The organism is Caballeronia arationis, from assembly GCF_001544975.2.
GTDB classification, from domain to species: domain Bacteria; phylum Pseudomonadota; class Gammaproteobacteria; order Burkholderiales; family Burkholderiaceae; genus Caballeronia; species Caballeronia arationis.
In genome coordinates this window covers 57672-111284 of the sequence record NZ_FCOG02000023.1, presented here as the reverse complement: position 1 = coordinate 111284, position 53613 = coordinate 57672, and the positions used below count along the sequence as shown (strand labels likewise).

Annotated in this window: 44 protein-coding genes (1 of these 44 cut by a window edge); 20 read left to right on the top strand and 24 right to left on the bottom strand. The window is 63.0% G+C overall.

The window, feature by feature from the left end; genetic code table 11:
• Positions 1-161: 161 nt before the first annotated feature.
• On the bottom strand, positions 162-1406 hold the full coding sequence (locus AWB81_RS16495) for a glycoside hydrolase family 26 protein (RefSeq protein WP_159938906.1): 1245 nt from the start codon (positions 1404-1406) through the stop codon (positions 162-164).
• A gap of 1501 nt (positions 1407-2907) precedes the next feature.
• On the opposite strand from AWB81_RS16495, the gene AWB81_RS16490 reads away from it, so the two are divergent.
• From AWB81_RS16490 to AWB81_RS16475, 4 genes are all read left to right on the top strand, one after another.
• Positions 2908-4020 (top strand): glycosyltransferase family 4 protein, encoded by a 1113-nt coding sequence (locus AWB81_RS16490; protein WP_087135023.1) that lies wholly within the window; start codon positions 2908-2910, stop codon positions 4018-4020.
• Between the two features lie 482 nt (positions 4021-4502).
• Positions 4503-5312, top strand: a complete 810-nt coding sequence (locus tag AWB81_RS45725; protein ID WP_159938905.1) for a glycosyltransferase family 4 protein — start codon at positions 4503-4505, stop codon at positions 5310-5312.
• The gene (locus tag AWB81_RS16480) at positions 5309-6769 is read left to right on the top strand and encodes an oligosaccharide flippase family protein (protein WP_143753694.1); all 1461 of its coding nucleotides are present in this window, start codon (positions 5309-5311) and stop codon (positions 6767-6769) included. Before AWB81_RS45725 ends, AWB81_RS16480 begins: the two co-directional genes overlap by 4 nt.
• A gap of 507 nt (positions 6770-7276) precedes the next feature.
• Positions 7277-9475, top strand: coding sequence for a polysaccharide biosynthesis tyrosine autokinase (locus AWB81_RS16475; protein ID WP_087135020.1), 2199 nt, complete (start codon positions 7277-7279; stop codon positions 9473-9475).
• A gap of 258 nt (positions 9476-9733) precedes the next feature.
• Here the strand turns inward: AWB81_RS16475 and AWB81_RS16470 are convergent, their stop codons facing one another.
• The 3 genes from AWB81_RS16470 to AWB81_RS16460 all read right to left on the bottom strand — a co-directional run bounded on the left by AWB81_RS16470 (position 9734) and on the right by AWB81_RS16460 (position 12946).
• Entirely contained in the window at positions 9734-10657 is a 924-nt protein-coding gene (locus AWB81_RS16470) for a glycoside hydrolase family 26 protein (protein WP_144444136.1), read from the bottom strand.
• 74 nt (positions 10658-10731) lie between these two features.
• Positions 10732-11946 carry a hypothetical protein gene (locus AWB81_RS16465; protein WP_097190715.1) on the bottom strand — a complete coding sequence of 405 codons (1215 nt, stop codon included), beginning with the start codon at positions 11944-11946 and terminating at the stop codon, positions 10732-10734.
• A gap of 103 nt (positions 11947-12049) precedes the next feature.
• Positions 12050-12946 carry a polysaccharide deacetylase family protein gene (locus AWB81_RS16460; protein ID WP_062637183.1) on the bottom strand — a complete coding sequence of 299 codons (897 nt, stop codon included), beginning with the start codon at positions 12944-12946 and terminating at the stop codon, positions 12050-12052.
• 196 nt (positions 12947-13142) lie between these two features.
• On the opposite strand from AWB81_RS16460, the gene AWB81_RS16455 reads away from it, so the two are divergent.
• Positions 13143-14336 (top strand): glycosyltransferase, encoded by a 1194-nt coding sequence (locus AWB81_RS16455; protein WP_062637181.1) that lies wholly within the window; start codon positions 13143-13145, stop codon positions 14334-14336.
• A 154-nt stretch (positions 14337-14490) separates the two neighbouring features.
• Here the strand turns inward: AWB81_RS16455 and AWB81_RS16450 are convergent, their stop codons facing one another.
• From AWB81_RS16450 to AWB81_RS16440, 3 genes are all read right to left on the bottom strand, one after another.
• On the bottom strand, positions 14491-14934 hold the full coding sequence (locus AWB81_RS16450) for a hypothetical protein (RefSeq protein WP_062637179.1): 444 nt from the start codon (positions 14932-14934) through the stop codon (positions 14491-14493).
• Entirely contained in the window at positions 14934-16829 is a 1896-nt protein-coding gene (locus AWB81_RS16445) for an RICIN domain-containing protein (RefSeq protein WP_235025815.1), read from the bottom strand. Before AWB81_RS16445 ends, AWB81_RS16450 begins: the two co-directional genes overlap by 1 nt.
• 88 nt (positions 16830-16917) lie before the next feature.
• Positions 16918-17562, bottom strand: coding sequence for an SCO family protein (locus AWB81_RS16440; protein WP_062637175.1), 645 nt, complete (start codon positions 17560-17562; stop codon positions 16918-16920).
• Between the two features lie 688 nt (positions 17563-18250).
• On the opposite strand from AWB81_RS16440, the gene AWB81_RS16435 reads away from it, so the two are divergent.
• Together AWB81_RS16435 and AWB81_RS16430 are read left to right on the top strand one after the other, a co-directional pair.
• A complete protein-coding gene (locus tag AWB81_RS16435) occupies positions 18251-20137 on the top strand; it encodes a DUF3857 domain-containing transglutaminase family protein (RefSeq protein ID WP_062637173.1) in 1887 nt (628 codons plus the stop codon).
• Positions 20138-20276: 139 nt separating this feature from the next.
• Entirely contained in the window at positions 20277-22850 is a 2574-nt protein-coding gene (locus AWB81_RS16430; protein WP_062637171.1) for a hybrid sensor histidine kinase/response regulator, read from the top strand.
• A gap of 13 nt (positions 22851-22863) precedes the next feature.
• Here AWB81_RS16430 and AWB81_RS16425 read toward each other — a convergent pair whose 3' ends face one another.
• The 4 genes from AWB81_RS16425 to AWB81_RS48290 form a co-directional block, all read right to left on the bottom strand.
• Entirely contained in the window at positions 22864-23676 is an 813-nt protein-coding gene (locus AWB81_RS16425; protein ID WP_062637169.1) for a class I SAM-dependent methyltransferase, read from the bottom strand.
• 108 nt (positions 23677-23784) lie between these two features.
• On the bottom strand, positions 23785-24210 hold the full coding sequence (locus AWB81_RS16420; protein WP_062637167.1) for a phasin family protein: 426 nt from the start codon (positions 24208-24210) through the stop codon (positions 23785-23787).
• 339 nt (positions 24211-24549) lie between these two features.
• Positions 24550-24924 carry a DUF3564 domain-containing protein gene (locus AWB81_RS16415; protein ID WP_062637165.1) on the bottom strand — a complete coding sequence of 125 codons (375 nt, stop codon included), beginning with the start codon at positions 24922-24924 and terminating at the stop codon, positions 24550-24552.
• A gap of 428 nt (positions 24925-25352) precedes the next feature.
• Positions 25353-25481: a hypothetical protein gene (locus AWB81_RS48290; protein ID WP_268811752.1), complete on the bottom strand. Its 129-nt coding sequence runs from the start codon at positions 25479-25481 to the stop codon at positions 25353-25355.
• 51 nt (positions 25482-25532) lie between these two features.
• On the opposite strand from AWB81_RS48290, the gene AWB81_RS16410 reads away from it, so the two are divergent.
• The gene (locus AWB81_RS16410) at positions 25533-26522 is read left to right on the top strand and encodes a zinc-dependent alcohol dehydrogenase family protein (protein ID WP_062637163.1); all 990 of its coding nucleotides are present in this window, start codon (positions 25533-25535) and stop codon (positions 26520-26522) included.
• Positions 26523-26545: 23 nt separating this feature from the next.
• Here AWB81_RS16410 and AWB81_RS16405 read toward each other — a convergent pair whose 3' ends face one another.
• Positions 26546-27199 carry a glutathione S-transferase family protein gene (locus AWB81_RS16405; RefSeq protein ID WP_062637161.1) on the bottom strand — a complete coding sequence of 218 codons (654 nt, stop codon included), beginning with the start codon at positions 27197-27199 and terminating at the stop codon, positions 26546-26548.
• Between the two features lie 344 nt (positions 27200-27543).
• Here AWB81_RS16405 and AWB81_RS16400 point away from each other — a divergent pair, with 344 nt between their 5' ends.
• Positions 27544-29046, top strand: a complete 1503-nt coding sequence (locus AWB81_RS16400) for a polyhydroxyalkanoate depolymerase (RefSeq protein WP_087135019.1) — start codon at positions 27544-27546, stop codon at positions 29044-29046.
• A 9-nt stretch (positions 29047-29055) separates the two neighbouring features.
• On the opposite strand, the gene AWB81_RS16395 is transcribed toward AWB81_RS16400, so the two are convergent.
• The 7 genes from AWB81_RS16395 to AWB81_RS16360 all read right to left on the bottom strand — a co-directional run bounded on the left by AWB81_RS16395 (position 29056) and on the right by AWB81_RS16360 (position 38596).
• Complete coding sequence (locus AWB81_RS16395; protein ID WP_062637159.1) at positions 29056-29499, bottom strand: cupin domain-containing protein; 444 nt, start codon at positions 29497-29499, stop codon at positions 29056-29058.
• Positions 29500-29596: 97 nt separating this feature from the next.
• Complete coding sequence (locus tag AWB81_RS16390) at positions 29597-30934, bottom strand: ATP-binding protein (protein ID WP_062637209.1); 1338 nt, start codon at positions 30932-30934, stop codon at positions 29597-29599.
• On the bottom strand, positions 30928-31641 hold the full coding sequence (locus tag AWB81_RS16385) for a response regulator (RefSeq protein WP_062637157.1): 714 nt from the start codon (positions 31639-31641) through the stop codon (positions 30928-30930). Before AWB81_RS16385 ends, AWB81_RS16390 begins: the two co-directional genes overlap by 7 nt.
• Positions 31642-32340: 699 nt before the next feature.
• Positions 32341-35487 carry an efflux RND transporter permease subunit gene (locus AWB81_RS16375; RefSeq protein WP_062637155.1) on the bottom strand — a complete coding sequence of 1049 codons (3147 nt, stop codon included), beginning with the start codon at positions 35485-35487 and terminating at the stop codon, positions 32341-32343.
• Entirely contained in the window at positions 35484-36542 is a 1059-nt protein-coding gene (locus tag AWB81_RS16370) for an efflux RND transporter periplasmic adaptor subunit (protein WP_235025814.1), read from the bottom strand. The genes AWB81_RS16375 and AWB81_RS16370 overlap by 4 nt, the downstream gene beginning before the upstream one ends.
• A 52-nt stretch (positions 36543-36594) precedes the next feature.
• Positions 36595-38202, bottom strand: coding sequence for an efflux transporter outer membrane subunit (locus AWB81_RS16365; protein WP_062637207.1), 1608 nt, complete (start codon positions 38200-38202; stop codon positions 36595-36597).
• A 91-nt stretch (positions 38203-38293) separates the two neighbouring features.
• Positions 38294-38596: an EF-hand domain-containing protein gene (locus AWB81_RS16360; RefSeq protein WP_062637151.1), complete on the bottom strand. Its 303-nt coding sequence runs from the start codon at positions 38594-38596 to the stop codon at positions 38294-38296.
• A 393-nt stretch (positions 38597-38989) separates the two neighbouring features.
• Between AWB81_RS16360 and AWB81_RS16355 the strand changes: the two genes are divergently transcribed.
• On the top strand, positions 38990-39304 hold the full coding sequence (locus AWB81_RS16355; protein ID WP_062637149.1) for a hypothetical protein: 315 nt from the start codon (positions 38990-38992) through the stop codon (positions 39302-39304).
• A 39-nt stretch (positions 39305-39343) separates the two neighbouring features.
• Here the strand turns inward: AWB81_RS16355 and AWB81_RS16350 are convergent, their stop codons facing one another.
• A complete protein-coding gene (locus AWB81_RS16350; RefSeq protein ID WP_062637147.1) occupies positions 39344-40021 on the bottom strand; it encodes a DUF3313 family protein in 678 nt (225 codons plus the stop codon).
• Positions 40022-40318: 297 nt separating this feature from the next.
• Between AWB81_RS16350 and AWB81_RS16345 the strand changes: the two genes are divergently transcribed.
• The 9 genes from AWB81_RS16345 (at position 40319) to AWB81_RS16305 (ending at position 48926) form a co-directional block, all read left to right on the top strand.
• Positions 40319-40600, top strand: coding sequence for a DUF3303 domain-containing protein (locus tag AWB81_RS16345; protein WP_062637145.1), 282 nt, complete (start codon positions 40319-40321; stop codon positions 40598-40600).
• A 275-nt stretch (positions 40601-40875) separates the two neighbouring features.
• Entirely contained in the window at positions 40876-41697 is an 822-nt protein-coding gene (locus AWB81_RS16340) for a 3-oxoadipate:acetyl-CoA acetyltransferase (protein WP_062637143.1), read from the top strand.
• Between the two features lie 199 nt (positions 41698-41896).
• Positions 41897-42586 carry a FadR/GntR family transcriptional regulator gene (locus tag AWB81_RS16335; RefSeq protein ID WP_062637141.1) on the top strand — a complete coding sequence of 230 codons (690 nt, stop codon included), beginning with the start codon at positions 41897-41899 and terminating at the stop codon, positions 42584-42586.
• Between the two features lie 118 nt (positions 42587-42704).
• Entirely contained in the window at positions 42705-43655 is a 951-nt protein-coding gene (locus AWB81_RS16330) for a dihydrodipicolinate synthase family protein (protein WP_062637139.1), read from the top strand.
• Positions 43656-43911: 256 nt separating this feature from the next.
• Positions 43912-45051, top strand: a complete 1140-nt coding sequence (locus AWB81_RS16325) for an ABC transporter substrate-binding protein (protein ID WP_374730495.1) — start codon at positions 43912-43914, stop codon at positions 45049-45051.
• A 71-nt stretch (positions 45052-45122) separates the two neighbouring features.
• Positions 45123-46202, top strand: a complete 1080-nt coding sequence (locus AWB81_RS16320) for an ABC transporter ATP-binding protein (RefSeq protein ID WP_062637135.1) — start codon at positions 45123-45125, stop codon at positions 46200-46202.
• The gene (locus AWB81_RS16315; RefSeq protein WP_062637132.1) at positions 46199-47068 is read left to right on the top strand and encodes an ABC transporter permease; all 870 of its coding nucleotides are present in this window, start codon (positions 46199-46201) and stop codon (positions 47066-47068) included. Before AWB81_RS16320 ends, AWB81_RS16315 begins: the two co-directional genes overlap by 4 nt.
• Positions 47068-47985, top strand: coding sequence for an ABC transporter permease (locus AWB81_RS16310; protein ID WP_062637130.1), 918 nt, complete (start codon positions 47068-47070; stop codon positions 47983-47985). The genes AWB81_RS16315 and AWB81_RS16310 overlap by 1 nt, the downstream gene beginning before the upstream one ends.
• Entirely contained in the window at positions 47982-48926 is a 945-nt protein-coding gene (locus AWB81_RS16305; protein ID WP_062637128.1) for an aldose epimerase family protein, read from the top strand. Before AWB81_RS16310 ends, AWB81_RS16305 begins: the two co-directional genes overlap by 4 nt.
• 75 nt (positions 48927-49001) lie before the next feature.
• Here the strand turns inward: AWB81_RS16305 and AWB81_RS16300 are convergent, their stop codons facing one another.
• Positions 49002-49469, bottom strand: coding sequence for a response regulator (locus AWB81_RS16300; protein ID WP_062637126.1), 468 nt, complete (start codon positions 49467-49469; stop codon positions 49002-49004).
• Between the two features lie 178 nt (positions 49470-49647).
• Here AWB81_RS16300 and AWB81_RS16295 point away from each other — a divergent pair, with 178 nt between their 5' ends.
• On the top strand, positions 49648-50337 hold the full coding sequence (locus AWB81_RS16295; RefSeq protein WP_062637205.1) for a response regulator: 690 nt from the start codon (positions 49648-49650) through the stop codon (positions 50335-50337).
• An 18-nt stretch (positions 50338-50355) separates the two neighbouring features.
• Here the strand turns inward: AWB81_RS16295 and AWB81_RS16290 are convergent, their stop codons facing one another.
• The 3 genes from AWB81_RS16290 to AWB81_RS16285 form a co-directional block, all read right to left on the bottom strand.
• Positions 50356-52374: an ATP-binding response regulator gene (locus tag AWB81_RS16290; protein ID WP_062637125.1), complete on the bottom strand. Its 2019-nt coding sequence runs from the start codon at positions 52372-52374 to the stop codon at positions 50356-50358.
• Positions 52375-52596: 222 nt separating this feature from the next.
• Positions 52597-52758 (bottom strand): hypothetical protein, encoded by a 162-nt coding sequence (locus AWB81_RS45720; protein ID WP_159938904.1) that lies wholly within the window; start codon positions 52756-52758, stop codon positions 52597-52599.
• 160 nt (positions 52759-52918) lie between these two features.
• Positions 52919-53613 carry the end of an Hsp70 family protein gene (locus tag AWB81_RS16285; RefSeq protein ID WP_062637124.1) on the bottom strand. The gene runs 2092 nt beyond the window's last position, so the window shows 695 of its 2787 coding nt (coding positions 2093-2787); its start codon lies off the right edge, out of view; the stop codon is at positions 52919-52921.

Genomic DNA, 53613 nt, shown 5'->3' with positions numbered 1-53613 from the left:
CGCGGCGAAAGACGCGGTGGCGGTCGCCGGGAAGAGGCCGAAGGTGTCGAAATGAACCGGACGAAACGCCGGTCAATTCGTGTGATGCGTGAGTGCCGGTGAGGGCCTTATGTTAACATTCTGACCCTGACCGGCACTTCGCATAATCGCTCTACTGCTTCTTAGCGCGAGAACACAGCCTTATATTCGGCCGCTGCCTTCGGTACTCGGCCCGCGAGCGGCCCATAAATGGCCGCGTCCGGTCCGCCGAGATTCGTATTCCAGTATGAATGGTAGAGGACGTTGGGCGCGCCGGACGAAATCCACGAGTACATATTGTCGATGAATGCCGGCGAGTCGCCATGCCCAGCGCTGGCGGTCGAGCAGCCCCATTCCGGATAGGCTTCCGGCTTGTTGTGCGCCTTGCAGAACGCGCGATATGCGACCAGGCCGATGCCGTTGGGTGCATTGAGCACGTCCGACCAGCCCTGGTTGTATTCGTCGTAGATGTCCATCGAGATGACATCGACCACGTCATCGCCGGGATATGCGCTCGTCCAGTCGAAGCTGCTATAGCTCTGATAGTCCGTGCACCAGTCGAAACGGATTCCGGGCGCGACGGAGCGCATCACCGACACGACGCGCCGGAACGCCGCCTTGTAGCCCGCCGGATCATTGAGCGAACTCCACGGGAACCAGTTGCCGTTGTGCTCCCAGCCGAGGCGGATGATGACCTGCGACGGATTGCCGAGCGCCTTGATGTTGGTCGCAAGTGACCTGAACGTACTGTCGCGCTGGCCACTGGTAATCGGCGAGAAACCGCTGTCGCCCGGCAGCACGAGCGGCGCGGAAATCACTTCTACGTGGCTCGGATTCGAGTTGATCCAGATTCTGGTCGCGTCAAGGAAGTACGGCTTGGCGATGTCATTCAAGGAATCCTGTGCGGTGAACACAACGCGATACAGAACCGGCTTGCCGAGCCATTGGCTGAAGGAATCGTATTGGCTCGTATTGCCGTCACCGTCACAATGCAAGCCGATTGCCGCGAGGCCCGCCGGTGCGGTTGACGACGCTGCGCGCGGGTCCGTGGTGACCTTCCATTTGGTTTCCGACGTGGACCACATGTACCACACGTTGGACGTGTTCTGGTGATACACGTTGTTCTTGTAATACAGCACTAGCTTTACGTTCTGCGCCGAAATGGACACTCCACCGCGATATATCCCGGCGTTTTTGAGCGTCCACGTATTGCCCGCGGCATCGACGATCGACGAGGCGGGCGGCATGAGCGTGCCGCTATTCGACTGTGCAGCGGCCGTCGCATTCAGTTCGGCGCCCGCATCGGACGAATTGCCACCACATGCAGTCAGCAGATAGCTACCGGCAACTGCTGTCAATCCTGTAAGAAATTCACGACGTTTTAACATGGCGAGTTTATCCATCGACGAAAAGTCGACTAAAAAGTTGATGGAAAAGGGGGTCAAACGAAACGCTGACGCACGCGCGATTCGACGCTTTCGCGCCGGATCAATGGGCAGCAGCGGTGGTCCCTCTAGTGCGGCTTATAGTGCGCGTAGTTAGGACTATTAATTACTGTGTGTTTTAGTGCGGATACTTGCATTGGAACCGGGATCAAGTGCTCGAACTTGAGCAGAGTCTGGACAACCGCGCGGCGACAGTGTCGGCGCGGCCAAGGGATCGGTCAAAAGTGCGACAAGCGCGTCAGGATGCAATCGTTTGCACCCAAGCTAAGTTCCGCATTGACCGTCAATGAGAATCATCTTACCAGTTATTACCGGGTACGACCATATGACAAAAGCATTTTTTGCATCCAATTGTTAACGATGCCTGCTTACGAATTAATCAGACGATTTAGTTTTTTTGTATGAAGAAATTAGAGGTCGATCGAGATGTAATAAGAATGGCTGTTTAAATGGGGGGGCTAATTCCGCTTATAAATAGGACTCTGAACTAAATATGACGCATCGTTATGGAATAAAAGCGCGCGATAACTGTGTATCGTTATGAAGAGGAATCCTATATATAGGAGGAGCCCATGATCTGGCCTACAGAAAGCGGGTAGACGTGGCCGAAGTTCAGGCGTCTGGATGGTGGCGCTTGCATCCGTGCAAGGCGAATCAAGCAGAAAGAGGGTCGCTCTTGGTGTCCTGAGTCGCCTACAATCTTTGAAGGCGAGCATATAGGGGCAATCGCACGGGGGTGGCCTGCTCGGTCTTCCTACCCCCGGAACCGCGTAGATCGCAAATCGGATAAAGCCACGCGGTGCGCTGCGACTTCGAGGCTACTGCCGATGAGGTCCTCCAGCCGTAGTTCGGGGTCGCGCAAACGTTCCAAAGAACGTCTATCGTCCGCTTTGCCTCCGGGGAGAAAGAGATTGTCCTACGTGTGCGTTCGCGCACGAGATCAAAGTCCTCGGCGGCTTTAAATTTCCATTTGTATTTCCATAGACCGATTCATATCCTCATATTGAAATTTAAAAAGACCATACTATCAATGTCAATTAAATCGGTAACCTTTGCATCGCTAAACATATCTACCGAGATTCGAATATCGTGTGTGCGTTTGCTAACAGAGGTAAAAAACGACTCAAGATTGAATGCTGCTTACGGAAATGACATGACTTGCCGTCTGCGATAAGGCGACAAGGACGCCATCAACGTCGACCACGCTTTCGCCACACCCCAAAGCTCTTCTCGCTTCAATGGTCCGAAGTGAAAGGTCGCTGTTGAATTACCCTGATGTAATCGCGTCCTTGAGTCAGACGAATAGGAGTCCTAGAGCGCTGCCCGAAGGGCGGTGAAGGTTCTGATTGCTACTACGGTCGTTAATACGTGACGGAAGGGCGCGGGGACGCGTATTGCCGATGCAATCTGGTTACGCGATCCGACATATCATAGGATTCAACAAATGAACGCTGTGTTCTTGTCGCATGTGCGCGATGCGAAGTCGTCGAATGGAGGCATGGTTTACTCGAATCACATTCTTTCGCAATTGCGGAGGGTGTGCGCTCGGGTCGAGGTTCTTTATGTTTATGACGATTTGCCGAAATCGAGAAAAGTAAAAATAGCCTTCTCGCTATTGCGGTCATTGTTTGGCCGATTGCCGGCCAAGGTTTTATATTTCGATCGACCTAGCGTGCACCGCGCATTCTCGAAGCTCGCGGCCAGCGTACAACCCGATATCGTCGTTTTCGACCATCTGGAAACGGTGGTTTATCTTCGCAATCAGATCGGCGTCAATTCAATTCTCGTTCAGCACAACGATGAGGCGAAGCTGTACGAAGAGCGCCTGAACAAAATGAGCAACCCGATCACTTCGGCGATGCTCAAGTCGGAATGCCGGAAATTGCGGCGCTTTCAGGAGCGCGCAAACGCTCTGATCCGAAACCAGGTATTCATTTCGCCGGACGAACTGGCTAACGACGCTGCTCGTGCGCCTTCCGGCAACCGCTTTTGCATGCTGCCCGCCTTCGATTATGTGCCGGCAGAGCGAATCGCGCCGGCAACAGCTGATAAGCCGATCCATCTGGCGTTTCTCGGCAACATGAAATGGTGGCCGAATCAGGATGCAGTTGAGTGGCTGCTATCCGAAATCATTCCCCATGTCGACGCAGAGAAAGTGATTTTCCATTTGATGGGCGCCGGCTCCGATGCCGATCGCTATCAGCGCAAGAACGTTATTGGACATGGATTCGTCAACCACTCTTCCGAGATCTGGAATAAATCCAATGTCTTTCTATCGCCCATTGTTTCGGGCGCGGGAATGAACGTGAAAGTCGCCGAGGCCATTTACAACGGGAGGTCCGTCATCAGCACGTCCAAAGGTGTCCGCGGGATACCGTTGGTCAGGGATCCATCAGTGATCGTCAGCGATTCGGCAAGCGAATGGATTGCGCTTCTCAATGACCGCGACCGTCTGGCAGCGCTGGACGGCAAGGCGGCACTTGCCGAAAACTCGAGCATATTCGATCGGAATTCTTCATTCGAAAAATTCAAATCATTTTTGGAGACATGCAAATGAACGTTCCAATCTTGTATATCGCATCGCGACCGTTTCTCCCGGCCTCTGGCGGGCGGGAAAACATGATCTTTCAGTCTCTGCAGTTTCTTGAGAATCAGCACGACGTTAGCGTCGTCATATTCAAAGGCAAGGACGAAGTGGTCGACCTGGCGCGTTATTACGCGCGCTTCCCGGCGTTCAGATTCCATTTGATCGACTTGCCCACGGCTCGCAAATGGATCGTCGAATGGATTTTCACTGGACGCCCCTTGCCCTTGCAGGTGGCGATGTATCTCTCGCGTAGTGGAAAGCGGCTTATCCGTTCCATTATCAACGAGCGAAAGTGCAAGCTCGTGATAGCGGACATGCTGCGAACTTCGATGCTGTTCCAGTCAAAGAACTGCATTTCCGTCGTCGAACTCGACGATCTGCTTTCGGTGCGTTATCTGCACAACATTCGCGCGAGCGTCGGCAATCGTCCGCTTGGCACGTACGAGGGGCGCATGCCGCCATTTGCCGCCAAGGTCGTTAACCGGTTTTCCACAACGGTTCTGAAGTACGAACGGTGGGCTATAAGCCGGATGGAGCGCAAGAGCGCGACGCGACACAACGCCGTGGTATTCGTGTCGCATGCGGAAGCTGCGCTCTTCAAGCAGATGACGGGCGCGGACAACGTCTATGCGGTTCCGCCTACGACCAAGATACATAAGGCACCCGATCGACTGTTTCCCAGTCCGACGGAGAAGATCAATTTGATGTTCTTCGGCAACATGCATACGACGGCAAATCGGGAAGCGCTGCGCTACGTGCTGGAGAGCGTGTTGCCGGCGCTGACGCATCATGGTGTCGACTATCGGTTTCACGCTATCGGGCGTTGTCCGCCGGAGATTGTCGCCCGTTATCAGCGCGCGGATGTGGTCTTCACCGGTTTCCTCGAAGATCCGGACGACGTGTTCGACACGATGCATATCCATCTCGCGCCGATGTTTGGCGGCACGGGGATCAAGACGAAGGTCTTGGAATCGCTTGCACGCGGCATACCCACGATCACAACGCCGGACGGCGCCATCGGAATGTCTGTGGAATCGGGCCGCGAGCTGTTCATCTGCTCGGACGCGAACGAAATAGCGTTGCGATGCGTGGAACTCGCGCGCGATGAAAACCTGTACAAGCTCCTGAGCAAGACTTCGGCTCGCTTTGCCTCTGAACAGTTCAATTTCGACATAAACCGAAATCGGTATCTGGACATCCTGAACACTTGCCTGGCCGATCCAGTCGCTAAGACTGCGCCGGTATTGGGAGTCACACAGTGAATTTTGGCATTTTGCAGTTGGCCCGCAAGGGCGCAGTTCAATTGCTTGCGTCAGGAATGATGGGCGTCCTGACGCTTGCGCAAATCGCTTTCTTGTCGCGCCATTTCGGTTATCGGGACCTCGGTATCGTCTCGACTCAGCTTCTCGTCGTATCCATTTTCACGACATTCTGCGACTTCGGATGGGAAGGGTTCATTATTCAGGAACGCGGAAGCCGACGGCGTGTTGCCTTGATTCTTGGCTCCGCATTGCCGAGACTGATTGGCTTTGCGGTGATCGTCGATCTCGTAATGGCGTTCGCCTTGCGAGAGCTGGGTGTCGTTGAAGCGGCGTGGCTCACGCTGCTATTGGTCGCGCCCGTGCTTCCCTTTGTGATTCTGGTCGGTGCGCTGCAAGGCTTCGCGGTCCGCGCGCTGGACATCGAGCGGCTTGCCATGTCCGAAGTCTTTAGCAAGCTGCTCGGTGTGGGCGTGACGATCGGAACCGCGTGGCATTTCGATTCGCTCAATTGCGTCGTGTTGGGATTCATCTGCACCATCGCAGCGAAATTCATCTTCATGTCATCGTTTCAGCTGGATACGCTGAAAGTGATCCTGCTGAGCGTGATGCGACGGGCGCGCGCGAAGCGGCTTTACTATTACATGGGAACGCAGTTGACCGGGCAGTTGTTCAACATTCTCGGCAGCAAGGCGGATGAATTGATTGTCGCTTCCATGATGTCGCTTGAGATTTTTGGCATTTACGCCTCAATCAAACAACTCGTTATTCAAGGCACCTCGTTCGCCGCGCCATTGATTCGCCGGTTCACGATGCCCTATTTTTCCCGCGACCGCCTGTCCGACGGCCCTCGCGGGGACAGGACCATTTCGATTTTTGTCTGGTCGAATGCCGCCTACATCACCTTCTTCCTCACGCTGGCAATTGGCGCAGGACTTGTCACACAATTCGTCCTTGGTCCGCGCTTCGTGAATCATGCTGACATGCTGATCCGGTTTGCGGTGCTTTGGTCATTCCAGACCTTCGCGGGCGCGACAATGTCCGCCTACTTGCAGAGCACCGGTTCGCCGTTCAAAGCACTGGCCTGGATGTCGATCCAGGTGATCGTGCAACTCGCGGTGATGTGGGCGACGATTTCGCTAGGCCTGGAGAACATGCTTTTCTGGGCATCCGTCTCTTACGCGACGATGGCGTTTTCTTATCATCTGTGGTTTTTTCGCGAGGAGGCAGGGCTTACAGTGGCGCAAGTGTTCCGGCGAATTTTGTCTCCGGTAATTTTCTATTATGCGCTGGCGGCTGCGATCATCTGGGGGCTGCGTAGTCTGTCGCTTCCGAGCGTCTTCGAGATCGTGGGTGCATCGATCTTCGTTGGAGCGGTGGTGTTCTTCTCACTCCGCGAGCGGAATTCCCAGGTGAATATCGAGCACCAAGCCTCACGCGGTGCGCTAAGGCAACGCTGAGAAGCGCCAGAACAATGGCGCCGCATCGAATTGAATTTTCATAAGACAAAGGACACTCGCTAAGCCAGCAGATCAGGCGGCCGCGACAAGCGCGGCTAGCGTGCACTGACCAATGCATGCTGCCTGTGCCATCCCTGCATGAATTCGATCACGGCAGACGGAAGATTCGTGACGGATGCGCGACCGGTGGATGAACGTAAGCGTCCTTAGTCAACTTATGATCAGTCTTATCGAAAGCATCTTCGCGTCCTGCGTTCGGGGCGCGTTTAAGTCCGGGGGAAGGTTGGCTAACGCACACGTTGTTAATTCACCGTGCTTGTATTCTCTGAATGTTCGTTGACGCTCGAAGAGCCTCGTTTGGGACCGGTCTGTACGCTGTACCCGGATCCAGCATCTTTGAAAACGCCTCGATCAGAAATCACTTGAGAGTCGGGCTGCATAGCCGGACCAGTAGTCGTTCAACATACAAATGAGACCACCCGTGTCACTCGGCGAGAAAAGGCAACCATGAACCCTGCACGACTCTCCTTTAAGGATGTCCACGTCACGAACACCGATATGGACCTGCCTGGCATATTCGCCGTGCTCGCGCAAAACCGCTGGCGCATCGCGGCATGCACCGCTGCCTTCGCGCTGCTCGGCGCGGGTTATGCGATGGTCGCGCCGCCCGTTTATGAAAGCGACGTCATGATTCAGGTCGACACCCGTGCGGACCCGACGTCAACCCGAAGCATGCTGGATGCGGTGTCGAGCATCAACGACAACAAGTCGACGACGGCAGCGGAAAGCCAGATTCTTTCGTCGCGCGCGATCGTCACGCGCACGGTCGACAAGCAGGCGCTCTTTATCGACGCGAAGCCTCGGCGGTTTCCTGTCGTCGGCACGCTGATCTCGCGATATGTGGAAGGCGTCACGACACCGGGCATCTTCGGTGTCGGTGGATTCGCGTGGGGTGCGGAGTCGGTGTCCGTCGACACCTTCGAGGTTCCGACCAAGCTTGAGGGCAAGCAGTTCCTGCTGACGCTTGAACCCAATCGTCGCTATACGCTATCCGGGCCCGCACTCGATGCGCCCGTTTCAGGCGAAATCGGAAAACTTCAGTCGTTCCCGACGACGCGCGGCCCGATCCAGCTTCTCGTGACCAGCGCGAGCGGTGAGCCCGGGGTGACGTTCGACCTGTATCGCAATTCGCGTCTCAAGACAATCGAGCGTATCCAGACCAATCTCAGCATTCAGGAGAAGGTCAAGGACTCGGGCATCCTGGTAGCAAGCCTGCGCGGCAACGATCCGCTGATCGTCAGTGACACGCTGAGGGAAATCGCCAAGCAGTTCATCTTGCAGAACATGGAGAGGAAGTCGCTCGAAGCGTCGAATTCGCTCGACTTTCTGAAGCGACAGTTGCCCGTGCTAAAGACGCAGTTGGAACAGTCGCAGCAGCGCGACACGGAATTGCACCGGCGGGCTGGTGTCGTCGACCTGTCGGAAGAGGCGAGGCAGGCGATCGGGCAAATGAGCGCGGTCAAGGCACAGCTTCTTGCCTTGCAACAGCAGCGCAGGGATCTTTCCGCCCGTTTCGCGGCGGGTTATCCGGCCATCGTATCGATCGACAGGCAAATCAGCGGGTTGGAGGAGCAGACTAGCCTCTATGCGCAACAGATGGCGCGCTTTCCGGACTTGCAGCAGGAGGTCGCTCGCTCGGAGATGCAGGTCAAGGTGGACGCGGCCCTGTACACCGCGCTGCTGAACAATGCGCAGCAGCTCGAGTTGGTGAAGGCAGGGAAGGTCGGTACGGTGCGGCTGATTGATACGCCTGCGATCCCCGAAGATCCGGTGTTTCCGAAGAAGTCGATTGTCGTCGTGCTGTTTGCGTTGTTTGGCTTGCTTAGCGGCCTCGCGTATGCGTTCGTGCGCAATACGGTTATGCGCGGTGTGAAGAACCCCGGTGAAATCGAGCGCGCGCTTGGCATCAACGTCTACGCGACGATTCCCTATAGCAAGCGTCAGCAAGTGATGCTCAAGTCAGAACGCAAGGTGCGCAACGCAACGTTGCTGGCGGAATCATCCAAGGCTGATCCGGCAGTCGAAGGCCTTCGCGCGCTTCGCATGACGCTGAATCACGGCAGGGACGGCCTTCCCAACAAGATCGTGCTCGTTACCGGAGCGACGCCAGGCGTAGGCAAGTCTTTTGTCTCAGCGAACTTCGCACGCGTGGTGGCGTCTTCGGGCAAACGCGTGCTGCTGATTGATGCGGACTTGCGAAACGGTCGTTTGCACAAGTACTTCAACAGCGGTCATGAGCACGGTCTCGTCGATTTCCTTGAGGAGCGTACGGGCTTTAGCTCGGTCGTTCAGCATGACGTGGCATCGAATCTCGACTTCGTTGCAACCGGACGGCGGCCAGCCGAGCCTGGCGAGTTGCTGCTTTCGCCGCGCTTGAATCAGATGCTTGACGATTGCGCCCAACAGTACGACCTCATCGTCGTCGACGCTCCGCCGATTCTGATGGTGTCGGATGCTGCAGTGCTCGCGCAGACCGCCGGGACGGTATTCATGGTCGCGCTGTCGGAAGTTACGAAACTGGCAGAACTCGAAGAGTGTGCGAAACGCATGGATCGCAGCGGCGTGCGCATCACCGGCGTGATCCTTAACGGCTCCAGGCCGCACCTCGGCGAGTATGGCTACGGCGGAACCTACGGGACTGCCTGAGCAAGAGCAAGCGAGCCCCCGGATAGCAAGCTCGACTGGCTCAGGGGGCGGGCGGACTAACAGGGTCAACGCGGATTCTTCAAGGCAATCCGATTCGACCTGAAGTTCCACCCGCAACCTGGGACATACTGACAATGACGGGACGATTCAGGTTGTCCCGTCATTCGTTTTTCCCCTGCGAACTCCATACTGATGGCACGGTGGCCTCTTACCTAGAGGCAACGCTGCGACAGATGCGCAACGTCACGGCCGGACGGATCACTTGCCGAAAAGCTCCCGGTACTTCTTGGCCGCAAGCGGAACGTGGCCTGACTGATCCCCGTAAATCACGGCGTTGGGCCCGCCCAGGTGCGTGTTCCAGTACGCCTGATACAGCACGTTTGGCGCACCGCTCTCGATCCAGCCGTGAAAGCGCTCGATGAATTCGGGGTTGTCGCCGTAGCCCTCGGACCTCGTCGAACATCCCCACTCCGGATAGGCTTCCGGCTTGCCATGCGCCTTCGCGAACGCCCGAAACGACTGCAGCCCGGTTCGCGCGTCGAGCATATCGTCCCAGCCCTTGTGATACTCGTCATAGACATCCATCGACATGATGTCGACGACGTCATCGCCCGGGTACGCGCTCTGCCAGTCGAACGAGCTGTGGCTCTGAAAGTCGGTCGTCCAGTCGAAACGCAAGCCGGGCGCGACCTTGCGCATAACGTTCACAACGCGACGATAAGCCGCCTTGTACCCTTCGGGGTCCTTGAGCGCATTCCATGGATACCATTTGCCGTTATGCTCCCAGCCGAGCCGGATGATGACCTGCTCGGGACGGCCGATCGCCTTGATGTTTGTCGCAAGACTTGCGAACGCGTGATCGACCTTGCCGCTCGTTACCGTTGCAAAGCCATGATCCGAAGGAAGCAGTAGCGGGACCGACATCACCTCGACATGACGCGGGTCGCTGTTGATCCAGCGTTGCGTAGCAACGAGGTAATAGGGATCGGCGACATCCTGCCACTTTCCACGCGCAGTGAAGACGATGCGATACAGCACGGGATTGCCGAGCCACGCGCTAAACGAATCGTATTGGGCCGTGTACATGTCGCCTTCGGCATGCAGGCCGATTGCCGCGACCGCCGGCGAGGCCGTCGTCCCGGAGGCACCGTGCGTCACGGCTGGTAAGGCGGTTGCGAGCACCGCTAGTGCCAGGAGCGCATGTTTGAGGCGAGGACGCCCGGTTGCCGCCGGCTTTGAGCGCACGCGAACCGCCCTCAACTGGCGGCCAGACCGACGTGTCTGGCCGTGGACGTCACGGGGCGCAGACTGCCGCTGGGTTGCATCGCAAAGAAGTAGAACAGGGTGAAGACGGATATCGGCTGCAAGAGGGCGCCTGAAAGGAAGAACTGCATGCAGAAGAGTCCGACCGCAATCGGCAAGCTTCCCACGCCCATGAAGATTCGAACCGCAATGAGCAGCAGCAGCGGAATGCCTCCGATCACACCATATTCGATGATCGCCTTGGGGATCGCCGGGAAGTTCGCGATCCTGTCGTCGACCTTGATGCGATCGGCATTACCCGCGCCATAACCGACGAGTATGCTCGATGCGCTTTCGAACGCCAGATCGCCCATGCGCTCATACGGTGTGCTGAAGCGGATCGACGCGCTGCTGCCCTGTTCGTTCAATTCGCCCGAACGCTTGAGCACGGCGGGATTCGACGCCACGGCAGCAACGATGGCAATTGCCGCGAGGCCCGCCAACATCGCGACGCGCCGGTTGTGCAGGTTCGCAATGATGGCGAACGGCAGCGTGATGGCGATGAACAGCAGACCGGTTCCGGAGAAGGTCGTGGCGAGTGCCAGGATTTGCAGGACGATCGCCGTGATGCGCCGGAACATCATGATCTCGATCAGCAGTGCGAGCGCGAGAAACTGGGAAAGGAACGATGGTTCGAGGAACACGTACGCGTTCGACTTGTAGATCTCCGATCCGTACTGGATCGGATAGCTCACTTCATAGTTGGACATCGTGAACCCTTTCGGCAAGCTGCTAAGAGGGTCGCTATACGGAATGTGGAGGAACGCCTGGCTGCCGTATTGATACAACGCGACGACCGCGAAGACGCACATCATCGTGGAAAACCACCTGTAGCCGTCTGCGCTGGTCGGATGCCTGACCGCCCCCTCCGATGTGACGAAGGAGAAGGGCAGGTAAAGCACGAGCAGATACATCAGCGAGTTGGGCGAAAAGTCCCTGCCCGTGAAAATGGATGTGGCGATCAGCACGCACACCATACTGAGCACGCTGAGCAAGAGGCCGCGCCGGATCACGACACCTTTGCGTGCATAGAGAAGCAATGCTGCCGCAACGTAGATCATCAGCGCGATGGGAACGGGGTTCGTTCCGGGGATGAGCGACAGGCGTTGCGTGATGATGGCCAGGAAGAACAGCCAGAAGGTCATCTTCTGTGGTCGCGGAGTGTACATTCAGGTCTCGGCTGGTAGATGGCGTGATTGTTTGCACGCCGCGACGTTCATCGCATTGAAGCGGGCGCACCTTTGGCGGTTGCAGCGTTCCGCTTGCTCGGGTTCAAAGCTGGGGTTTGCGCCCCGCCAACCCGCCGCCCTGACGCAGATAACGGAGATAGAGCGTTATGCCCGTCAGTTGCGCGGCAAACCATTCGACAGTCGAATCGTCCTGAATGTCGAAAGCCTTCAGTCGATACGGATCGCTCTTGTGATTGTTCCAGCCCAGGTCGCACGTTCTTGCGGTCCGATAGCCTCCGGCCTTCAGGATCGCGATTTCGCGCGGGCCGTAGTCGCCGTTTGGATAAGCGAAGTGCTGGCAGTTGCCGCCGAGCATTTGCTCGATCTCTCGCTTGGATCCGACCAATTCTTCCTTGCACTCGGCGTCGTCGCAACGCGTAAGGATCGGATGAAAGCGAGTGTGCGATTCGAAATCGATGTAAGGACGCATCGCCTGGATCTGCTCCGCGCTAAGTCCGCTTGCCGTGCTCTCTGCCGCAGCAGCGTCCTGTCTGAAGCCCGTCGAGCGGAGCTCGCCCAGCCGCTCTTCATTGCTCATGCGTTTGAGGCGCTCGACGCCCGCCTGCGAAGCACCCGGGTGCATCCACCAGTGCGTGCGCGGGTGCGTGACGATGCTGCTGCAAATGAAAATGGTCGGACGAACGTTGTGCTTGATGAAGACCGGCAGCAGTTCGGCGTTGCGCGCGTGCCCGTCGTCGAGCGTGATGGCGGCGCGCCGGCGGCCGCGGCCAGGCGTATTCACCTCGCTGAACGGCACGATATCGCAGACCGTTTTCAGATACGTCAGATGTGCATCGAGCGTTTGCGGAGAAGGATCGTGATAGAGCATCACGGCAACCCTGTCGCGCCAGAAAAGACGCCAGATGGTTGCCGCAATGCCGCTTGAAAACACGAAGCGCGTAAAGAGGGTTCGCAGGACGATCTTCGGCTTTGATGGCATTGGTCAGGTCATAGCTAGTCGATATGTACCACGTTTATACCGGCCGTTGCCGCACTGCACCGTACGTTTTCGCACAGAGGTCGATTTTCACGCCGACTATGCTGCGTTGTGCGAAACGCATGCGCATAAGATCACACCATACGCAGGCTGGACATTGTTCGAGGCGACATGCCTCGACGGAACATCGAGGAACGACATGCAGCGCTCAAGAATTCTGGTCATCAACGATTACGCCGAACTGGGCGGCGCGGAAGTCATCTATCAGCTTTCCGTGGACGTTCTTAGGGCGACGCCGGGCGTCGAAGTCGAATGCTTTGACATGCATATAGAGTCCCTGCGCGGATCGGCTTTGACCAAGACGTGGAATTCGCCAGCTGCCGCAGCGCTAGCGAGAAAGATCGAGGCGTTCCGTCCGGATCGCGTGCTCGTTCACAACTATCACAACGCGCTCTCTGCATCCGTGCTGCGGGTGCTTCGCCGCTACAAGCCGAAGTACGGCTTCCTGGCGTACATGACGTGTCATGACTTCTATCTCGTCTATTACAACGCCGCGCTGATGCACTATGTCGACGGCAAAAGCAAGCTGCTCGATCTGAACATCCTGCGGACGCGGCGTGCGGTGCTTGCGCGTAGCAGTGCGAGAGGGCCCGTGTATGACACGTTCAAGAAGATGCACTGGCATGTCGCCCGAAGACTCGGCAATCCTGCACGCCTGTTCGACCTGTTCCTGTGTCCGAGTCCCTTCATGCAACAGGCGTTGCACAAGAGTGGAATCGCGAATACCGCGACGCTTCTCAATCCTTCCGTCATGAGCCAGCCATTGGCGCTGCCAAAGGTCTGCTCGCGCGACAAGATCGCGCTCGCATTTGTCGGACGTGTGGCTCCGGAGAAAGGGTTGGGCCAGCTGATCGCGCTTGCACGGGCGACGCATTTTGCGTACATCGATCACATCGCGGTCTATGGAGACGGACCGGACCTGTCTTTCATCAGGGAAATGCATACGGACCTTATCGAGTCCGGGCAACTGGTGCTTCATGGCGCACTTCCGCGTGACGAACTGTTCGCCGAACTGCGGCGTTCAGCCGACGCGCTGATTCTGCCGTCGGTGGGCGCGGAAAACGCGCCGCTCGTGGTGGTGGAAGCGGCGCAGATCGGCTTGCCCGTGCTCGTCCACGATATCGGCAGCCTGTCGACGTTCGGGGAAGAGATCGGCAACAAGATCAAGTACTCGCTCGATCCGACCAGTTTCGTGAATGCGCTGGAGAAGGTCGTTGCGCACCTTTCCGACCAAAACCGTCAATACGACGCGAGTGCCTATTCGCTGCCCGCGTATGCGGCGCGGCTGGCGTCGCTCATGCGAGTCGGCGAGTCCCGGGCAATGCGCGACTGAGGCAAGGCTGCAGTTCAGAGGGTCTGTCAACGGATGAGATCGTTTGCTTGACAGACCTTTGACGATAATCGCTCTCTGGCTTCGCTTCATCTGCAAGCGAATACGCCCGCCGCGCCGGAACGCAATGGCCGGCGGGCGGGCGCGCAAAACACGCCTAACGATTCGTGAGAAACCCCCAAAGCGCTGCACACTCGCTATCGGATATCTGATAGTGCGGCATTGCCTTGCGCAGCAACACGTTTGCCGGATCTATCCCATCCTTGACAGCACGGCAGAAGGACGTCGGCTGGTAGCGGCTGGCCGGCCCGCCCCGGCGGGTCTCCGCATCGAGCAGATACGACGGCGTCAGGGGCGGCGCGAAGATCCCCGACTTGTCGGTTCCGGCATGGCAGTTCGCGCATCGGGTCGTCCAAGCGGGCAACGGACGATCGTCGTCGCGCAAGTGCGCTGCTACCGCATGCTGGCCGTTGTAGATCGCGCATCCGAGATCATCCGGCTTGCACGGCTGCTGATCGGCGTGGGCCAAACGCGCGAGGGCGGCCAGCGCCAGGCAAATCGCTAAGCGAGCCGCCTGGCGCCGGGACTGTGATGCCGCCATCAGTGAATGCGCAGCGTGCGGGACACGCTCGGTACGCCCTTCGCGTTCAGGGCGAACAGCATGTAGTAGCCCGGCACCACGACGCCAGGATCGGCCGGAATCTTCAGCGTGTATTCGCCGCCCGTGCCTACCGTGAAGGTCACCGGCACGCGTCGCTGTTCATTGTTGACCGCATGGGTCACCGACGAGAGGCGCATCAGCGCGAATGCCTTGACGCCGGTACTGGCTGTCACCGCGATCGACGTCCCGAGCGTGGCGTCGGTCGGCGCCGCACTGAGCGTCGGCCGCGTTGCCGCCGTTCCGTCTGCGTTGAGCAGGTAGGGCGGTGTCAGGATTTCGACGTCGGGGTGGTTGGTCGCGCAACCGCCGCACAATCCGCCGCCGCCGCTCAACACGCGTCCGTCGGGCAGCAGGAGCGCAATGCTGTGATACGTGCGCGGAATGGCTTGCGGGGCGAGTTGCGAGAAGGTTTTCGTCGTCGGGTCCCACAACTCCGGCGTCAGCACGGCGGTATCGTCCGAGAAAGGTTGCGCAAAGGCTTGCCCGCCCACCACGACGACCTGTCCGTTCGGCAACACGACGCTGCTGCTGAATGCCCGCGTATAGCTCATCGAGGGAAGCGCGGTTGCGGTTGCCTTGCCGGTGCTGATATCGATGAGCGTGGCATTCGAAGTAGCGTTCGATTGCTCGTAACTCGGAGCACCGCCGACGGCGAGAATCTTGCCAATGTCGTACATGATGGCGTTGCCGTTCATCGCATCGGTGTCGTTTGCGCGCTTGCCTGCGTCGGTCACAGTGCCGTTGCCCGCCGTGTCGAACCAGTGCATCGCCATGCTCGGCCCCGCGTGGAAGACCCGGCCGTTGGCCACCGCGAACAGCCACGCATGGTTATCGGAGCGATAGATGCCCGCCGCGTCATTGGTGAGGATGTAGTCGGCGAGCAGCGACCAGTTCACACGCCAGCCCGAACCGGACGTCCACGTTTCACCGGTCTTGTTGCCCCAGCCGCCGTTCCAGGAGCCTCCGATCACGAACACGCTGCCATTGCTCAACGTGACGCTGCCGTGATAGGCACGCGCAATGTTCATCTGGGCGCCGGACGACCACGCGTTGCTCGACTGCGAATAGATGCTGGTCTTGGCGCTGCTCGACCCGCCGGTCACGAACACGCGGCCGTCAGGGAGATTGGCGATGCCCGGGCAGAACATGTCGTGTCCGGTATTGCTGATCAGCGCCTGTTTGCTGGTGAGGGTCGTCGGATTGAAGATTGCCGTATACGTCTTGCCCGGCGTGACTTCGTCAGGGCTGAAGGAATTCGTGTAATCGGCCGACCAGACCAATATGTTCCCGTTGGGGAGATTGGACGCCGCTGCCGGGACGATGGGCAGCGTGATAGGCGCAGTCCACTTCGACGGCAGCGCCGTCACGTTCAGGCCGCTCACCTGCCAGGTCTGCTTGGCGCCACCGGCGCAGTTCTGCTGCAGGAGTTGCCCGCCCTGTGCGGTCGTGCTGGCTGCTGCCAGGCACAGCCCGCTGTGCGTGGGGACGATCGCGTAACCGGCGCCTTGCGGCGTCAGCCTGAAGGTCTGGTTCGCTTCGCCGTTGCAGGTCCACTGGATGATTTGCGCGCCGGCTGCAATGCTTGCCCCCGACACGTCCATGCAAAGACCGCTGTTCTGATTGACGAATACGTAGCCGGCGCCCGAAGGCGTGGCCTTCCAGCTCTGATTAGCACCGCCGTTACAGCCCCAGGTGATTACCGCCGTGCCTGGCGTGACGTCGTCGTTGTAATCGTCCGCACATAGGGTCGTGCCGCTTAGGGTGATCGTGCCCGTCGTCTGGGCTTGGGCCAATCCCGAATGCGCGGCAAGCCCTGACGCAAATGCTATGACCATTAACGCATTCACGCATCTTGCAAGCGATTGGGAGAACATCGTGGCGAAACGAATTCGTGGCATTGCCTTATTCTCCGTTGAAGTCGAATTACGTACGTCCGAGCGCGCCGAGCACATCGCAGACATCTTCGAGGCGCGGAAGATCGGCACTACGCCAGCGCAGTTTTGCGCTCGCATCGAAGCAGTAGATTTGGGTCGAATGATCGGCGATGTTGCCAAGGGGCAGCGGACTACCCGATAGCGCGAGTCGCATCCGGTCGACGTCTTGCAAAGACGGCGTGGCCGCATTCCATGCGGGGCCGGCATTAAAACGCGAAAGCCAATTGTGTAAAGCGGATGGCGAATCCGAAAGCGGATCAATTCCGATCGACAGCAATTGAACCGGATACCGCGCACGGATTTGCGGCATGCGTTCCTGAAGTGCGCTAAACAGCGCGCCCTGTAAAGGACATACCGAACTGCATCCGGTGAAGATCGTCTGTACCGCTGTTACGCCCTGAAGAAGGATATCGTTCAGACGTCGCTTTTTACCTGTCTGATCGACCAGCCAGACATCGTCGAGACGAACCGGCGGGGTGACAAGTCCCAGGTTTCCATGCTGTGCATATAAGGGCGGGCACACAGCGGCCATTGCTGCAAGGGCGGCCCTGGATAGCAAAGCGCGTCGAGTGAGCTTTCGATCCGGGGTAACGCTGACAGGCTCACGGCGCGCGCGAGCATCTTGATGGAACATCGGCACCGTTCTCCGCGAATGTCTAATGGACCCGCCAACTACGCGCCGCCAGGAATGCTTCCGGCACGACAGTCATTGAACAAGGCGCGCGACCCATTGGTAACGGCTGTTTCTTCTCACTCTCGTACCGGTGATCCAACCACTCGCGAAGCGTAGCACGATGGTTCGCATCGACGCCGATTCTTAGGTTCACTATTTACCTTGCTTTGTGCGGTTGCCCATACTTCGAATATACGGTGGCGTTTAGCGGTCGAAACTGGAAAGCAATTTGAAAAATTATTGTTTGCTTCCATTAGTCAGGTGAAGACTAGCCACTCTTTGGCTGCTTAAAGAAACCGGAAAAAAAGTCCGTAATTCAATTGCGACGTATTGATTAGATAAAGGACTCAGCTTGATTTCACGCATTGCGCAAGCTTTCCCTTTGTGATTTAAAGCGCGCCGCAACAAATATATGCGGGTTGCCACGCATGCCGGTTATCGCGGTGGCGCAATTGATATGTGCAAGCTGCGCTGCGGCCGACACCGCTTCCGCAACGCTTGCCGCGGCGAACCCTGGTTCAAGCCCTCGCGCCGTCCGGTAATCACCATACGTTTAGTGAACCGACGCCCGATCACGCGACGCGCCCCCGCATGAACTACGGTACGATGACTCGTCCCCCTGAGCGTCCGACGCAAGGACCGGCGAGCCATGCATCACCCTTCACACCATTTCCTGCGACGGATCGCGCTCGCATGCATGCTGGCGGCGGGCGGGGCGCTGCCGGCATCGGCGGTGTCCGGGCCGCAGGAGCCGTCCACGGTCGTGAGCGACGTGCACGTCTTTGTCGTGGCGGAAGACGGCTCGCTCACCGAAGACGACGAAACCATCCTGCGCGCGAACACGCCCGCCGGCATCGACGAGATCGCGCAACGCTATGTCTGGTTCGACAAGAGCGTGTCGAAGGTCGATATCGTCGATGCCTATGCGATCGACATGAACGGTGTTCGCCACGCCGTGATGCCCGACCAGATCCGCGACATCCAGGAGCCGCGCTCGGCGGGCGCGCCCACCTTCCAGGATGCAAAACTGAGAGCCGTGATCTATCCGGGCGTCGGCACCGGATCGAGCGTGTATCTGCGGTTTCACAAGAGCCAGTCAGCGCCCGTCGTCGCGGGACAGTTCAATTACTTCGTCGAGCCGGGACGCCGTCCGGTGCAAAGCCAGAATCTGATCTTCGATCTGCCCGCCGGCAAGACCCTCTACGCCGATGCACGCGGCTACGTCGCCCGGCCGCCCGTCACGGAGAACGGCCGCACGCGCTACCAGTTCGACTACAGCCGCGAGCGCTTCGAGCGCGTCGAAAGCGGCTCGGTGGGCTATGCGCAGTACGGCGACCGCCTGATGGTCTCGACCTTCCCCGACTTCGCCGCGTTCGCCGCGAGCTACCGCGAGCCCGCAGCCGATCCGACGGCGGACGCGCCCGCGATCCGCGACCTCGCGCGCTCGCTCACGGTGAACGACACCGACGACCGCGCCAGGGCGAAGACGCTCTACGACTGGGTGCGCCGCAATATCCGCTACGTCGCGCTCTTCATCGGCCAGAGTCCGGCGGTGCCGCACCGCGGCGCCGATATCCTTGCGAACCGCTACGGCGACTGCAAGGACCACGTCGCGCTTTACGGCGCGATGCTCGCGGCGGTCGGCATCAGAAGCGAGCCGGCGCTGATCGCGCTCGGTTCCGTCTACACATTGCCGTCGGTGCCGGGCTACGGTTCGGGCGCAATCAATCACGTCATCACCTGGCTGCCCGACCTGAACCTCTACGCCGACTCGACGGCGGCGAGCGTCGAATTCGGCTACCTGCCGCTCACCGACATGGATCGCCCGACGCTCCTCGTTGATTCAGGCACGCTCGCCCGCACGCCTGCCGTGCAGCCGCTCGCGCGCGACGCGCGCCTACAGGTCGACGTCGCCTCCGGCGGGACCGCGGCGCTTTCGTACTGGGTGCAGGACGCGGGCTGGAGTGCGGAGATGGAGCGCTCGAACCTGCGCGCGGCGAGCGCCCAGCGCCGCGAGATGATCGCCGCCGACCGGCTGCGCGCGACCGGCCTGCACGGCAGCGCGACGCTCGCGACGAGCGACGTCGATGCGACCGGCGGCCCGTTCGTCACGACCATCGACGGCTCGCTCGACGACGTCGTCTGGCCGACCGGCACGACCGCGCTGCCGGCACTGTCGAGCCTCTCGGGCGGCATCGCGACGCAGGTCCGCAACTGGCTTTCCGAGCGCGAGCGCGCGCAGCCCTACGTGTGCGTCGGCGGCGACTTCGACGAGGTTTCGCAGATCGCGCTGCCGAAGGACGTTCGGGTAATCGAGGTGCCGGACGGCGCGGATGTCGCGGGCCGTTTCTTCGATTACCGCTCGCGGTATCTGTTCGATCCGTCCACCAACGTGATCCAGGTGACGCGCCGCCTGCGCGCGGATTTCGGCAAGCAGGTGTGCTCGCCCGCCGATTTCGAGGCCGCGCTCGCACCGTTGAAACGGATCGAGCGCGACACCCAATCGCAGATCATCGTGAAGGCGGCGGCGCGCTGAGAGGCGACCGAGGCGCTAAGTCTGGTCAAAGTCGCATGGCATAAAATCGGCAAAGGCGGGAGCGCCGGCGGTCGCAATAACGAACCGACCATACCAATATCAATAGAAGCCCATCTTTCGAATGGGCGGAGAACGTCATATGCCCTTTTTGAATGAGGATCACGGCTGCCCGGGGTGGAAGGGCGAGATGGCCGGACGCATCAAGGCGTTCGAGTGGTCGCAGACCGAACTCGGTCCGATCGAAGCCTGGTCGCGCGCGCTCGCGACGGCCGTGCAACTGTTGCTGGCTTCGCCGTTGCCGCTCGTCATGTTGTGGGGGCGGCAGGGCTACATGATCTACAACGACGCCTACGCGAGCTTCGCGGGCGGCCGGCATCCCTACCTGCTCGGCTCGCCGGTGGAGCTCGGTTGGCCGGAGGTCGCTAGTTTCAATCGCAACGTGCTGGACACCTGCCTCGCCGGCGGCACGCTCACGTATCGCGACAAGGTGCTCGTGCTCCTGCGCAACGGCCGGCCGGAAGAGGTGTGGATGGATCTGTACTACAGCCCCGTGCCCGGCGACGACGGCGCGCCGGCCGGCGTCCTCGCGGTCGTCGTGGAAACGACCGGGCGGATTCTCTCCGAGCGGCACCGCGAGGCCGCCGAAGTCGCATTCCGCGCGACCGACGAACGTTTGCAGCTTGCGCTGAACACCGGCGCGGTGCTCGGCACCTGGGTCTGGGACGTCGCCACCGACACGGTCACGGGCGACGAGCGCTTTGCGCGCACCTTCTGCGTCGACGTGGAGGCAGCCGCGCGCGGGTTGCCGCGCGAGATTGCGAACGACGTGGTGCATCCCGACGACCGCGAGCGGCTCGAACGCATGGCGACCGAGACGCTGGTCACGCGCCAGCCGCTCAACGCCGAGTACCGCATTCGCCGGCCCGACGGCAGCTACGGATGGGTGCAGGCGAACGGTCGCTGCGAATTCGACGAGAAGGGTGCGCCCAGACGCTACCCGGGCGTGCTGATCGATATCCACGAGCGCAAGATCGCCGAGGAAGCGCTGCGCCACCTGACGGGCACGCTGGAGCAGCGCGTCGCCGATGCGGTCGCCGCGCGCGCCGCCGCCGAGGCGCAGTTGCGCCAGGCGCAGAAGATGGAAGCGATCGGCAGCCTGACGGGCGGCGTCGCACACGATTTCAACAACGTGCTGCAGGTCATCAGCGGCAATCTGCAGATGCTCGCGACGAGCGCCGGCAACGACGCCGCCACGCAGCGCCGGTTGTCGGCCGCGACCGACGCCGTGCAGCGCGGCGCGCGGCTAGCCTCGCAACTGCTCGCGTTCGCTCGGCGCCAGCCGCTGTCGCCCGCGGTGGTCAATCCGGCACGGCTGCTCGCGGGCATGAAGGAGATGCTGCATCGCGTGCTGGGCGAGACCGTCGCCGTGGAGACCCATAGCGATGCCGCGTCATGGAACGTGCTCGTCGATCGCAACCAGCTGGAAAACGCGCTGCTCAATCTCGCCATCAACGCGCGCGACGCCATGCACGGCGACGGCACGCTGACACTGACGGCGACCAATGTCGTCATCAGTGCGGAAACGGAGGCCGACCACGCGTGCTGTCGCGAGTCCGGCGAGCTGCCGCGCGGCGACTATCTGCGCTTTTCGGTGTCCGATACCGGCGCGGGCATGGCGCCCGAGGTCCTGGAACACGCGTTCGAGCCTTTCTTCACCACCAAGCCCGATGGCCGCGGCACGGGCCTCGGCCTCAGCATGGTGTTCGGCTTCGTCAAGCAGAGCGGCGGGCACACCGCCATCGAGAGCGAGCTGGGCCGCGGCACGACGGTATGTCTGTATTTCCCCCGCTGCGACGAGGAAGAGACGCCCGAAGCCGCCGATACGGGCGGCGTGCCGCTCGGGGCGCACGAAACGGTGCTGGTCGTCGAGGACGATGCCGATGTGCGGATTGCCGCCGTCGAATTGCTCGCGGAACTCGGCTACGAAGTGCTGAAGGCGGCGGATGGCGACGAAGCGGCGAGGCTCATCGAGAGCGGCACGCCGATCGATCTGCTGTTCACCGACGTGGTGATGCCGGGCGAAGTGAAAAGCGCCGAACTCGCGCGGCGCGCGGCTGCGCACACACCGCCGATACCGGTGCTGTTCACCTCGGGCTACACGCGCGACGTGATCTTCCATCAAGGCAAGCTCGATCGCGGCGTCACGCTGCTCAACAAGCCGTATCGGCGCGACGATCTCGCTCGCAAGATCCGCGCGGCGCTCGATCGCGGCGCGCAAGCCGGCAGCGAAACGCGCGCTGAAGCGGACAGAACAGCGGGCGCCTCGCAGATGCAGTCGCCGGCGCGCGCGGCAGGCGGCCGGTCGATACTGCTCGTCGAGGACGAAACGGACTCGCGCGAAGCGATGCACGACCTGCTGACCATCCTCGGTCTCGAATGCACTGCCGTGGCTAGCGCGGAAGAGGCGCTAGCCGTCGTGGCGCGGGAGGAATTCGACGCGCTCCTCAGCGACATGAGCCTGCCCGGCATGTCGGGAGCCGAACTCGCTCGGCAAGTGCGGCGCACGCGGCCGGGCATGCGCGTGCTGCTGGTGTCCGGGTACGGCAACAGCGCCGAGATTGGCGAGCCGATTCCGGGCGTGCGCATGCTGGCGAAGCCCGTCGACTTCGCGGTGCTGCAAAGCGAACTGACCGGCCTGACCGACGGCGCGTGAAGCCGCCGCAGGTCTAGCGCTTTATCGCCGATGCCAGCATGCACGGCATCGGCACGAGCAACTGGCCGTCCCGGAGATAGGCCGCGGCGCGCGCCTTCACTTCTTTTTCGATCCTCGCCAGCGCCGAAGGCTCCTGCGCGCGAAGCAACGCACCCATGCGCACGCCGCCGCGCAGCAGGCCGTGAAACGGCGTCTCGGGCGGCGCGAGGTGCCACGTCTGATCGACTTCGACCGCCTGCGGATCGGCAAACCCCGCCTCGGCGAGGACGCGCTTCGATTCGTCGGCATCGCTGAAGCGAAAGAACGGCGGCGCCGCGGGCAGCGCGACATCCAGCCTGCCGTGCTGCTGCACGGCGTCGAGTACCATCTGGAAGCCGACCGCCCGCTTGGGCGCGGCCCATACCGTGAACGCCACGCGCCCGCCCTTGCGCAGCACGCGGGCCGCCTCGGCGAGCGCCGCTTCCGGATGCGGAAAATGCAGCATGCCGAAACTGATGCCGACCGCATCGAAGCTCTCGTCCTCGAACGGAAGCGATTCGGCACTCGCGACCTGAAACTCGACGTCGGGATGCGACTGCCGTGCATGCGCGATCATCGCCGCGGAGAAATCGACGGCCGAGAGTGTCGCGCCTCGCTCCAGCGCCGCCGCGGCCAGATTGCCGGGGCCGGTCGCGACGTCGAGCATGCGCGTTCCCGCGCCGACTTCGAGCGCGTCGAGCAGCGCGCCATGAGACTGCGCCGTCAGGTAGCCAAAATAACTCTCGTACGGCTGGACGATATGCTCCCAGCCACGGTGTTCGAATGCCGTGAAATCGTCGTAGTCCATCGCAGAACCTCCGCGTAACGGGCGGCATCGCGCTTCGCGGCCGAGCCACGCGCGCGGCCGCTCACGACCGCATGCGAGCGGTCTGACAGCGGGGCGCTTCGGCGGGCTTCAGCTGTTTGGCCGGGAGAGCGATGCCTTCAGCTCCTTGAGCGCGTCGTCCATGCGCTGCGCAACGAGCGCATAGGCTTCGGCCTGAGTCTGCTGGGTGGTGCGCGCGATGTCTTCCATGTCGGCGAGACCGTCGCGCAGCGCGCGTTGCACGACTTCGGTTGCATCGAACGACAGCTTCTTCGGCGAAGCTTCCAGTTGCTGCGCGATCACTTCGAGTTCGCTCAGCGTGCGGCGCAGGATTTCGAGCTGCTTGTCGCGCAGCGCCTGCATGCCGCCAAACGCCACCTGATTGGCCGCGGCGAGCGCTTCGACGTCCTTGCGCCGCGATTCGAGAATCGCCGACACGTCGAAGCCGGGCAGCTTGTATTGCTGGAATATTGCGGCGAACTGGCTGAAAGGATCGGCGAATTTTGCTTGATTCATGCGTGTCTCCCTGGGTCTGCGACTTGTCGCGCAGTTCGGTTTCGCAGCGCGGCGGTGCCCTCGCGCGCGCCGAGTACGTTCGTTCGAACGACCTTGCCGGCCACTGATACTACCAACATCCGGAGACCAACAGACCCAAGGGAAAACACCAGAGCGCGACGCGCAGGTTGAGGGCGCCGCGCTTGTGCGGAAAGGGGCGCGTGAGCGCGCGCCCGCCGGGGAGAAGGAATGGAACCGCTGCGGTATCGCGAGCGCGGGAGTGCCGCTCACGCGAAAGCTACGGCGTGAGGCTTCGACGCGATCTGAAGGCTCTACCTCCCGCTTGTCCGAACGTCCTCGCTAGACGTTTTCCTCGCCGGCGAAGACGCTGTGCTCGGCCCTGATGTGCTCGCGGTCGATGCACTGCACATGCCAGCGGCCGGCTGCTGGCTCCCGCGAACCGTGCGCGTACCAGAGCGCACGGCCGGCCTGGCCTTCGGCCGGGCCGCCGGCGACGTCGAAATCCAGCCGTTCGAGCACGCAGAGCGGCGAGTCGGCATGCTGGCCGCAGATGAGCGTGCCGTCCGGCCGTGCCTGTAGATCGCCCCAGTCGGGCAGATCGACGCTCTGATGGCCTTCGCGCGACCAGCGGCGTGTGTCCTTGTCGAGCCACAGGATGGCGAAGGCGCCGGAATCGACGCGCTCGAACGCATCGAGCTTGACGGTAATACGCATGACATCCTCCACAACTTCGATTCGATTGAATACGATGACCGGGCGAGGCGCGCGACGGGCGCTTCGACTGCCGGTCCATCAGCTTTGGCATGACGGCGCGTGTGCGCGCATACCGGCCATGTCTTCATTCTTCTGGGCGATGCATTGCATCGCAGCAACTTCTGTCGACTGCGCCCGTATGACGCCTGGTTGTCTGCTTCCAGTGTCGTAAGAAAGCAAGGCCGATGCCGAAGTTCCTTCCTATTCGCGACGACCCTCATCTTCGTTCAGTTTATTTTCCGCTTCTGTTTCGAGTCTAGGCGCCAAATCTGACAGTCGCGAGGCGGCGTCGTGCGCCATATCGACGCAGCAAGACCATCGACGATGCGCGCGCCGGTATGCACGCCGCCCCGGATTGCCTATGCTCGGAAACGCGGATAAACCTTTTGTCACCCGATGTGAACATCCGTGCGCCGCGCGAGCATCGGCGCCGCCGCACGATCCGGTGCAAGCCTGCACCAGCGCGGACGCCGCCGCCCCAGCAAGCGGCCTGCGCCGCCGATATGCAGTTGCAGCATCGGGTAGTTGCAGTCCGTTGCTTAAGCACTTCTATAAAAGGAGCGTTCGTCATGCGCGCCATGGTCTTCGACGGCACGTCGCCCTTGCTGGTCGAGCGGGATCTGCCCGATCCGGTTCTTGATACCGGCAAGCTCATGATTGACGTCCATGCGTGCGGCGTGTGCCGCACCGACCTGCATGTCGTCGACGGCGAACTCACGCAGCCGAAGCTGCCTCTCGTGCCGGGACACGAGATCATCGGCATCGTGACGGCGGTGGGTGTCGGTGTGACGGACTTCGTGCCGGGCGACCGCGTCGGCGTGCCGTGGCTCGGCCACACTTGCGGACATTGCCGGTATTGCGGCGCGGGCCGCGAAAATCTCTGCGACGCACCCAGCTTCACCGGTTATACGCTCGATGGCGGCTACGCGGAACGCGTCGCCGCCGACAGCCGCTACTGCCTTCACCTGCCGCCGCGCTATTCGGACATCGAAGCGGCGCCGCTGATGTGCGCGGGACTGATCGGCTACCGCACGCTCACGATGGCCGGCGACGCGGAGCGCATCGGCATCTACGGTTTCGGTGCGGCGGCTCATATCGTCGCGCAGGTGGCGCGCCATCAGGGGCGCAGCGTGTACGCATTCACGCGCCCGGGCGACGCCGCCGCGCAGCAGCTCGCGCTCGACCTCAAGGCGGTATGGGCCGGTGGCAGCGATGAAATGCCGCCCGACGAACTCGATGCTGCGCTCGTCTTCGCCCCGGCCGGCGCGCTGGTGCCGGCCGCCCTGAAGGCCGTGAGGAAGGGAGGGATTGTCGTGTGCGGCGGGATCCACATGAGCGACATTCCGTCATTTCCGTACGCGCTCCTGTGGGGCGAGCGGCGCGTCGTGTCGGTGGCGAACCTCACGCGCGAGGACGGCCGCGAATTCATGAAGCTCGCGGGCCAGTTCCATCTGGAGGCGCGCACGACCGCCTATCCGCTCGCCGACGCGAACCGCGCGCTCGACGACCTGCGCGCCGGCCGCGTCACGGGGGCGGCGGTGCTGAAGGTGCGCGGCTGAACATGCGGGCGAAACGCGTGCGTTCAGAACTCGACGTCGAGTTCGTCAATTTCCTCGGCTTCGTGCTGCGCGTCCGAGATCCACTGCTGCATCTCCGGCATCGCGAGAATGCGCTGCCCGTATTCGACGATCTCGGGATCGAGCTTCACGTCGTAGGTCACGAAGCGCGTCACGACCGGCGCGAACATCGCGTCCGCCGCGCTGCGCTCGCCGAACAGGAACGGGCCGCCGTACTGCGCGAGGCACTCGTGCCAGATGGTCGTCACGCGTTCGATGTCGGTCTGCGCGCGCGCCCAGACCTTGAAGCCCGGAAAGTGCGCCTTGAGGTTCATCGGCAGGGCGGAGCGCAGCGAGACAAAGCCCGAATGCATCTCGCCGCAGATCGCGCGGCAATGCGCGCGTTCGCGGCGGTCGGCGGGAAGGACCTTGGCGTCGGGGCAGACTTCGTTCAGGTATTCGGCGATCGCGAGCGTGTCCCACACCTTGATGCCGTTGTGGACGAGGCAGGGCACGAGAATCGAAGGCGAAAGCAGCAGCAGTTCGGCGCGCGCGGCGGGATCGTCGAGGGGCATGACGACTTCCTCGAACGGCAGGCCGCTGAAGCGCGCGAGCAGCCACCCGCGCAGCGACCACGACGAATAGTTCTTGCTGCTGATGGTCAGCGTCGCATTTGCCATACGAATCTCCAGCCGGTTAGGAATGCGCGACGTTTTCGGGCGGCGCCGGTGCCGTGTGTGCGCCTCGATGCACGCTGCTGTGCGGTGGCGCACCAAATGGCGGCAAAACGCGTGCGTGGGCGGGAATGGCGCAAGTGCCATGCCAAGCCGAACACGCTACTATGAGCCGGTGACGCGCCCGTGACGCACCCGATCACGCAAACTCGCAGGCGCGCCGCTCTTTGGCATATGTATTGCGTTCTTCAGGGCCTCCTTTGTCGGCCGGTGCTGGCGCTGTCGGTTCCATGCGCTTGCTCTGGTCTCATGCAAGCTGGTTGCTTGTTTCGCGCACCCGTGGGAGATCGATGAACCCATTCGCATATCCCGCCTTCCAGGTGCTGTCCGACCTGATGCTGCCGGTTCGTCACGGCGCCGCGCTGATGAATCACTCGCTCGCGGCGTGGAAGGAATTCGCCGAGACGCCGCAGGGCCGGTCGCTGCGTGCGACCTGCGACCTTCTCACGCTGTCGGGCCTCACGCACTCGCGCCCGCCCTTCGAGATCGATTCCGTCGACGTCGACGGCAAGCCGGTTCCCGTCATCGAGGAAGTCGCGGCATTGACGCCGTTCTGTTCGCTCGTCCATTTCACCAAGGACACTGCGAGGACCGGCTCGGACCACGCGCAGCCGCGCGTGCTCGTGATTGCGCCGATGTCGGGACACTTCGCGACGCTCTTGCGCGGCACCGTGCGCACGATGCTCGCCCATCACGATGTCTACATCACCGACTGGCACAATCCGCGCGATATCTCGCTGATGCACGGCCGCTTCGGTTTCGACGAGTACGTGCAGCACATCATCGACTTCATACAGGTCATCGGTCCGGGCGCGCATCTGCTCGCGGTCTGCCAGCCGACTGTCGCGGCACTCTCGGCGGTCGCCCTGATGGCAGCGGACAACGATCCCGCGCAGCCCGCGAGCATGACACTGATGGCGGGCCCGATCGACACGCGCATCAACCCGACGCGCGTGAACGAGCTTGCGAAGAGCAAGCCACTCGAATGGTTCGAGAAGCATCTGATCAGCGCGGTGCCGTTCGGCTTCGCAGGCGCGTACCGCCGCGTGTATCCGGGCTTCATGCAGCTAAACGCATTCATGGCGATGAATCTCTCGCGCCACATGGATTCGTTCGCCGACATGCACTACCAGCGCGCGAAGGGTGACCAGCATCTCGCGGATTCGATCCGCGTCTTCTACGAAGAATACTTCGCGACGATGGATCTGACTGCGGATTTTTATCTGGAGACTGTCGATACGGTGTTTCAGCGGCATTCGCTGCCGCTGCACGAACTCGAAGTGCGCGGACGCAAGGTGGAACCGTCGGCGATCCGGCGCACGGCACTGCTCACGATCGAAGGCGAACGCGACGACATCTGCGCAGTCGGGCAGACGCTCGCCGCGCAGGATCTGTGCGACAAGCTGCGGCCGTACCTGAAGGCGCATCACGTGCAGACGGGCGTCGGTCACTATGGCGTCTTCAACGGCAGGCGCTGGGAGCGGCAGATCTATCCGCGCGTGCGCGCGCTCATCCACGACAACGAGGCGAGCCCGATCAACGTCAACGCGCGCTCGCAGCCGATCGTGCCGTTGCAGTCGATACCGCCCATCACGAGCGCGGCGGCCGCGAGCGTGCTGAACGAACCGGGCAAGACCGGCAAGGCGGGCGCGCCGCCGAAACGTTCGCGGCGCCGCGAGGCGATTGCGCCGGAGCACATGATCGACCCGCAAGCACTCGCCGACGACGTGCCGGGCACGCAGGCCGTCGAAACCGATGGCGAGGGCGACCGTTCGACTTCGCCATCGGCGTGAGCGGAATGCTCAGGCGGTCTCCTTCACCCACGGCGTGACGGCGGGCACGTCGCAGGGCGGCGTGGCATCGAGCGTCCTGAAGTCGGCAGGACCTACGATCTCCAGATACTCCATGTCTTCGGAGTAGTCGAAAAGATAGTGGACGATGCCCGGCGCCTGATGCACGCAGTCGCCGGTGGCGACGAGCGTTTCCTTGTCGCCATACATGAAGCGCGCCCAGCCCTTCAGCATGATCACGATGTGGAACTCGGCCTCGTGGCGGTGCCAGCCGGTGCCTTGCTCTGGTGCGGCATGCGCCTTCACGAGTTGCGCGAGCACCTTGCCGCCCGTCGCGTGCGCGATGCCGAGATCGCGGTAAAGGAAGAAGTCGCGCAATCCTTCGCCTGCGTAGGCAGTGTCTTGCGGACGAACATGCGAAAACTTCGTGGGGAAGTCGAACGATTCGGCAGACATGGGCGCGCTCCTGTCAAAAGGATGGCTAATGGAAACTGCTTGTGGGGGTCGTGTTTAAGCATCAAGCGTTCCATTCACCTTCGACGAGCGCGGGCAACTAGCCGAGGCTCATCGTCACCACCGCTTCCATGCCGCCGCCTTCGCGCGGACGAAGCACGAGCGTCCCGCCATGCAGCTTCGCGATGCGCTCCACGATGGCGAGTCCGAGGCCCGTGCCCGAAGGATGCCCGGCGCCGCCGCGTCCGCGCCTGAACGGCTCCTTCAGCTTCTCCATCTCGTCCTCGGCGATGCCCTTGCCTCGGTCGCCGATCGCGATGCACGCGAGATGCGCATCCGCGTCGATCCAGGTGCGCACCGACAGGCCCGTCACGCCATACAGCACCGCGTTCTGCATCAGGTTCATGAGCAGTCGCATCGTGCTCACCGGGCGGAACGGGAAGGGCGGCAGCTCGCCGAGCGTCAGTTCGAACTCGTGGCCGAGGCCCGCGAAGTCGCCGGCGAGGCTCGCGACGAGCGCGTTCAGGTCGCCTGCGACGGGCACCTCTTTTGCGCCGCTGCCCGCGTAGTCCATGAACTGCTGGAGAATGCCGTCGATCTGGTCGAGATAGTTTTCCGACGACGCGACGAACGCCTGATCGCCGCCCGCGGGAATCGCCATCGCCATCGCGAGGCGCAGTTTCGTGAGCGGCGTGCGGATGTCGTGCGAGATGCCCGCGAGCATCAGGGCGCGGGTCGCCTCGGCTTCGCGCAGCGCGTCGGTCATCTGGTTGAACGCAACGCTCACCTGCGCGATCTCGGTCGGGCCGTCGACGGGCAGCGGTTCGGGCTGGCCGCCCGCGCTCAGATGACGCGCCGCGCGCGCGAGGTCGTCGAGCGGACGGTTCAGGTGGCGCTGGATCACATAGGCGGTCAGCGTCGCGAGCGCGGCGAGGACGAGCGAGAGCAGGATCGTCGAAGCGAAGCCTTCGCCGTGCGCCGCTTCGGGGATCGCAAGCGCGATCCAGTAGGGTTCGCCGCCGACATGCACGCGGAACCACAGCCGTTCGTCGCGGCCGGGCCGGTCGTCATTGAACTGCCAGCGCACCGGCACGTCGGCCGGGAGATGGCGGCGCAGCATCGCGAGGAACGTGCTGCGCTGATACGAGCGGTAGAGGGTCGTCAGCGAGCGCGGCGGTTCCAGCACGGCATCGGCGGGCAACTCGCGCTGGCCGTGCAGCCGCTCGACGAACGCCGCGCGTGCGTCGGGCGGCGCCGCCGCGATGAGGCCGCCGAGCGTTTCGATGTAGTTCGCGAAGGTCGCAGCGGCGCGCTCGATGCGCGGCGTCTGCACGTAGTGCATCAGCACCGTGAGCGAGCAGACCTGGCTCAGCGCGACGAGCGCCACCAGCAGCGCGATGTTGCGCGCGAAAATAGAACGCAACAGGCGCGTCACGATTCGATATCCGCGAGCAGCATGTAGCCGACGCCCCACACCGTCTTGATGAAGCGCGGCTTCGACGGGTCTGCTTCGACGATCTGCCGCAGGCGCAGCACCTGCACGTCGATACTGCGGTTGAGCGCGTCGTGCTCGCGCCCGCGCGTGCGCGCGATCAGGTTGTCGCGGCTGATCGCGCGGTTCGGCGATGAGCCGAGTGCGGCGAGCAACTGCATCTGCGCGGAATGGATCTCGAACGGTTCGTCGTTGCGGTAGAGGCGCTGCCGGGCGAGATCGAGCCGGAACTCGCCGAAGCGGATCGACTGCGTGGTGAGCGTGGGGTCGCCGGCCGCCATCTTCTGGCGCCTGAGGAGCGCCCGCACGCGCGCGACCAGTTCGCCCGGCAGGAAGGGCTTCGCGAGGTAATCGTCGGCGCCGGTTTCGAGGCCGATCATGCGGTCGACGGGGTCGCCCTTCGCGGTCAGCATCAGGATCGGCAGGGTGTGGCCTTCAGCGCGCAGACGGCGGCAGACGGAGAGGCCGTCTTCGGGCTCCATCATCAGGTCGAGCACGAGCAGGTCGTAGGGCTCGCGCTGCAAATAGCGGTCGAGCCGCTGGCTGTCGGCGACCGCACGCACCTCAAAGCCCTGCGAGCCGAGAAAGCGCTGCAGCATGTTGCGCAGTTCGGCTTCATCGTCGAGGACGATGATTTTTGGTTTGGTTTCCATTGAGGGCTCCTGGGGTGTTCGTCGTTTGATGTTGCTTTTTCGCTTCTGTGGAACTTGTTTTCTTAGTGGTCTATTAGCTCTGCCCCTGTCCGGGGCGGGACTTACTTTCTTTGCTGCTGCAAAGAAAGTAAGCAAAGAAAGCAGCTAGGGGCCGAACGGTATTAGGACGTGACCACACTAGCATTACCGAGTGGCGCAGCGCCTAAGTGTCGCCCTCAATCATCCGCCCGGCTTGGCGCGCGCACGCACTGACACCCCTCGCACTCCAACAGAGTGGTATGCACTGCGTTCCGGTCCCTCCGCGCTTCGCTCGGACGAGGGGCACAACCGAAAACAAGCGGACTACCACCTCGACCGCGAACCTCAACCGCGCGACGATGCACCTCTCGTCCAGCGAAGCGAAAACGGATGAATGACTGCTGTGCCAACTCGTTCACTGCGCGACGACCCAGTGCGTGCCGCGCACCAAGCCCCTCGGTCTTTTGAGGGCGACACTTAGGGGCTGGGCCACTCAGTAGTGCAACTGTGGCGACGTCCTTACACCGCTGACTGAAAAAGCTGCTTTCTTTGGTTACTTTCTTTGCAGCAGCAAAGAAAGTGACTGCCGCCCCGCACAGGGGCAGAGCCAATAGACCACTAACAAAGCAAGTTCCACGGAAGAAGCGCAAAACCGTCCACTGGTGTAACCGAGCTCGTGCATCAGACACCATCGCGTTTCGCATCACGTGCTGCCCGCCGCGCCGCATGCCGCTCCGCGATCCGCTGCAGCAGCACATAGAACGAAGGAATGAACAATACCGCTATGCAGGTCGACGCGAGCATTCCCGAGAACACCGCAATCCCGAGCGAGCGTCGCGCGCTCGCGCTCGCGCCAGTCGCGAGCACAAGCGGCACAACGCCGAGGATGAACGCGAACGACGTCATCATGATCGGCCGGAAACGCAGTCGCGCGGCTTCCACGGCGGCATCGACGATATCGCGCCCCTGCATGCGCAGATGCCGCGCGAACTCGACGATCAGAATCGCATTCTTCGCCGACAGCGCGATCAGCAGCACGAGCCCGATCTGCGTGTAGAGATTGTTCGCGGCGCCGAGCGCGGCGAGCGTGCCCGCCGTGCCGATCAGCGCGAGCGGCACCGCGAGCACGACCGCAAGCGGCAGCAGCCAGCTCTCGTATTGCGCGGCGAGCACGAAGTAGACGAGCAGGATGCCCACCGCGAACACCCAGTACGCCGAGTTGCCGACGAGCTTCTCCTGATACGACATCGCCGTCCATTCATAACCGATGCCCGCCGGCAGCACGCGCGCCGCTTCCTCTTCCAGCGCGGCGATGGCGTCGCCGGAACTGTAACCGTCGGCGGGACTGCCATTGATTGCGGCCGACGGCGCGAGGTTGTAGAGCGAAGCGACCGCCGGGCCTTCGCTCGTGCGCACGTCGGTGAAGGCGCCCAGTTCGACCATGCTGCCCGTGTTGCTGCGGATCTGGATGCGGCGGATGTCGTCAATTTCGCGCCGATACGCGCCGTCCGCCTGCACGAACACCGGAAAGGTGTGATTGAACTTCGTGAACTGGTTGACGTAGCTCGAACCCACGTAATCCTGAAGGAGGTCCAGCACGTTGCCGACCGGCACCTGCATCGATTCGGCCTTCGCGCGGTCGATCACGACGTCGACTGCCGGCGTGGACGCGCGAAACGGAGTGAATACGCGCTGCAGTTCGGGACGCGATGCCGCGTTCGCGATCAGCGCATCGGTTGCCTGCTGGAGGCGCCGGTAGTTCTGGCTGCCGTCCGTGAGCAGCACCTGCATCTGCACGCCGCCGCTGTTGCCCAGGCCCTGGATTGGCGGCGGCACGATCACGAGCGTGCGTACGTCGCTGAATGCCGCGAGTTCGCGGTTCATCCGTGCGTAAAGCGAACGCAGGTCCTGGCCCTTGCCGCGCTTCGACCAGTCGTCGAGCGTCACGTAGATGAGCGCCGCGTTCGGCAGCGACGCGTTGTTGTCGAGCGGCGAAATCCCGCCGATCGCGACCACGTGACTCACGCCCGGAATCGCCGCGATGCGCCGTTCGATGGCCGCGCTCGCCTCGCGCGTGCGGTTGAGCGAGGCGGCATCCGCGAGTTGCGCAGCGACGATCATGTAGCCCTGATCTTCGAGCGGAATGAAACTCGTCGGCGCGCGCGTGAGCAACACCGCCGACGCGCCGCCGAGCACGAGCGCGATAACGAGCGCGACGACACTGCGCGCGACGAACCAGCCGACCACGCCGAGATAGACGCGCTCGACGCGCCGGTAGGCGGCATCGAAGCCACGGAACACGATGTTGGGCTTCTCCGGACGGCTGTGTCGAAGCCACTTCACGCTCTGCACTGGTTTCAGCGTGACCGCGTTGATCGCGCTGATGAGCGTCGTCGTCACGACGACGAGCGCGAACTGCCGGTACATCTGCCCGGTCACGCCGCCGAGAAACGCCGATGGCAGGAACACGGACACCAGCACCAGCGTGATGCCGACGATCGGGCCGAGCAGTTCGTGCATCGCGTCGATGGCGGCCTGTTTCGGCGTCTTGCCGCGCTCGATATGTTCGGTGATGCCCTCGACCACGACGATCGCATCATCCACCACGATGCCGATCGCAAGCACGATGGCGAAGAGCGTGAGCAGGTTGATCGAGAAGCCGAGCAGGTAGATCGCGCCGAACGTCCCGATGATCGTGACGGGAATGGTCGTCGCGGGTACGAGCATCGCGCGCCAGTTCTGCAGGAAGAGCACGATCACAGCGAGCACGAGCAGCGCGGCCTCGAAGAGCGTCATGTAGACGTCGTCCACCGACTGGCGCACGAACACGGTCGTATCGAACGGCAACTGGTAGCTGATGCCCTTCGGCATCGCGGTGGCGAGTTGCGCCATCTTCGCGCGCACCGCGTTGCCGACGTCGAGCGCGTTCGCTTCCGGCAACTGATAGATCGCGATGCCCGCGGCCGGCCGGCCGTCGAGATTGAAGAACTGCCCGTAGCTCGACGAGCCGAGTTCCGTGTGGCCGACATCGCGCACACGCACGAAGCGGCCGCCGTCGTCGGGTGCGGCCTTGATGATGATGTCGTCGAATTCGTTCGGGTCGGCAAGCGCGCCGCGCACGCTCACCGTCAGCTGGAACGCCGCGCCGCCCGCGTTCGGCTCCGAGCCGAGTTGCCCCGCGCTCACCTGCTTGTTCTGGCTCTGGATTGCCGTCATCACGTCGGCAGCGCTGAGGTTTCGCTGCGCGAGCCGGCGCGGGTCGAGCCAGATGCGCATGCTGTACTGGCCGGTGCCGAACACCGTCACGTCGCCGACGCCCGGAATGCGCGCGAGCGTGTCGCGCAGATAGATCGTCGCGTAGTTGCCGAGAAAGAGCGAGTCGTACTTCGGGTCCGGCGATTCCAGCGTGTAGAGCTGCAGGATCGCCGTCGAGCGCTTCCTCACCGTCACGCCCTGTTGCTGCACCGCCTGCGGCAGGAGCGCGGTCGCCGCCTGCACGCGGTTCTGCACGAGCACCTGTGCCTTGTCGACGTCCGTGCCGACCGCGAACGTCACGGTGAGCGTATAGGTGCCGTCGTTGGTGCTCGTCGACTGCATGTAGATAGCCTGCTCGACGCCGTTCACCTGCGTCTCGATCGGCAGCGCGACGCGGTCGATCACGGTCGCCGCGCTCGCGCCCGGAAAGCGCGCGACGACCTGCACGGTCGGCGGCGTGATCGGCGGATACTGGGCGACCGGCAGGTTCAGCAGCGCGACGGCGCCGAGCAGCATGACGATCAGCGCGATGACGTTCGCGAAGACGGGCCGCTCCACGAAGAAGTGGATCATGAGCGCCCCTGCTGCTGAGTGCTCGCGATGCGCACATGGCTGCCCGGCGTCACCGAGATCGCGCCGCCCGTGACGACGCGGTCGCCCGGTGTCATGCCGGCCGTCACGGCGCGCTGCGTGCCGTAGAGGCCGGCTGTCGCGATCATGCGCTTTTCGACGACGCTCGCCGGATTCACGACCAGCACCGACGCGCCGGCCTGATCGCGCGAGATGGCGGTCTCGGGTACCAGCAACACGGTTTGCGGCTCGCTCGCCGGAATGTGCACCTCGACCGACATGCCCGGCACGAACTGCGTCTCGTGATTCGGTACGGTCGCGCGCATCCTGAGCGCACCGCTGCCCTGGTCGACGCGCGTATCGACGAAATCGAGCGGCACGGTTTCGCCCGATTTGCCGCCCGGCAGCGTCACGAGCACACGGCGCGCCGGGTCCTGCTTGAAGAGGCCGAGGCGGCGCGCGTCGCGCTCATTGAGCGTGAAGTCGACGTAGGCGGGCTGGATGCGGTCGAGCGTCGCGAGCTTCGCCGTATCCGACGCGCCCACGAGATTGCCGACGTCCACCGTCCGCGCGCCGATGCGCCCCGCGAACGGCGCGCGGATTTCCGTGTAGTTGAGATTGATGCGCGACATGTCGCGTTTGGCGACCGCCTGATCGCGGGTCGTCTGCGCCTTTTGCAGGTTCGATTGCGAGGTCGCGTTCTCGGCGGCCATTTCCTTCTGGCGCGCGAGTTCCTGATTGGCATTGTCGAGGCTCGCCTGGTCGTAGGTGAGTTGCGCGCGGTACGTGTCCGGCTCGATGCGGAACAGCAACTGGCCTTTCCTGACGTTCGAGCCGTCCGTGAAGCCGATCGCCTTCAGTTCGCCCTGCACGCGCGCCACCAGCGTGACCGTCGCCGATGGCGAGACCGTGCCCGTCACGTCGATCTGTTCGCGAACCTGCTGCGCAACCGGATACGTGACCGTGACGGCGGGCGAGGGCGCGCCTTCGGCCGAGGCGGACGGCGCGCGGTCGCGGCACGCGGTGGCGGTCACGACAAGCGCAAGCGCCCCCGACAAGCAAAGTCTCCGGCGCAAGGCGTTTCGCGTTCTGTCCGGGCGCATCGGGCGCTCATTTTTTCGGTTCAAGCGGCTCTCCGGCTTGGCGTGCCACGGGCGACGGATCAGGCGAGGAGATCACCGTCGGCACGGGCAGATCGATGAGTGTTCCCCAGTTCGTGCGTTCCTTCATCTGCGAGACGACGGGCTCGCTCACGACCGGCCGTCCTGCGGCGACCTGCCAGCCGCCGCCGAGCGAGCGATACAGCGAGACCGCCGCGAGCGACACGAGCCCCTGATTCTGCGCAAGGGCGTCGCGGTCGTGGAGCATCGAGCGCGACGCCGAGAGCACCGAATCGAAGCCGGTCGAGCCCGCCTTGTACTGCACGGTCGCGAGCTTCAGCGCGCGTTGCGACGAATCGGCGGCGCGCTCGGTCGCTTCGAGCGCCGTGCGTGACGTGCGCAGTGAGGCGATAGCGTCCTCCACTTCGCGTTGCGCTTCAAACACGGTGTTCTGATAGTCGAAGATCGCTTCCTGGAACGCCGCGTCCTGCATGCGCACTGCATTCTGCAACTGCGCGCGGTCGAAGATCGGCAGCGTCACGCCCGCCGAAAACAGCGTGAAGGTCTTGCTGCCCCAGTCGAGCGGCCCGAGCGAATGTTGCTCGCCGGAAGACATGCCGAAGATCCCGGTCAGCGAAAGCGACGGATAGAGCTTCGCCTTCTGCACGCCGATCAGCGCCGATTGCGCTGCCGCGTTGAGCGCCGCCTGCCGCACGTCGGGCCGCCGCCGCAGCAGGTCGCGCGGGATGCCGACGTCGATGTGCGCGGGCGCGGCCGGAATCGCGGAGGCACCGGCGAGGAGCGCTTCGATCGAATCGGGTGTGTCGGCGAGGAGCACGGCGAGCGTATCGCGGTCCTGCGCTCGCGCCTTTTCGAGCGGCGGAATCTGCGCCTCGGTTTCGGCGACGAGCGTCGCGGACTGCTCGACATCGAGCATGCTCGCCGCGCCCGTCCGGTACTGCGTGCGCGTGATGGCGTGCGTCTGCTGGACGGACTGGAGATTCTGCTTCGCGACATCGAGGCGCCGTTCCTGCGCGCGCAGGTCGATGTACGCGTTCGCGACATCGCCGAACAGCGAAACGAGTGCGTTGTCGTAAGCCGCTTCCGATACCGAGAGCTTCGCGCGGTCGGATTCGATCTGGCGCCGGTACTTGCCCCAGAAGTCGAGCTCCCAGCTCGCGCTCGCGCGGAAGTGCTCGGTCCACAGGTGCTCCGGCGGAAAGGGTCCGATGCCGCTGTTGTCGAGCCGCGCCGCGCCCGCCGAGAGGCTGCCCTGCTGCACGAACAGATCGCGCGTACTAATCGCGAGTTGCGCGCGCGCCTCGAAGATATGAAGTCCGGCGATCTGCAGCGACAGGTTGCGCTCGTAGGCGAGCCGTTCGAATTCGGTGAGGACCGGATCGTCGAAGGCGCTCCACCATTCGGCAGCATTCGACGGCGAGGCCTGCGCCGTTTGCGGCAGGCTTTCGAGCCACTGGTTTTCCAGTTTCGCGTCCGGCTGTTTGAAATCGGGGCCGACCGTCACGCAGCCCGCGAAGAGCGCGGAGATCGCGCCGGTCGTCACGATTGCAGCGATTGTCAGGCCGGCCCGCAGCCGGCGATACGCCGTAGTCTCCATCGCGCCTTTCTCGCCCAAGTGTCCGGTGCCCCGGGTCGCGCCGAGCGACGTCCGCACGACAGCCGAACATCGCCTGCGATGCCGCTTTTCGTCAGTGCGACGCCGCGCGTTGCTGCATGAATTGCTCGATCTGCGGGAGGGTGACGTAGCCCTTCTTCTGTGTGTCGATTTCGTCGAAATGCTGCGCGACGCGCGGCATGCCCGACGCGGCCTGCTCGCGGGTCAGCTTGCCGTCGTGCGTGGTGTTGGCAGTGGAGAAGCGTATCTGCAATTGCTGCATCGCGCGCTCGACATGCGGCGACGCGCCCATCGGCTGAGTCGCGGTCTGCGCGAGCGCGCCGGTCGAATAGGCTAGGGCGCTACACGCGGCAAGGAGGGCCAGCATCTTTTTCATCGGGGTTCTCCGGTCGGACATTGATTTTTTCAGCGGGTCGCTGAGCCGGATGCCGCTGTTTCTTCCTGGCGAGTCATCCGTTGACAGACGCATTCTAGGGACGCCACCCGCGCCAAGGCAATTTCAGACTCGCTACAAATCGTGTCGCGGCGTGTCATGGAATCGAAGGCGCTCCACGCCGCATTTAAGCGACTACATCATCCCTCGCCGTAAAGCCCGCGACATCGAATGAAATATCTTTTGGCTCCTCTTTCGAAGGCGCTTTGCCTATCGTTTGCAACGTCGGCGCCACGAGCGCCTCAACGGTTCGCAAAGCGAGCCACCGGCGGCATGCCTTCACACACGAAGGTTCGACGTACCGATCGCCGCCGAATCGATGCACGAGGACTTCAAGTGAACTTTCGTATGATCAGTGTCTCCGCCGCCGCCGCTCTCGGTCTTGTCTGCTCCGAGGGCGCATCTGCGTCGACTATCGTGCGCGTCACCTACATGGCGCCCGCCATCGTCTACGCGCCGCCGCCCCGTCCTGTCTACTACTACGTTCCCGCCGCGCCGACCTACGTCGTGCCGGTGGCGGCGCCCATCGTTCCGCTGCCGCCGCCGCGCCCGACGACCGTCGTCGTTCAGCCCGCGTATGCGGTCGCGCCGATGCGTGTCGGGACCTATACGCAGCCGGTGATGGTCGTGCCCGTCGCCGGCATGCACTGATGTTCGTCTCGCCGAGTACGCCTGCAGCGCGCAGCAGCGTTAGCGGTGCTCCCGGATCGCGAGGAACGCGGACTGCAGCCGCGACGCCTTTCCGCCCAGCACCGCGGGCACTTCGTCGAGCCGCACCGGTTCCGGTGCGGCATCGCCGGGCGGCGGCGGATTGTCGATCGCGAAGAGCAGCGTCTCGCCGTCGGGGCCGAGGCCTTCGGCCTGCACGGTCATCGTCGCGAGCGAAACCTTGCTGATGCCCGCGACGCGCTTCACCCCGTTGATCACCATGCCGACCGGCGTGACGTCGCGCGGATGAAACGAGCGCTTCGTCAGCCGCACGTCGGTGAGGGCGACCTGCACGATCATCGAATCGGGCTGCGGTGTATCGACCAGGACGGCGTTCTTCAGCACGTCCGCGCGCAGAATGTCGGTGAACGCCGCGGTGAGCGCGGCCATCTGGGTCGGCTCGATGCCCTTGTACGGCGAATCGGGCGCGAGAAAGATTTCGATCGGCGCGAGATAGATGCTGTGCAGCGCGGCACGTCGCGTGTCGTAGTCGGGTGCGATGTAGCCGGTCGTGCCCGGCAATTGCGGAACCGGTGCGAGCTGCACGTCCGGCGCAATCAGGCCGTCGGCCCGCGCCGCGCCGCACGCAAGCGTCAGCGCGATCATGAGCGGGGCAGCGCAGCGAAACACGAACGCGGGCAAAGGCAATGGCTCTTTCATGACGTCTCCTGATGGTGGGCCTCGTTGTGGTCGGCATTTCTTGCGTGCGGCGCTTGCTGAAGTGTTCTAGACCATCAGCCTTACAGCGCGCCAGCCGAACCGTAGCAGCCCCATTATTCAGACGTGACACCGCGCGTTTGCAAAGCGTTCGCTCATCGGCTGCGCATCCGCTGATCTGGCTCCTATACTGAATCAGCGACTCGCGGTGCGTGCCCCGCGTGCCGTCGATGGGTCGCCGACCCGGCGTGCCGCGACTCGGCAGCCGGCTCCGCGTTGTCCTTCCCGGAGACAAGGACCATGTTATTCATCGCCAGATGGACCGCCCTGCCCGAAGTAGAGAAGGTAGCGAGCGAACGGTTTGTGAAGACGGGCGGCGCGCCGCCGGACGGCATCAGGATGCTCGGACGGTGGCACTATGTCGGCGCCGTGGCAGGGGTCGCGGTGTGCGAGTGTTCGGACATCGAACCGCTCGCGGCGTGGGTGCACGAGTGGGCAGACCTTCTGAGCTTCGAAATCACCCCCGCGCTGACGGACGAACAGCTCGGCAAGCTCCTTTCGACCGCGCTCGCGCAGGGCTAGCGTGGATAACGGGCCTCTTTTTTGCGGGCATGCATACCGGGCGATTGCGCGGCCGAGGGCGAGCCGGCAGCGCGCGTTTTTGCCGATGGCTTCGGTTTGGCCCGCGCCCGCAAGGTCGGCAATTTGTTCCGCCATTGGTCGGTCGCCGGCGTTAGGGTTTGTCGGGCTTGTCGCGATGGCGCCATTGCTGCAGAATTTGGGACGTACTAGTTAGTTAAAATTATCGGCAGGACGGCCCCGATCGCCGGAGCCCGAGCCGCAAAGGAGCGAAGAGCATGACTCAACCCTGCATTATCTCGGTCGCCATCACCGGTTCGGTTCCCAAGAAGAAGGACAATCCCGCGGTGCCGGTCACGATCCCCGAGCAGATCGAAAGCACGCACGAAGCGTATGAAGCAGGCGCGACGCTGGTCCACCTGCACGTGCGCGACGAAGACGAAAAGTCGAGTTCGGACCGTCATCGTTTTGCCGAGCTTCAGGAAGGCATTCGCAAGCACTGCCCCGACATCATCATCCAGTTTTCGACGGGCGGTCGCGGACGGTCGTTCGAACAACGCGGCGCGATGCTGGATCTCAAGCCGGACATGGCGTCGCTCGCGACGGGCTCGGTCAACTTCCCGACGACCGTCTACGAAAATCCGCCCGACTTCGTGCGCACACTCGCCCAGATGATGCTCGATCACAACGTGAAGCCCGAAATCGAAATCTTCGATCTGGCGATGCTTTTCAGCACGGTCGATCTCGTCAATCAGGGCTTGTTGAAGTCGCCGGTTCACGTGCAGTTCGTGATGGGCGTGAAGAACGCGCTGCCTGCGCGCCGCGAGATCCTGGAATTCGAAGTCGAGCAGCTGAGAAAGAACCTTCCCGATGCGACGTGGACCGCGGCTGGCATCGGCCGTCACCAGCTCGAAGTGAATCACTGGACGCTCGAAATGGGCGGCCACTGCCGCACCGGTCTCGAAGACAACGTCCGCTGGGACAAGGACACGCTCGCGAAGAGCAACGCGCAACTGGTCGAACGTGTCGCGAAACTGTGCGCGGAATACGGACGTCCGGTGGCGACGGCCGCCGAGGCGCGCAAGCTGCTTTCGATGTAACGCTCGCGGCTTCCTGCCGAAGCGCGCCGGGGTGCGAATCCCGGCGCGTTTTTTTGTGCCTCGCGGCTGCACCCGGCGCATGGTCGACGAATCCGGGCGCGCTCTGCGGATAAACCCGCAGAGCGCGCCTGCGGTACAACAACCTGAAAAATTAGCCTTACAATCGGGGCTTTACGCAGACATCCCGTGAAGCCTCTACATGAACGAGCGCAAAACATCGGGTCTGGCCGACCGGATCTACAGCGACATCCTCAACAGCATCATCGAAGGCGAGTTCAAGGAAGGTGACCGGCTCCTGACCGAGCACGCGCTCGCCGAGCGCTTTTCGACCTCGCGCCCGACCGTGCGCGAGGCGCTAGCGCGCCTGCGGGCCGACGGCATCATCGTGACGCGGCGCGGCTCGGGAACGACCGTCGGCCGCCGCCCCGACCCGGACGTGCGCCGTTTCGCGCCGCTCGAAACGTTGTCCGACATCCGCCGCTGCTACGAATTTCGCGTCGTCACCGAGGCGGGCGCCGCCGCGCTCGCCGCCCGCCAGGCCGACGAGAGCGACATCGCCGCGATCCAGTCGGCGTGGGACGAACTGGAACGCGTGATCGAAACGCAGGGTATCGGCGCGAAGGATGACTTCGCGTTCCACCTCGCGATTGCGCGCGCCTCGCACAACCAGTTCTTCATCACGGTGATGTCGTTCATCGAGGAGCAGGTCGTGTTCAGCATGAATCTGTCGCGCAATCTGTCGCTCGTGAAGACGCTGGAACGCCAGCGCCTCGTGCAGGCCGAGCATCTCGAAGTGCTCGAAGCGATCCGCGCGCACGACGCCGACCGCGCCGGCCGCGCGATGGCCGCACATCTCCAGAACGCGCTCGACCGGATGTTCGGCTCCTGAGATCCGGCACGCGCCGAGGGAAAACCACGGCATCAAGTTGTTTGACAAATTTATGGCGTGAATGCTAGTTTGGCGCCAGTCTCAGAACGCCCATAAAAAAGAAAGCGCGCGAGGTGCCATGAACGTTTTCCCGATAGTCGAAGCGGAGTTCGCAAGCGTGATGGCCGTGCCGCCGCTCGCGCGCCGCGCCGACCATTCGCTCGACGAAGAACAGAACCGCAGGCTTGTCGCCCATATCGAGGCGGGCGGCGTGCGCACGCTGCTCTATGGCGGCAACGCGAACTTCTATCACGTGGCGGTCAGCGAGTATCGCGATCTGCTCGACATGCTCGCGGGCATCGCCGCTCCGCACACGCGCGTGATTCCCGCGATCGGGCCGGACTTCGGCAAGATGCTCGACCAGGCGCGCATCCTCGCGCAGACAAGCTACCGCACCGCGATGGTTCTGCCGCTCGCCGGCTTCACGACGCCGCACGGCGTGGCAGCGGGTCTCACTCGCGTGGCCGATGCGGCAGGCATCCCGCTCACGCTGTATCTGAAGAACGAAGATTACGTGGACGTCGAGACGCTCGCGCGTCTCGTCGACGACGGCACGCTCATCGCCGTGAAGTACGCGATCCCACGCGCCGATCCGGCCGACGATCCCTATCTGCGACGCCTGCTCGGATACGTGAAGCCGTCGCGGGTGGTATCGGGCATGGGCGAGCGCCCGGCGCTCGTGCATACGCGCGACTTCGGCCTCGCGGCCTGGACGACCGGTTCGGGCTGCATCGCGCCGCACGCGGTCATGGCGCTCTTCGGCGCCGCGAAGTCGGGCCGCGACGAGCGCGACGGCGCGGCGCAGGCGCTCTACGACGCCTTCCTTCCGCTAGAAACCCTGCGCGACGAGATCTCGCTGATCCGCGTGCTCCATGACGCGGTCACGCTGTCGGGCATCGCCGACATGGGGCCGATCCTGCCCCTGTTGAGCGCGACGCCCGCCGGGGAACTCCCTTTTGTCAGGAAAGCGACGCTCGATCTGCTCGCATTCGATCGCACGATTGCCGGAACAAGCGGCGAAAGAAGTTAAACAAGTTGGACGGGAGCCGCTTCGGGTATATCCCGAGACGCCGCCGCAAACGCTCGCCGGCAAAGAGAAAAGGCCCCGCAAAGCCTTGTTTGGCGGCACATTTGACAAGGCGTATTTGCTTGACATCAGCTTGTGCGGTTAGCTATTTTCTGAGCTTTCAGAAGTACAAGAATGCCGGCGTAAAAAATCGACCGGTCGCCTATCAAACGAAGAGTGAGGAGACACCATGAAGTTGCGTTCCACGTTGTCAGTCAGGATGGCGGCGCTGTGCGTCGCGATGAGCGCGGTCATGGCGACGGCCGCGCGTGCCGCGGACCCCGTGTCGATCAATGTCGTCGATGTCGCGGGCAACCTGCAACTGACGCAGAAGGCCTTCGAGGCGTTCAAGGCGAAGAACCCGAATCTCGTTGCCAACATCACGTTCACGAACGCGCCCGCGCCGCAACTGCCCGGCAAGATCAAGGCGATGCAGGCCGCGGGCCGCTCCGACATCGATCTCGTGCTGACGGGCACGGATGCGCTCGCCGCCGGCATTCAGCAGGGGCTTTGGGAAAAGCTTCTGCCCGACCAGTCCGCCGCCTTCCCCGGCGTGCTGGACAAGTACGCGCCTGGTCCGCGCAAGATGCAGGACGTGGCTCAAGGCTACGGGCTGGAAGTGACGTACATGCCGGCCGGGCCGCTGCTCGAATACAACCCGGCGAAGGTCACGGACGTGCCGAAGACGCCTGACCAGTTGCTCGCGTGGTGCAAGGCGCATCCGAACAAGCTGATCTACGCGCGTCCGGCGAATTCCGGCCCGGGGCGCACGTTCCTGATGGGCCTGCCGTACGTGCTCGGCGACAAGGACCCGACCGATCCGGTCAACGGCTGGGACAAGACCTGGGCGTTCCTCAAGCAACTGAACGACTGCATTCCGTACTACCCGGGCGGCACGTCGGCGGTGATGAAGGAACTGGGCGAAGGCACGCGCGACATGACGGTCACGGTGACGGGCTGGGACATCAACCCGCGCGCGCTCGGCATCGTGCCGGCGGAGTTCAAGGTGCAGGCCTTCGACAACATGACCTGGGTGAACGACGCCCACTACATGGTGATCCCGAAGGGCGTGCCGAAGGAAAAGCTGGACGTGCTCTACAAGCTGATGAACTTCATGCTCGAGCCCGCCCAGCAGGCGATGACCTATGACGACGGCTATTTCTATCCAGGCCCGGCGGTGAAGAACGTGCCGATCGAATCGGCGCCGGCGAAGAGCCAGGAAGTGATCCAGAAGTTCGGTCGTCCCGAGTACGCGAAGCTGCTCGCGGATCGTCCGCACGTCGTGCCGCTCAACGCCGCCGCGATGGTCGCCGCGTTCCAGAAGTGGGACCGCGAGATCGGCGCACAGAAGACCAAATAAGGGCGTTGGTGCATCACATCGCGCGGCGGCTGTCGTACTAACGGCAGCCGCCGCGTCATCGGGAAAATGTCATGAAGCACTCTTTCGAACAGTTGCGCCTCGACTCGGTGTCGCGCAGCTTCACCAACGCCGAAGGCCACCAGCTCGCGGCGTTGCGCGGACTCGACCTCGACATCCGCCGCGGCGAGTTCATCGCGCTGCTCGGGCCGTCGGGCTGCGGCAAGTCGACCGCGCTCAACTGCATCGCCGGATTGCAGCCGCTCACGGGCGGCGGCATCTGGCTCGACAGCGAGCGCATCGACGTGCTGCCGCCCGAAAAGCGCGGCTTCGGCATGGTGTTCCAGAATTACGCGCTGTTTCCGCACATGTCGGTGCTGGAGAATGTCGGCTTCGGGCTGAAGATGCGCGGCGTGCCGAAAGCCGACGCATTGAAGCGCGCCAAAGCCGCGTTGCAGCTCGTGCAACTGATCGGGCACGACGCCAAACTGCCCGGCCAGCTCTCGGGCGGACAGCAGCAGCGCGTCGCGATTGCGCGCGCGATCGTGATCGAGCCGCCGCTCGTGCTGATGGACGAACCGCTCTCGAATCTCGACACCAAGCTGCGCATCGAGATGCGCGCGGAAATCCGCCGCATCCACGGCAAGCTGGAGCGCGCGACGATCTACGTGACGCACGATCAGGACGAGGCGCTGTCGATGGCCGACCGCATCGTCGTGATGAAGGAAGGCGTCGTGCAGCAGGTCGCGCCGCCCAAAGAGGTCTATTCGCGGCCGAAGAACCTGCATGTCGCGCGCTTCATGGGCTTTCGCAATGTCGCGAGCTTTACGCTCGAAGGCACGCAAGGAGAGGCCGTCGCGGTGACAGCCAACGGCGTGCGCCTCCTCGGCACGCCGATGGAAGGCTTCAACAGCAAGAGCGTGAGCGTCGCGCTGCGTCCCGAGGACATGGAACGCGCCGTGCCCGGCACCGAGAACGCTTTCGACGCACAAGTCGAAACCGTCGAATACGGCGGCCGCGATTCGCTGATCCGCGTGACGAGCGCGTTCGGCAAGCTGTGGGCGCGTCTTGCAGGCGAATTCACCGAAGGCGAGAACGTCACCTTGCGCGTGGCGCCGTCGCGCACGCTCGTGTACGACGGAGAAGCGCAATGAGCACCGTCGCGCTGCCTGTCCGGCGCGATCCGAAGGGCTGGCTCGTCACGCCGGCGCTCTTCTTCATCGTCGCGCTCTTCATCTATCCGTTCGCCTACGGGCTCGTGCTGTCGTTCACGCCGATGAACGGCGGCGGCGTGCTCGCCAACTACATCACGTTCTTCACCGACACCGCGATGTGGCCGACGATCCTCGTCACGCTCAAGCTCGCCGTGCCCGCGACGTTGATCAACGTGGGCGTGTCGGTGCCGGTGGCGTTCGCGCTGCGGCGCAGTTCGCCTTACCAGAAGTTCGTGACGACGCTGCTCGTGATCCCGGTGACCCTCGGCACGGTGCTGATCGCCGATGGCATGCTCACTTACTTCGGCCCGAATGGCTGGTTCCCGCAGGCGCTGCAGGGGCTCCATCTCTACACCGACGAAGTGCGCCTCACGCACAACTACTGGGGCGTGCTGATCTCGCTGATCGTGTCGGGCTTTCCGTTCGCGTTCCTGCTCACGCTCTCGTACGTCACCGGCATCGACCCGACGCTCGCGCGCGCAGCCGCCACGCTCGGCGCGAATCCGTGGCAACAGTTTCGCCAGATCTACCTGCCGCTGCTCATGCCCGGACTCACGATGACCGCGTGCCTGTCGTTCGTGCAGGCGTTCTCGGTGTTTCCGTCGGCGGTGCTGCTCGGCGCGCCGGCAGGACCGACGCGCGTCATTTCGATCGCCGCCGCCGAGGCCGCGTTCGAAAGCTACGACTATTCGCTCGCCTCGACTATCGCGATCATCATGGGCTTCGTGCAACTGCTGGTCGTCGGCGGGATGCTCGGCGCGCGGCGCTTCTTCTATACCGGTCCGGTGACGGGAGGCAAGGGTTAATGGCAACCGATCATCACGCGGCGCCCGCGTTGCAGGGCGCGCCCGACACGGCGCTCGACAACGGCGCCAAACCCGGCCGGAAGCAGCACGCGAGCGTGGCTGACCGGCTGTGGAAGGCGTTCGTCTGGTTCACGATGGGCTTCTTCCTGCTCAACGTGCTTCTGCTGATCGCGACCGTCGCGGTCAATTCGATCGCCACACGCTGGTTCGGCACGCCGCTGCCGCAGGGCTTCACACTGCACTGGTACGCGCAGGCATGGACCGACTTCCAGCTGACGAGCGTCCTCTGGGTGACGATTCAGGTGGTCGGCGCGGTGGTGATTCTTTCGATCGTGCTCGGCGTGCCAGCCGCCTACGCGCTTGCGCGCGTGCAGTTTCCCGGCAAGCGCCTCGCGATGCTGATCTTCCTGCTGCCGCTGATGGTCCCACCCGTCACCTACGGCATTCCGATGGCGACCGTCATGTACAAGGTCGGGCTCGCGGGCACGCTTTCCGGCGTGATCCTCGCGAACCTCGTGCCCGCGCTGCCGTTCGTGATTCTCGTGATGACGCCGTTCATCGAGCAGATCGATCCGAACCTGGAGTCGGCGGCGCGGATCTTCGGCGCGAACACGGCGCGCTATTTCCGCTACGTGCTGCTGCCGCTTCTCGTGCCCGGCATGCTCGCGGCGGGATTGCTCGTCCTGGTGCGCACCATCGGCATGTTCGAGCTGACGTTCTTCACCGCGGGGCCGTCGACGCAGACGCTCGTCGTCGCGTTGTACTACGCCGTGTTCTCGACGGGTGTGCGGGCGCCGCAGTCGATCGATGCCATGGCGATGATCTACATGGCGATCACGCTCGTGTGGGTGTTGATCGCGCTGCAGTTCGTGAGCCCGACGCAGCTGGTCTCGCGCGTGAAGGAGCAAAAGCAGTGACGGGAATCGAACGCCGGGTGGTCGAATTGAGTGCCGCTTCGCGCGTGACGATCGCGCACGGAGCGCATGCGATGGAAATCGCGCCGGCGGCGGGCGGCCGCATCACGCGCTTCTCGACGACGACGGACGATGGGCGCGTCCATGACTGGCTCGTGCCGATCGTCGCTGAACGCTGGCCGGGCGACGCCTGGCCGAAAGGCGGCTGCTATCCGCTCGTGCCGTTTTCGAATCGCGTGCGCGACGCGCGCTTCACTGCGCCGGACGGCACGCTCGTCGCGCTCTCGACATTCCCCGGCGCGGCTCATGCGCTGCATGGCTTCGGCCAGTACGCTGCGTGGACGATCGAGCAGCATCGCGCGGACGAAATCGTGCTGCACTACACGCACCGCGCGGGCGACGATGGCTGGCCGTGGGCGTTCGAAGTCACCCAGACCTTCGCGCTGCACGATTCGGGCGCGCGGCTCACGATGCGCGTCGTCAACCGCTCCGCGCAGCCGATGCCGCTGGGCTTCGGTTTTCATCCTTATTTTGGCGCGCAGTCAGCGGATCTCGACACGCAGGTGCTGTGGCGCCACGAAGAAGAAATCGCGATCGAGCCGACGTCTGGCGTGCCGGCGCGGCACCACGAGCGCGAAGAAGCGGGCTATACGCGCTATCTCGGCGGCTGGGACGGACACGCGATGCTGCATTATTCAGGCGGACCGACGCTGGCTCTGAGCGCGTCGGACGCGCTGTCGCACGCCGTCGTGCATTGCCCGGCGGGTGCGGGCTATCTGTGCGTGGAGCCGGTTTCGCACGTGAGCGACGGTTTCAACCTGCATGCGAAGGGACTGCCCGGCACGGGCGTCGAGTTCATCGAGCCAGGTAGTGAAAAACAGGCGTGGCTCGCGCTGGAAACCGGCGTCCGCCCGGACGCGCACGTCGACGGCGCCGCCGCGTAGCCGCTTCGACCGTGTCGGCGCGCGCCGCGCGCGCCGGCATGACACCCCGCACGACGAGGCAATTGTCCTTGTTCATCACACACCTCCTTGTCGGGTGGCCGGCGCCGAAAAGAACGCCTCGACGAGATCGACGATCCGCCATGTCGAGCACGGCCTTCTGCAATGCGCATCGAAGCCGGCATCCTTGAGCGTCTCGACGGGATCCGCGGGCCAGACGCCGCTCATCGCGACGAGCAACCGCCCGGTGATGTCCGCGTCCATGCGCAGCGTGCGGATGAAGACATAGCCCGACTCGCTGTCGAGGCTCGTATCGAGGACCAGCGCCTGGGGCTTCCAGTTCTGGACGAGCGAGCGCACCGACTTCAGGTCCTGGGAATGGATGACCTCCAGGCCCTTCAACCGCAGCATCACGGCGAGCGACTCGCCGATCGACTTGTCCTTGTGCGCGATCAGGACGCGCCGTGACGCGTCCTGGGTTCGCGCCCGCTTGATGCTCCACAACGCAAAATGCTTCTCCTGCTCGGCAGGTGATCGGCTGGCCATGTGCGTCTCCGTGATGCAGTGGATCGGATGAGCCATTCTCGGCCGGCCGTGCTTCGCGCAAAACCCGCATCCATAAGGGGCACGGCGATCGTTAAGGAGGGTGTCGACATCCCCGCGAATGGAGGGTGGCGAGGGTTTGATACGGGCGTACTATCGGCTCATGTTCTCGGGGACTGCAATGGAAAACGGATATTTCAAAACAGTATTGCTGGTAGAGGACGAAGGGCTCACGCGCAGCGCAATGAAGACGCTGATTCTCGCGAATGAGCCCCTGCTCGAAATCGACGAAGCGGACGGCTTCGAGCAGGCGAAGGAAAAGCTATCCGCGGGTTCGTACGATCTGATGTTCCTCGACTACAACCTTCGGGGCAACGCGACCGGCATGGACCTGCTCAACTGGATACGCGAGGAAGAGCGCGAGGTACAGACCATCATGCTTTCGGCACAGGACGACCGCGACACCGTGCTCGAATGCATCAAGAACGGCGCCTGCGGGTTCATCTCGAAGGGCAGCGAGCAGGGCGCGGAGGTTTTTCGTGAAGCGCTCCGTACGATCCTGTCGGGCCGCGTCTATCTGCCGAACACGGTGCTCGGCAAAGGTGGCCACAGCCCGAAGCCGGTCGCGACGCATTCGAGCCCGACCGTCGAGTCGCTCGAACTGCCGCCGCGCCTGACCGAAACCCTGCGCTACCTGCTGCAGGGCCTCTCGAACAAGGCGATCGCGCGCAAGATGAACATCAGCGAGAACACGGCGAAGGAGTATTCGAGCGACCTGCTCGCGCGCTTTCACGTGTCGCGCCGAACGTTCCTGATCGTCGAAATGGCCCGGCGCGGCATCGAAATGCCGGTGAGCCATCCGACGGCATAGCGATTCTTCGGACCGCGCTCAGGCGGCTTCGACGAAATCCGGGCAGCGGCCCGAGATCAGCGACAGAATCTCCTGCCGCAGATCGGCGGGGCTGACCGGCTTGCTCAGCACGTCGTGCGTGCAGGCGAGCGGCACGATGGTCGCCTGCGGTTCGCCCGTCACGACGAGCGTCGGACATGGCCTGCCGAGTTTCGACGTGCAGAGCATCGCCACCTCGCGCGCGGTCTTGAAGTCGCGCAGGCGGTAGTCGGTGATGAGGAGATCCGGGAATCGCTCCAGCGAGTCCAGGATCTCCTCGTACTCCTCGAAAGTCGCCGCCGAATCGAACAGCACGCCCCACTGCGTCAAGAGCGCTTCCGTCGACGCCCGCACGAGGCCGTCGTCCTCCACCAGCAGCACATACAGCCCGTCGAGTTGCCTGACTTCGTCGGCATCACCTTTCGCCGGCACGCGCGGCGCGGGCTTCTCGGGACTGGCGCCACAGAGCGGCATCTCCAAAGAGAAGCGCGAGCCGAGCCCCTCGGCCGATTTCAGTTCAATCCGGTGCTCGTCCAGCATCGAAATCACCGCGTTGACGATCGAGAGGCCGAGTCCCAGGCCCTTGTCGCGGTCCTGCTCCGGATTGCCGACCTGGAAGAACGGCTGGAAGATCGATTCCCAGTGCGCCGCCGAAATGCCGATCCCGTTGTCGACCACGTCGACGCGCGCGCGCGTCGGCGAGCGGACGACGCCCACGATCACCGTCGGCGTTGCGTCGTCGGTGGTCTTCGCGTACTTGATCGCGTTCGAGATGAGATTCGCGACCGCGCGACCGAGCCAGTGCGCGTCGCTGCGCACGCAGACGAGGTTTTCCCGCGGCAGGCGCAACCTCAGGTCGACACCGCGGCTTTGTGCGAACGGACGAAGCTGCGCGACGGCTTCCTCGATGATGAGCCGCAGGTCGAAGACGTGATAACGCGGCACGACGCGCCCCGATTCCAGCCGCGACAAATCGAGCACCGCGTTCAGGAGCCGCGCGAGGATCACGGACGAGCGCCCGCATTCGTCGATCAGCCGGCCGGCTTCGCGGAATTCGCCGCGCCGGATCGCTTCGGATGCCGCCTGCAGGAACAGGTTGAGCGCGTGCATCGGCTGGCGCAGGTCGTGGGTCGCGGCCGCGAGGAAGTTCGATTTGTCCCGGCTCGCCGTCTGGGCGGCGAGCATCTGCTGCTCCTTCAGCGCGAGCAGGGCGTTCGTCTTGACGTCCTGATCCTTCTTCGATACCTCCAGTTCGTCGTTCTTGCGCGCCAGTTCGACGTTGGCGTCGCTGAGTTCGCTATTGACCGACGCAAGCTCGCGCTCGGCCGCGTAGCGCTCGCGGGAGACCCGCTCAGCGTGCACGCAGACGCCGTGGCCGACGATCGCCATGTTCACCAGATAGAACATCCCCGCGCCGAAATCGGCCGGCAGCAGCACGTTGAACGCCGCCTGGATGAAGACGACCCCGCCGAGCGTCAGAATCGCGACGGTCAGCGCGTTGCGCGACTTCAGGTAAAAGAACGAAAACTGGAAGAAGAGCGCGAGATAGAGGCCGGGGAAGTGCTGCGAATAGTTGAAGGGCGCGGGCGTGACGACAATCATCACCAGCATCAGGAAAATAAGTCCATAAATACCGGTGAAGATGACGCGCGCGGACATCACGTGCGAACGGAACGACGGCCGCAGCACGAGCACGCCGACGCAGCACAGGAGCACGATGCCGAGCATCCGCAGCACGAGCAGGTCGGTGAACACGACGCTCAGGATCTTGCTCTGGCGCGCGACGGTCAGGTCCCAGGTGAGAAACGACGTCCACAGGACGAGCGCGAGCAGCGCCGAGGCCCGCCGGAATGCGCAGAACCGCTGGCTGTGCTCTTCGAGGAACTGCGCTTCGAGGGCCGGGTCGGCGAACGGCTTGGGTATCGAAAGATTCTTGACGAGGCTCACGCCCGCTTCTCGCGCAGCGGCGGAGTACGACCAGGACCTCTGGATGCCGGCGAACCGGTTCGGGACATGCATGTCGCGCTCGCTTAGACAGGAGGGAGGTTAACTACTTTAGGCGACATCTCACCCGCGGCAAGCGCGTTTTTCGGACGAAATCAAGAAAACTCGGGGGTTACCCGAGTTCGACTGCGGAGGTTGGTGGCGGGCGATGAGCGGGCCCAGCCGGAAGGAAGTCGAAAGAGAGCGCTGCGATCGGTCGGGCGAGACCCTCGGCACAGGGACGAGGGCTTGGGCCGGTCATACCTTTGTCTTGGCCTTGGTGGTGCGCTTGGCGACCTGCATTTCCTTGGCGCCCTGGGCTTTGCTTGCCGTCTGCTTCGTGCCGGACGCGCTTTTCTTGCGGCTCGACATTTCGGTTTCGGCGGGATGGCTTGCCGGAGCTTTTCTCGGGGATGGCATGTTGACCTCCTTCGCGTGTCGGAATGACACGGTTTAAACATAGGCGCCGCATTGCCGGGAATCAAGAAAGTGCGTCGTGTCGTGATGTATCGGCGCGACAGTTCAGCTTCGGGTCATCGCACTCGCTTCTGAGAGCGAAGCATTTTCGGTGTTCGTCGGCTCAGCCGATCAGCTTGATCCCGACCGGCAGTGACTCGCCGAACACGCGTCCTTCGTCGGCGCGATTGAGTTCGACGGTCTCGCTGACCATCTGGATCCAGCTCTTCGAAGCGTTTGCCGCCGTCAGACGCCGCACGACCTCGTCGCGGATATCGTCGGGCAGGTCGCGCGAGCGGTCGCCGGTCATCCGCGCGATCTGCACCGCCGCGAACGCCGCGGGCTCGATCTTCTTCCAGTCGAGCGTGAGGATCGTGGTGAGCCATTCGATCGCCGTCGCGGGCGGCACGACGCCGTGCGCGCTGCCGTAAAACGGCTGGCGCGCGCCGATGCGGCCCACCGCCCACCAGCTCTGCGCGTTCTCGGACGGCTTCCTGAGCCGCGTGAGGAGCCATTGCCCAATCTCGATCTTGCGCTCGGCCGGCACGCGTTCGAGCGACGCCGCGAGCCGCACCATGTCGTCGTAGCCGACCTTGGCCGTGCCTGCCATCTTCTTGTAGCGCGAGGTGCCGGGCGGCTGGAGATAGAACGCGATGTCGTCGAGCAACTGCACCTGCGCGTCCGGCGGCAGGCCGCCCGCCGCGCGCCGCCAGAGCGTCCACCATTCCGACCAGATCTGGCTTTCGTTGACGTACTGGATGCCCTGGTCGTAGAGCGCCGCGAGCTGCTCGACGCGCCATTCGTCGAGCGGATGGCCGA

Bases quoted from the DNA above. Each gene is read 5' to 3' on its own strand.
- AWB81_RS16495 (WP_159938906.1), bottom strand. From the start codon at position 1,406: ATGTTAAAACGTCGTGAATTTCTTACAGGATTGACAGCAGTTGCCGGT.
- AWB81_RS16490 (WP_087135023.1), top strand. From the start codon at position 2,908: ATGAACGCTGTGTTCTTGTCGCATGTGCGCGATGCGAAGTCGTCGAAT.
- AWB81_RS45725 (WP_159938905.1), top strand. From the start codon at position 4,503: ATGCCGCCATTTGCCGCCAAGGTCGTTAACCGGTTTTCCACAACGGTT.
- AWB81_RS16475 (WP_087135020.1), top strand. From the start codon at position 7,277: ATGAACCCTGCACGACTCTCCTTTAAGGATGTCCACGTCACGAACACC.
- AWB81_RS16465 (WP_097190715.1), bottom strand. From the start codon at position 11,946: ATGTACACTCCGCGACCACAGAAGATGACCTTCTGGCTGTTCTTCCTG.
- AWB81_RS16460 (WP_062637183.1), bottom strand. From the start codon at position 12,946: ATGCCATCAAAGCCGAAGATCGTCCTGCGAACCCTCTTTACGCGCTTC.
- AWB81_RS16455 (WP_062637181.1), top strand. From the start codon at position 13,143: ATGCAGCGCTCAAGAATTCTGGTCATCAACGATTACGCCGAACTGGGC.
- AWB81_RS16450 (WP_062637179.1), bottom strand. From the start codon at position 14,934: ATGGCGGCATCACAGTCCCGGCGCCAGGCGGCTCGCTTAGCGATTTGC.
- AWB81_RS16445 (WP_235025815.1), bottom strand. From the start codon at position 16,829: ATGGTCATAGCATTTGCGTCAGGGCTTGCCGCGCATTCGGGATTGGCC.
- AWB81_RS16440 (WP_062637175.1), bottom strand. From the start codon at position 17,562: ATGTTCCATCAAGATGCTCGCGCGCGCCGTGAGCCTGTCAGCGTTACC.
- AWB81_RS16435 (WP_062637173.1), top strand. From the start codon at position 18,251: ATGCATCACCCTTCACACCATTTCCTGCGACGGATCGCGCTCGCATGC.
- AWB81_RS16430 (WP_062637171.1), top strand. From the start codon at position 20,277: ATGCCCTTTTTGAATGAGGATCACGGCTGCCCGGGGTGGAAGGGCGAG.
- AWB81_RS16425 (WP_062637169.1), bottom strand. From the start codon at position 23,676: ATGGACTACGACGATTTCACGGCATTCGAACACCGTGGCTGGGAGCAT.
- AWB81_RS16420 (WP_062637167.1), bottom strand. From the start codon at position 24,210: ATGAATCAAGCAAAATTCGCCGATCCTTTCAGCCAGTTCGCCGCAATA.
- AWB81_RS16415 (WP_062637165.1), bottom strand. From the start codon at position 24,924: ATGCGTATTACCGTCAAGCTCGATGCGTTCGAGCGCGTCGATTCCGGC.
- AWB81_RS48290 (WP_268811752.1), bottom strand. From the start codon at position 25,481: ATGCTGCAACTGCATATCGGCGGCGCAGGCCGCTTGCTGGGGCGGCGG.
- AWB81_RS16410 (WP_062637163.1), top strand. From the start codon at position 25,533: ATGCGCGCCATGGTCTTCGACGGCACGTCGCCCTTGCTGGTCGAGCGG.
- AWB81_RS16405 (WP_062637161.1), bottom strand. From the start codon at position 27,199: ATGGCAAATGCGACGCTGACCATCAGCAGCAAGAACTATTCGTCGTGG.
- AWB81_RS16400 (WP_087135019.1), top strand. From the start codon at position 27,544: ATGAACCCATTCGCATATCCCGCCTTCCAGGTGCTGTCCGACCTGATG.
- AWB81_RS16395 (WP_062637159.1), bottom strand. From the start codon at position 29,499: ATGTCTGCCGAATCGTTCGACTTCCCCACGAAGTTTTCGCATGTTCGT.
- AWB81_RS16385 (WP_062637157.1), bottom strand. From the start codon at position 31,641: ATGGAAACCAAACCAAAAATCATCGTCCTCGACGATGAAGCCGAACTG.
- AWB81_RS16375 (WP_062637155.1), bottom strand. From the start codon at position 35,487: ATGATCCACTTCTTCGTGGAGCGGCCCGTCTTCGCGAACGTCATCGCG.
- AWB81_RS16365 (WP_062637207.1), bottom strand. From the start codon at position 38,202: ATGGAGACTACGGCGTATCGCCGGCTGCGGGCCGGCCTGACAATCGCT.
- AWB81_RS16360 (WP_062637151.1), bottom strand. From the start codon at position 38,596: ATGAAAAAGATGCTGGCCCTCCTTGCCGCGTGTAGCGCCCTAGCCTAT.
- AWB81_RS16350 (WP_062637147.1), bottom strand. From the start codon at position 40,021: ATGAAAGAGCCATTGCCTTTGCCCGCGTTCGTGTTTCGCTGCGCTGCC.
- AWB81_RS16345 (WP_062637145.1), top strand. From the start codon at position 40,319: ATGTTATTCATCGCCAGATGGACCGCCCTGCCCGAAGTAGAGAAGGTA.
- AWB81_RS16340 (WP_062637143.1), top strand. From the start codon at position 40,876: ATGACTCAACCCTGCATTATCTCGGTCGCCATCACCGGTTCGGTTCCC.
- AWB81_RS16335 (WP_062637141.1), top strand. From the start codon at position 41,897: ATGAACGAGCGCAAAACATCGGGTCTGGCCGACCGGATCTACAGCGAC.
- AWB81_RS16330 (WP_062637139.1), top strand. From the start codon at position 42,705: ATGAACGTTTTCCCGATAGTCGAAGCGGAGTTCGCAAGCGTGATGGCC.
- AWB81_RS16325 (WP_374730495.1), top strand. From the start codon at position 43,912: ATGGCGGCGCTGTGCGTCGCGATGAGCGCGGTCATGGCGACGGCCGCG.
- AWB81_RS16320 (WP_062637135.1), top strand. From the start codon at position 45,123: ATGAAGCACTCTTTCGAACAGTTGCGCCTCGACTCGGTGTCGCGCAGC.
- AWB81_RS16315 (WP_062637132.1), top strand. From the start codon at position 46,199: ATGAGCACCGTCGCGCTGCCTGTCCGGCGCGATCCGAAGGGCTGGCTC.
- AWB81_RS16310 (WP_062637130.1), top strand. From the start codon at position 47,068: ATGGCAACCGATCATCACGCGGCGCCCGCGTTGCAGGGCGCGCCCGAC.
- AWB81_RS16300 (WP_062637126.1), bottom strand. From the start codon at position 49,469: ATGGCCAGCCGATCACCTGCCGAGCAGGAGAAGCATTTTGCGTTGTGG.
- AWB81_RS16295 (WP_062637205.1), top strand. From the start codon at position 49,648: ATGGAAAACGGATATTTCAAAACAGTATTGCTGGTAGAGGACGAAGGG.
- AWB81_RS16290 (WP_062637125.1), bottom strand. From the start codon at position 52,374: ATGCATGTCCCGAACCGGTTCGCCGGCATCCAGAGGTCCTGGTCGTAC.
- AWB81_RS45720 (WP_159938904.1), bottom strand. From the start codon at position 52,758: ATGCCATCCCCGAGAAAAGCTCCGGCAAGCCATCCCGCCGAAACCGAA.